This window comes from Prescottella sp. R16 (assembly GCF_030656875.1).
In the GTDB taxonomy this organism is placed as follows: Bacteria; Actinomycetota; Actinomycetes; order Mycobacteriales; family Mycobacteriaceae; genus Prescottella.
Map to the genome: position 1 here is coordinate 3,501,822 of NZ_CP130943.1, position 57,671 is coordinate 3,559,492.

The following is a 57,671-nucleotide window of genomic DNA, read 5'->3' on the forward strand; positions in this document are numbered from 1 at the left end:
CGCAGCTGGTCGAGGTAGCGCAGGTAGTCCTTGCGGTCGGCGTTCGCCTCCGCGGCCTTCGCTCCCCCACCCCGCCCCGATCCGGCGAGGAGCCCGACCATCGACACCAGCATCATCACCGGGAACATCAGTGCCATCGGGTTGCGCGCCATCCCGGACGTGAACATCAGCGCGACCATGCCGATCATCGCCGCGACCATCACGACCGGCAGCAGCTTGGTCACCAGGCTGCCGGGTGTGATCCGCGGGATCTCGGGAGGCGTCTGCAGACTCACCTCGCCGCCCGGCGTGCGCGGCGCCTCACGGCGTGCGCGGCGCACGAAATGCACCGTCCCCATGCTTCCACCCCCAGAAGACTGCGAGTCGCCCCCCACGGGCTGTCGGACTCGCGACACGAGAAACTACCGCACACCACCGACAACGCACACCGTGCAGGGGTGTCGAGGGGTGCGGGTACAGTGCCGGGAGTTCGATACGCGCGAGCGCCGGCGGGGGCCCGGTCGCCGGAATCCGGGGGGATCATCGTGACCATCGTCGACACCGCACGCACCGATCCGGGCGGGCCCGGGGCGCGGGAGCGTTCCGACCTCGTCCGGTTGACGGTGCTCGCGCCGCACACCCAGATCGATCTCGCACTGCCCGGGTCGGTGCCCGTCGAACTCCTCGTTCCGGGTATCGCGGATCTGGTGCGGAAACACAGTGCCGCCAACGACTTCGACGCGGCCGCCGAACGTACGGAACCGTCGCGCTGGGCGCTGTCCCGACTCGGGACACCACCGCTGTCCCCGGCCCTGAGCCTGCACGAGCACGGTGTCCTCGACGGCGAGGTCCTGGTGTTCGACGGTGTCGAGAACGCTTCGCCGCCACCACTGTTCGACGACGTCATGTACAACGTCGCGGTCGCCGATACCGATCACACGCATCCGTGGACACCGCGGACGGCTCGGATCGCGGGCTGCGCATCGGCCGGCGTGGCCGCGGTCGCGGGGGCGTTCGCGCTGCTGCAGGTCGACGGCGACGTGGCCGCGATCGTCGGTGCTGTCGCCGCGCTGCTCGTCGCGATCCTGTTCGTGGTCGCGGGCGCCGTCGTGGGACGCGTCTACCGCGATTCGGGGGCAGCGGTCGCGCTCGGTGCCGCGGCGCTGCCGGTCGCCTTCGCGGCCGGGGTACTCGGGGTTCCCGGCGACCGCGGCGCACCACACCTGCTGCTGGGGTGCGTCGCAGCGGGCACCGCGGCGGTGCTGGCGTTGCGGGCGTCCGGTGTCGGGCACACGGTGTTCACCGCGGCGGCCACGGCGTCGCTGTTCGGTGCGGGGGCCGCGCTCGCGGGGGTGCTCACCGCACAGCCGCCACGGGCCATCGGTGCGCTCCTGGCGTGCGCGGCGCTGCTCGGGCTCGCGTCCGCGCCGCGGCTGTCGATGCTGATCGCGAAGCTGCCGTTGCCGCCGGTCCCGGCGCCGGGGGCGGCGATCGACCCGGACGAGGACACCGCGGACGGCCCCGACGGTTCGCTGCCGTCGTTCGAGTCCGTCGAGGCCCGCGCGGAGCAGGCACGGCGCGTGCTCACCGGACTGGTGTGCGCGACGACGCTGCTCACCGGCGCCGGTGTGCTCGCCGCGGCGGTGCCGGTCGGTGGCGTGATCTCGTGGCCTGCGGTCGCGCTCGCAGCCGCGGCCGCCGCGGTACTGATGTTCCGGGGACGCACCTACACGGCGGCGCGGCAGGCGGTGCCGTTGATCGCCGGCGGTGCGACGGTCCTCGTCGTCCTGGGTGTCGGGACCGCAATCGCCGTACCGGCCGCGGCGCTCGGTGTGTTCGCGGCCGCGATGCTCGCCGTCGTCGCGGGGCTCGTGCTCGGGATCGTCACCCCGAACCGGGCGTTCTCGCCCGTGCAGCGGCGTGCCGCCGAGCTGGTGGACTACGCCGCGATCGCCGCGATCGTCCCGCTGGCGTGCTGGGTGTCGGGACTGTTCGCGGCCGTCCGCGGCCTGTGAGGTTCGTCGTGACCGTACGTCGCGTCCGGCCCGCCCTGGTCGCCGTCGCCGCCGCACTCGTCGCCGCCACCACACCCCTCGGGGTGGCCGGTGCGGTGACACCGCCCCCGATCGATCCGTCGCAGCTCCCGCCGCCGTCGCCGCCGGGCCCACTCGCCCCGACCGAGCAGCGGGCGGCCTGCACCGTCACGGTGCCGATGGCCGACGACCCGGCCGTGCCGCTCCCGCAGCAGGCCCTCGACTTCGCATCGGTGTGGCCGCTGTCGCGGGGGCAGGGGCAGGTCGTGGCGGTCATCGACACCGGAGTCGCGGCACATCCCCGGCTTCCGGGGCTCACCCCGGGCGGCGACTACGTCGGGACCGGGGACGGTGTCGGCGACTGCGACGCGCACGGCACGATCGTGGCCGGGCTGATCGCGGCGGCACCGGTCGCGTCGTCGGGGTTCGCCGGGGGCGCGCCGGACGCACGGATCGTCACGATCCGGCAGTCGAGTGCCGCATTCTCCGAGACCGGGCGCCGCGACGACGCGACCGACACCGCCAATTCGAGCGGGTACGGCAACACGCAGACGATGGCGATGGCGATCCGTCGTGCCGCTGATCTGGGTGCCACCGTCGTCAACATCTCCGAGGTGGCGTGCCGTCCGGCCGCGGACGGTGTCGGCGACCGATCTCTCGGCGCCGCAGTGCAGTACGCGGCCACCGTGAAGGACGTGGTGATCGTGGCGGCCGCCGGCAACTACCGGTCGGGGGGTTGCGCGGCCCAGAATCCGCCGGCCGATCCGCTGCACCCGGACGCCGATCCGTGGGATGCGGTGGCAACGATCGCGACACCGGCCTGGTACGACGACTATGTGCTCACCGTCGGATCGGTGGATCCCGACGGTTCCCCGTCGGAGTTCGGTCTCGGTGGCCCGTGGGTGGATGTCGCGGCCCCCGGCACCGGCATCGTCTCCCTCGCCCCGGACGGGCACGGACAGACCCGGCAGTGGCTCACCGGGCAGGGCGAGGAACGCTCGTTCGACGGCACCAGTTTCGCGGCACCACTGGTCGCGGCGACGGCGGCCCTGGTCCGGGCCCGGTATCCGCAGTTGACGGCGCAGCAGGTGACGGCACGGATCGAGGCGACCGCGCACGCACCCGCCGAAGGATGGAATCCGTATGTCGGACACGGCGTCGTCGACCCGGTGGCCGCGGTGAGCGCCGATCTGCTCGCCGACCTCGTCACCGTTCCGGCCACCGTCCCGGCCCGCTCGGCGGCGATCCCGGCGCCGCCACCGCCGGCACAGCCGGATTCCCGGCCGCGGATCGTGGCGCTGGCCGCGACCGGGGTGGTCGCGGTGGTCGCGGTACTCGGTGTGCTCGCCTCGTTCCCGCTCCGACGTCTCCGCCGCGACCGGTAGCGGTCAGTTCCCGGACGCGACGGGGGCCGACTCGGGGTCGGGTGCGATGCCGTCGTGCGCGACGAGGGCCTGCCCGCGGCCGAGTGCCGGTCCGGGGGCGAGCAGTTCGACGATCCGCCACGGGGCCGGCGCCCCCGGCACGTCGAAACCGAGGGCTGTCGCAGCGTCGGCATCGGCGATGCCGTAGCGGACACCGGTGTCGGCGACGAAGAACAGTCCGCCCTTGCGTGCGCTGCCGGATTCGAGTCCGGTGGTCTGCACGAAGCCGCCGTTGCCGGGACGTACATAGGCCGCGTCGGCGGCGTCCCCGGGCCCGTCGGCCTGTGCGAGCCTGACCGGCCGGGCCTCGTCGGGGATCGGCAGGGCCCGGCCCGCCGACACGGTCAGGTCGGCGTCGACGCTGCCGGACCCGTCCCCTTCGGCGGGTGGTCGCGGCGTCCACGTCAGGCAGCCGACGGGCCGGTCCGCGCCGACGAGGCGTGGTGGCGTGCGGGGGAAGGACGCGGTGTCGAGTTCGTGGACGGTGGGTGCGCCGGCGAGGGCGTCGGGTGCCACGGTGGGCACTTCGGAACGGCCCTGGGAGTCGGTGAAGTGGATCAGCAGGGCCGCCGCCTCCCCCACTTCCTGGACGCCGCCGCGGAGCACCACGTAGTAGTGGGGTTCGTCGCCACGCTTCACCGAGACGACCGAACCGATTGTGCGACCGGCGGTTTCGTAGGTGGGTCGACCGCCGGATCCCGCGATGACGGGGGCGGTGATCGCGGGCACCTCGGGGATCGCATTGAGCAGTCCGCGGCTGACGGGCCGGGGCCGCGCCCCTTCGAGTCCGAGCGCGCGAGTGACGCCGCGGTCGGTGAGGTCGACGGCGGCACGGCGGCCGTCGTACACGAGGTACGTCCGGTCGTCGTGTTCGACGAGCAGTGCCTCGCCGCCGGCGGCAGGGGCGACACGGTCGTTCCATGCGGGCTCGCCGACGACGATCGTCGTTGCGGCCGTGGCTGTCCCGTCACCGGCGACGGTGTCGCACACGGTCCACGGTGTCCCGTCCGCGCCGGGGCCGGTGGGCAGTGCCGACGGCGCACCGGGGATCCCGACCAGCGCACCGCGGGGACGGGCGTCGATCTCCGCTTCGGCGACGACGGCGGGGGTGGCCGCCTCCCCCACGATCAGCCGCGCCGAAGCCAGGTTGAGGACGGGGTGCAGGGCGTCGTCCATCGCGACGAACATTGCCCCCGAATCCTTTCCGACGACGATCGACGCGTCACCGATCTTGTCCTGCGGACGGATCAGGGCGAGAGCCGCGCATCCGGCGAGCCCGAGGCACGCGATCACCACGCCCACGGCGAGTGCCCGCGACTGCGAGCGCATCGGGTCGTGCAGCATGCGCACGTCGCGTCGCACCAGCGCATGTTCCATGCGCCGCACGAGAAATCGGTATCCGCTGATCTGCCATCGCGTCGTCGGCTGCGCAGCCATGTTTCCTCCCCCTGACACCCCCGGCGCGCGCTCCGCCCCCATGCTGTGACGCGCGCTCCGATCCCACACAGTACAGTTCGCGGATACGCACCCTTCGGCGGACGAGACGTCCGTCTGGTTCAGGTACTGGGGAGGAACCGTGGACCACTTTCGCGTCGGACGTCGTCCGTACACGTTCCCGGCCACCGTGGTGGTGGCACAGCTGCTCGCGATCGCGGTCGGCCTGCTCGGCGTGTGGGCCGGGTTGCCGTGGTGGGGTGCGCTCGTCGTCGCTCTGACCGTCGGCGGCGCCCTGTTCATCCGGATCGACGGCAGGCTGCCGCTGACCTGGGCGGCGGCAGGGTGGCGTTACCTGCGGGGACATCGGGTCCCCCTGGGGTCCGGCCGCGATGTCGCACTGCCCGGGGAGACGGTGGGGCTGTACCGGGCGGGCGGCCAGGTGCTGGCGGTGCTCGAGGTTTCGCCGACGGGGCCGGGGCCGTCGCGTCTCACCCGGGACGGCTGCGACACGTCGCCGTATCTGCCGCTGTCCGCGCTCACGGGATGCCTCGAGCAGATCGACGTGGCTCTCGCCGGGATCGACGTCGTCTCGCACGGCACCCGGACCGCCGACGGGTCACCGGCCGCCGATGTGTACGACTCGCTGATCGGACCGCTGCCGGCGTCTGCGCAGCGGTCGGTGTGGGTCACGCTGCGGTTCGACGTGGCCGCCAGTGCCGCGTCCGCCGCCCGGCGTGGGGGCGGCGTCGACGGGCTGGCCCGGACGGCAGCGGTCGCGGCGCGACGAGTGGCGCGGACCCTCGCGGACGCGGAGTGCCCGGCGCGGATCCTGGCGGTGTCCGAGATCGAGTCGGTGTGCGCCCGGATCTGCCGAGGTGTCCACCCGGACACGATGGCTCAGCGGTGGGATCACGTGCCGGTGCCCGGCGGCCGCAACGTGGGTGCGGCACTCGATCCGCGCGGGTTGTCGGCCTCGCTCCTGGCCCGTCTGTTCGCGGTGCCTGGTCTCGGGACGACGGTGGCGGTGCGCATCCGGCCGGGACGGTCCGGATCGGTGCGGGTGGGGGCATCGGTGCGGTGGACGGTGCCGGGCGACGCACCCGCCCCCGACCTGCCGGGGCTGATCTCGGTGCACGGCCGGCAGCGGGACGCGTTGTCGGCACAGCTGCCGGTGTCGGCACCGGAACTCGACGACCTCATCCCGCTGCGCGAGATCGCGCCGGCCCGACTCGACGACCTGCTCCTGCCGGCGGCGGGGTGCGGTCAGCTGGCCGGCGCGGACGCCGGCGGGCAGGCGGTGACGGCCCGCCTGACCGGCCCGGCCGTCGCCGACGTGTACGTCGCCGGCGAGCTGCACGTCGCGCAGCAGGTGGCGTTCCGGGCCGTCGCGACGGGGGCGCGGGTCCTGGTGCGCACCGATCGGCCGCATACGTGGGCGGCCCTGTCCGGATCGGTCGCCCGCCCGGACCGGCTGCTCGTCCACGACGGAACGCCTGGAGAGACAACAGGTTTCGATACAGTGATCGTCGACGGTGTGCCCGCTCCCCCGGCCCGGCCGGGAGTGACGCTCGTGCACGTCCACCCGGACCCCCGGATGTGGCCTCCGGGCCGCCCGGACGTGTCGCTCGTGCAGCCGGGAGCGTGCGGCGACCGGCTGACACTGACGGTCGGTGCGGTGCGGTGCGATCTGACGATGGTGACGATTCCTGCGGAGGCCGCGTTCGTGGGCCGCCCCACGTCACCGGTACCCGTGCCCGCCCACTGACGTCTCACCCCGGGTACGGCGTCTGTTCCCGCCGGTCGCGGAGGGTGTCGGCCCACCACGCCAGCTGGCCGAGCATCCGGTCGGCGGCGTCGTTCGCGGCCCCGTCGGCGGGGTCGAAGTGCTTGCGGGCCTGATGGAAACCGACGGCGTCACGCACCGACACCATGTGCAGTTCGGCCACCACCTGCCGCAACTGTTCGACGGCGCGCAGGCCGCCGGACACGCCGCCGTACGCGACGAAGCCGATCGGTTTGGCCCGCCACTGATGTTTGACGGTGTCGAGTGCAGTCTTCAGTGCCGCCGGGTAACCGTGGTTGTACTCGCTGGTGACCACCACGAAGGCGTCCGCCGCCCCGATCCGCCGCGTGAACTCCTCGACCGCCGGGGTTCGTGAAAGATCCTGTGGCAGATCGGCGTCCGCGAGGTCGAGGACCGACACCTCGAACGCGTCGTACTCCCGGAGCCGGCCCAGGAGCCAGTCGACGACCACGGGCGCGAACCGGCCCGCCCGCACGCTCCCGACGATCACCTCGAGTCGCAGGGGCACAGTTCTCGACACGCCCCCGATCCTAGAGCGCGCGGTCACAGTCCGTCGGTCAGCAGTGCCGCGAGTTCCTGATACGCCTCCGCGTCGCCGAGCCCGGTGGACGCGGCGACCTGTCGCTGCTGGATCCGCACCATGACGGCGGCGGCGACGTCCCCGACGAACGCGGCGTGCGCGTCGCGCAGCTCGCCGGCGGCGACGCCCTCGGTGATGAGTTCCCGGACCCGCCGGGCCGCGAACCGGGTGTTGCGTTCGTAGACCTCGCGGACCGCGGAGTCGGCCGCCAGATCCTCCATGAACTGCGCCGACGCGGGACGCAACTGCTCACCGACGGCCTCGAGGTAGGTGCGGATGCGCATCCGTGCACCCTCGGCGCCGGCCAGCCGCGCCTCGACCCGGTCGGTGGCTCCGCGGAAGAAGTGCACGGTGGCGGCTCGCACCAACTGTTCCTTGCTGTCGGCGAGCCGGTACAGCGTGGATTTCGAGCAGCGCAGGCGGGCGGCGAGCTCGTCGAGCGTGAGGTGCGCGAACCCCTCGTCGAGGATGAGCGCCACCAGGGCGTCGAACAGTGCGGTGCGCCGGGCCGTCGTCTTCACCGGGGTTGCCATACGCAAAACAGTACTGGAGTATCGTCCTCAGTACTATTTTCACCATTTCTCTCCGATACACGAGGAGCGCACCGTGGCCGTCGAACGCCTGCTGCCCACCCAGGAAGCCCACGACCTCATCGATCTCACCCGCGACGTGGCCGACAAGGTCCTCGCCCCGATCGTCGACGAGCACGAGAAGAACGAGACGTTCCCCGACGGCGTCTTCCCCGCCCTGGGCCGCGCCGGGCTGCTGAGCCTGCCGTACCCGGAGGAGTTCGGCGGCGGCGACCAGCCGTACGAGGTGTACCTGCAGGTCCTCGAGGAGATCGCGGCCCGCTGGGCGGCTGTCGCCGTCGCGACCAGCGTGCACAGCCTGTCCTGCTACTCGCTGGCCACCCACGGCACCGACGAGCAGAAGGCGAAGTGGCTGCCCGACATGCTCGGCGGCGAGACCATCGGCGCGTACAGCCTGTCCGAGCCGCAGGCCGGGTCCGACGCCGCCGCACTCGCCTGCAAGGCCACCGAGGTCGAGGGCGGCTACCGGATCAACGGCGCCAAGGCGTGGATCACCAACGGCGGCCGCGCCGACTTCTACACGCTGTTCGCCCGCACCAGCGACGACGGCTCACGCGGCGTCTCGTGCTTCCTGGTCCCCAAGGACACCGAGGGCCTGAGTTTCGGCAAGCCCGAGGAGAAGATGGGCCTGCGCGCGGTCCCCACCACGTCCGCCCACTACGACGACGCGTTCGTCCCGGCCGAGCGGATGATCGGCAAGCCGGGCCAGGGTCTGCCGATCGCGTTCAGCGCACTCGACTCGGGCCGTCTCGGCATCGCAGCCTGCGCCGTCGGCATCGCGCAGGGCGCCCTCGACGACGCCGTCGCCTACGCCAAGGAGCGCAAGGCGTTCGGCAAGCGGATCATCGACCACCAGGGTCTCGGGTTCGTGCTGGCCGACATGGCTGCCGCCGTCGACTCGGCCCGCGCCACCTATCTCGACGCCGCCCGCCGCCGCGACGCCGGCATGCCGTACTCGCGGCAGGCCTCGGTCGCGAAGCTGATCGCCACCGACGCCGCCATGAAGGTCACCACCGACGCCGTGCAGGTGTTCGGCGGCTACGGCTACACGCAGGACTTCCCGGTGGAGCGCTACATGCGCGAAGCGAAGATCACCCAGATCTTCGAGGGCACCAACCAGATTCAGCGTCTGGTCATCGCCCGCCAGCTCGCGAACTGAACCGTCCGCCGCTCACCGGATCAGCCCGTCGGGGTACCGGTGAGCGGCGCGACCGGCGGGCAGCGGGTTGCGGGTGCGACCGGATCAGCCGCCGCAGCAACCACCCGCCGGGTCGATCGCGGACCGCACCTCCCGGGTCGCGATGTTGCGTGCCTCGAGATCCGCGTCGGCCGGATAGTCGACACGGACGAGCGACAACCCGTGCGCCGGCGCGACCGCAACCGCGCTGGCCCGCTCCCGCTCCGCCAGCAGACCAGACATCCAATCGACCGTGCGCCGACCCTCCCCGACCGCGAGCGCCGCCCCGACCAGGCTGCGCACCATCGACCAGCAGAACGCGTCGGCGCTGACGAACGCGGTCAGCGCGTCACCGTCACGGTCCCAGTCGAAGCGCTGCAACTCGCGCACCGTCGTCGCCCCCTCACGACGTTTGCAGAACGCAGCGAAGTCGTGCAGACCCAGCAACCGGGACGACGCCTCCCGCATCGCGTCGACGTCGACGTCCTTCGGCCACGCCACCGTGTCCCGGGCCCGCAACGGGTCCGCACCGTGGGGGGCGGTCGTCAACCGGTACTCGTAGTGCCGACGGATCGCCGAGAATCGGGCATCGAAATGCTCGGGCGCGAACGAGACACCGGTGACCCGCACATCTTTCGGCAGGAACCGGGCGAGCCTGCGGACCAGCCGGGACGGATCGTCCGGGATCACCGTGCCGACCAGCTCGGCCGGCACGTCGACGTGCGCGACCTGCCCGCTCGCGTGCACACCGGCATCGGTGCGTCCGGCAACGGTCAACAGGACCGGGGTGCGGACGATCGCACTCAGCTTCTCCTCGATCTCGCCGCACACCGTGCGGCGGCCGGGCTGCCGTGCCCATCCGGAAAAATCGGTGCCGTCGTAGGAAACGTCGAGGCGCAAGCGAACGAACCCGCCGTCCCCGGAGGGAGCGGCGGGTTCGTTCGATGCGGCGTGTGCCGAAACCAAGTGGACTAGTCCTTCTTGGCCTCGTCGGCGTCGGCTGCGGTCGCGGTCTCGTTCTCGACACCCTCGACCACGGCGTCGGCGTTCTCGACCTCGGCCTCGGTGGCCTCGGCTTCGACAGCCTCGACGACGTTCTCCTGCGATGCCGCGACACGACGTGCGCGGTCCGCCTCGGAGGTGACCGTCTTCTCCTGGACGAGCTCGATGATCGCCATCGGAGCGTTGTCGCCCTTGCGGGGAACGGTCTTGATGATGCGGGTGTAACCGCCGTCGCGGTCGGCGTAGAACGGGCCGATCTCCGCGAACAGGGCGTGCACGACGTCCTTGTTGCGGATGACCTTGAGAACCTCACGACGATCGGCCAGGGATCCACCCTTGGCCTTGGTCACGAGCTTCTCGGCGTACGGACGCAGGGCCTTGGCCTTGGCCTCCGTGGTGGTGATTCGGCCGTGCTCGAAGAGAGCAGTCGCCAGGTTGGCGAAGATCGCCTTCTGGTGCGACGCCGACCCGCCGAAGCGGGCACCCTTCTTGGGCTTGGGCATTGGAGCTCCTCTAGGGCTCGCCCAGCACATTTGCCCATGTGCCGGGTGCTACGGGTTAAAGCTGTTCGGTCTCGGCGTAGTCCTGGTCGGTGCCCTCAGCGTCGCTGAAGGTACCGGCATCGGTATCGCTCCACGTGCCGGTGGCGGCGTCGTAGCCGGCAACGGTCGTCGGATCGAAGGACGCAGGGCTGTCCTTGAGGGCGAGGCCGAGCGAATGCAGCTTGACCTTGACCTCGTCGATGGACTTCTGTCCGAAGTTGCGGATGTCGAGCAGATCGGACTCCGTACGTGCCACGAGCTCACCGACGGTGTGAACACCCTCGCGCTTGAGGCAGTTGTAGGAGCGGACCGTGAGGTCCAGATCCTCGATGGGGAGCCCGAAGGACGCGATGTGATCGGCCTCGGCGGGCGAGGGTCCGATCTCGATGCCTTCTGCTTCGACGTTCAGCTCACGGGCCAGGCCGAAGAGCTCAACCAGGGTCTTACCCGCCGAAGCGAGTGCGTCCCGTGCGGTGATGGAGTTCTTGGTCTCCACGTCGAGAATCAACCGATCGAAGTCGGTGCGCTGCTCGACGCGAGTCGCTTCCACCTTGTAGGTGACCTTGAGCACCGGCGAGTAGATCGAGTCGACCGGAATCCGGCCGATCTCGGCGCCTGCCGCCTTGTTCTGGACGGCGGGGACGTAGCCGCGACCGCGCTCGACGACGAGCTCGATCTCCAACTTGCCCTTGTCGTTCAGGGTGGCGATGTGCAGATCCGGGTTGTTCACCGTGACGCCGGCCGGCGGAACGATGTCACCTGCAGTCACGACCCCGGGGCCCTGCTTGCGGACGTACATCGTGACCGGCTCGTCCTCTTCGGAGCTCACGACGAGGCCCTTGAGGTTCAGGATGATGTCGGTGACATCCTCCTTCACGCCCGGAACCGTGGTGAACTCGTGCAGGACGCCGTCGATGCGGATGCTGGTGACAGCAGCGCCGGGGATCGACGACAGCAGGGTGCGGCGCAGAGAGTTGCCGAGGGTGTACCCGAAGCCAGGCTCGAGGGGCTCGATGACGAACTTCGAGCGGTTTTCAGCGATGACCTCTTCGGACAGCGTGGGTCGCTGAGAAATGAGCATTGGATTTCCTCCTGTACGGGCGTCCGCTATTTGACGCCCACGATGGGAACAGGCCTGCGGCCTGTGAGTGGTCGGCGAGTCCGAAAACTTGACGGACTCGCCAACCACTCACCGGCACGTAGTGCCTTACTTCGAGTAGAACTCGACGATCAGCTGTTCCTGCAGCGGAACCTCGATCTGCGCACGCTCGGGGAGCTGGTGCACCAGGATCCGGAGACGGCTACCGACGACCTGCAGCCAACCCGGGACCGGGCGATCGCCCTGGGTCTCGCGAGCGATCTGGAACGGCAGGGTCGCCAGCGACTTCTCGCGGACATCGATGATGTCGTACTGCGAGACGCGGTAGCTGGGGATGTCGACCTTCTTGTTGTTCACGAGAAGGTGACCGTGCGTGACCAGCTGACGCGCCTGACGGCGGGTGCGAGCCAGGCCGGCGCGGTACACGACGTTGTCGAGACGCGACTCCAGGATGCGGAGCAGGTTCTCGCCGGTCTTACCGGGGCGAGCGTTCGCCTCCTCGTAGTAACGACGGAACTGCTTCTCCATGACGCCGTAGGTGAAGCGAGCCTTCTGCTTCTCCTGCAGCTGGAGCAGGTATTCGCTCTCCTTGATCCGCGCGCGGCCGTGCTGGCCGGGCGGGTAGGGGCGACGCTCGAAGGCCTGATCGCCTCCGACCAGGTCGACGCGCAGACGACGCGACTTACGGGTGACGGGTCCGGTGTAACGAGCCATGATCTATACCTTCCTTTCCCGTACTAGACGCGACGCCGCTTGGGCGGGCGGCAGCCGTTGTGCGGCTGGGGAGTGACATCGGAGATGGTGCCGACCTCGAGGCCTGCAGCCTGCAGCGAGCGGATCGCCGTCTCGCGACCCGAGCCCGGGCCCTTGACGAAGACGTCGACCTTCTTCACGCCGTGCTCCTGCGCCTTGCGGGCCGCGTTCTCGGCAGCCAGCTGGGCAGCGAACGGAGTCGACTTGCGCGAGCCCTTGAAGCCCACGTGGCCCGACGACGCCCAGGAGATGACGTTGCCGGCCGGGTCGGTGATCGACACGATCGTGTTGTTGAAGGTGCTCTTGATGTGAGCGGCGCCGTGCGGGACGTTCTTCTTGTCCCTGCGACGCGCCTTCTGGGTCTTCTTCGGACCGGTGCTGCGTGACTTCGGAGGCATTACTTCTTCTTTCCTGCGACGGTGCGCTTCGGACCCTTGCGGGTGCGGGCGTTGGTCTTGGTGCGCTGGCCACGCACGGGCAGACCACGACGGTGGCGCAGGCCCTGGTAGCAGCCGATTTCGATCTTGCGGCGGATGTCCGCCTGCACCTCACGACGCAGGTCGCCCTCGACCTTGACCGACTCCTCGATGTACTCGCGGAGCTTGCCCAGGTCCTCGTCGGACAGGTCCTTGCTGCGCAGGTCCGGGTCGACACCCGTGGCAGCCAGGATCTCCTTGGAAGTCGTACGGCCGATGCCGAAGATGTAAGTCAGTGCGATCTCCATGCGCTTTTCGCGGGGAAGATCGACACCTGCGAGACGTGCCATGTGGCATTCCTATTCGGTGTGCGGAGGTCTGCTCCCAGTCCGTCCCCTGCGTCGAAAAACTCTGCGGTAGAACTTCGCAGTGGGGCCCCGGCCTCCGTGCCGGGGGTGGACCGCCACCTGCCCTCGATTGCTCGTCGGGCCCTGATCGCGGCTGGTGCTGAGAGGTCTTCTCGTGCTTGTTGCCAAGCAGATCTCGGAGAAGGTGTGAACTGTCTGGGATTAGCCCTGACGCTGCTTGTGGCGCAGGTTCTCGCAGATCACCATGACGCGCCCGTTACGGCGGATCACCTTGCACTTCTCGCAGATCTTCTTGACGCTAGGCTGAACCTTCACGTAAGTCTGATCTCCTGTTGTGTGTCCACCCGGCGGGCAGACATAGCTCTCCCCGGCCGGGAACGACCGGGGAAGTTCTTACTTGTAGCGGTAAACGATGCGCCCACGCGACAGGTCGTAGGGCGACAGCTCCACGACAACGCGGTCCTCGGGCAGAATGCGAATGTAGTGCTGACGCATCTTGCCGCTGATGTGTGCGAGGACCTTGTGGCCGTTCTCCAGCTCAATGCGGAACATCGCATTGGGCAGCGGCTCGACAACTCGTCCCTCGACCTCGATGGCCCCGTCCTTCTTAGCCATGTCCTCCGCGATCCGTTGAGTGGCGTATGAGTGCATCGGCTACCGTCACCGGTACCCGCTACATGGCGCGTCTGCAATCTACGCAGGACGCACCGTTTTTCCATCCTACCGGCAATCGCCGACCAGGCCAAATGAGGGTCGGGACGGCCGGTGGTCCATCGAAGGGATACCGATACATGCGCGCGCTCGTCCAACGGGTCACGTCGGCAGCCGTCACCGTCGACGGCGAGGAGGTCGGACGGATCGCTCCGCCCGACGGCGGCCAGGGACTGCTCGTGCTCGTCGGCGTCGGCCACGACGACGACCCGGTCTCTGCGGCCAACCTGGCACGTCGGGTGTGGCGGCTGCGGATCCTCGACGACGAGCAGTCCGCGTCGGATGTCGGTGCCCCGGTCCTCGTCGTCAGCCAGTTCACGCTCATGGCCGACACCCGCAGGAGCCGGCGGCCGTCGTGGTCGGCGGCCGCGCCGCGGGCCACCGCCGAACCGCTGGTCGACGCGTTCGCCGACGCCCTGCGCGACCTCGGTGCCACCGTGGCGTCCGGTCGCTTCGGCGCCGACATGCAGGTGAGCCTCGTCAACGACGGACCGGTGACCGTCCTCCTCGAGGGGTGACCCGAAGACGTGGATACGCCGCGGCCGGCCGGTGCACGTGCACCGGCCGGCCGCGGCGTATCGCTCGGACTCGTCCTCAGTTGCCGCCGGGACGCAGCGTGAGGATGCGGGGACCGTCCTCGGTGACGGCGACCGTGTGCTCCCAGTGGGCGGCCCGGCTGCCGTCGGTGGTGACGACCGTCCAGTCGTCGCCGAGAACCTCGGTCTCGTAGGTGCCGAGGGTCAGCATCGGCTCGATCGCGAGCACCGACCCGACCACCAGGTGCGGGCCCTTGCCGGGCGCACCCTCGTTCGGCAGGAACGGATCCATGTGCATCTCGCGGCCGATCGCATGCCCGCCGTAGCCGTCGACGATCCCGTAGGACCGGCCGTGCAACTTCTCCGCGGCATGCGTCCCCAACTCGATGGCGTGGGAGACGTCGGTGAGCCGGTTACCGTCGATCATCGCGGCGATACCCGCCTCCATCGACAGCCGGGTGGCCTCGCTCAGCTGGGCATCGGCCTCGCTGAGCTCACCGACACCGAACGTCCACGCCGAATCCCCGTGCCACCCATCGAGGACGGCACCACAGTCGATCGACACCAGGTCGCCCTCGGCGAGGATGTCGTCGGCCGACGGGATACCGTGCACGACGCGGTCGTTGACCGACGAGCAGATCGACCCGGTGAACCCGTGGTAGCCGAGGAACGAGGGCACCGCGCCGGCATCCCGGATCACGGCCTCCGCCACCCGGTCCAGCTCCAGGGTGCTCACGCCCGGTTCGGCCGCGTCCCGCACCGCCACGAGAGCGGCCCCGACGATCGCACCCGCAGCCGCCATGGCGTCGAGCTCACCTGCCGTGCGGAACGGAACGACCTTGCGCTTGCGACCGAAGGCCATTACTTCCCCAGTGCGGCGAGAGCGCGGGCGTTGACCTCGTCGACCGGGCCGACGGCGTCGACGGTGACGAGCTGATCCGCGTAGTGGTCGAGCAGCGGTGCCGTCTCCTCGCGGTAGACGCGCATCCGGTTACGGATGACGTCCTCGGTGTCGTCGGCGCGGCCACGGGCCAGCATCCGCTCGACGACGACGTCGTCGTCGACCTCGAACGCCAGGACACCGTCGAGCTTGGCACCCAGGCCGGCGAGGATCTCCTCGAGGGCCCGCGCCTGATCGACCGTGCGCGGGAAGCCGTCGAGCAGGAAACCCTTCGCTGCGTCCGGCTCGGCGACCCGCGCCTTCACCATGTTGTTCGTGATCTCGGTGGGCACGAGGTCACCCGCGTCCATGTACTTCTTCGCCTCGAGACCGAGCGCCGTCTGCTGACCGATGTTGGCGCGGAACAGGTCGCCCGTCGAGATGTGCGGAACGCCGAGCTTCTCCGACAGGATGGCGGCCTGGGTGCCCTTCCCGGCACCGGGGGGACCAACGAGGACGAGTCTCACTTGAGGAACCCTTCATAGTTGCGCTGCATGAGTTGACTCTCGATCTGCTTGACGGTGTCGAGGCCGACGCTGACCAGAATCAGGATGGCTGCGCCGCCGAAGATGCTGCTGCCCGCGTTCCCCTGCGACAGGAAGAAGTTCGGCAGAACAGCGATCAGACCGAGATAGATGGCGCCCGGCAGCGTGATGCGGCTGAGCACGTACTGGAGATAATCCGCCGTCGGGCGGCCGGGACGAATGCCCGGAATGAAGCCACCGAACTTCTTCATCTCGTCGGCACGTTCCTCCGTATCGAAGGTGATCGCGACGTAGAAGTAGGTGAAGAAGACGATGAGCAGGAAGTAGATGAGGATGTAGACCGGGTTCGACGGGTTCACCAGATACTGGTTGACCATACGCTGCCACCAGCTCGGATCCGTGCTCGTGGTGGCCCCGGTGAGCTGCGCGATCAGGTTCGGCAGGTACAGCAGCGAGGACGCGAAGATCACCGGGATGACGCCGGCCTGGTTGACCTTGAGCGGGAGGTACGTCGACGACCCGCCGTACATCCGGCGTCCGACCATGCGCTTGGCGTACTGCACCGGAATCCGGCGCTGGCCCTGCTCGACGAACACGACACCGGCGATCAGCACGAGCGCCGCGACACACACGGCCGCGAAGATCAGGCCGCCGCGCGAATCGAGGATCGCCTTGCCCTCGGACGGGAGGCGCGACGCGATACCGGAGAAGATCAGCAGCGACATGCCGTTGCCGACACCGCGCTCGGTGATGAGCTCACCGAACCACATGACGAGAGCCGCACCGGCGGTCATGACCAGCACGATGACGATCAGGCCGAAGACGCTCTCGTCGGCGAGGATCGGTTGGCTGCATCCCTGCAGCAGCTGTCCGCGGGCCGCGAGCGCGACGATGCCGGTGGACTGCAGCACGGCCAGCGCAATCGAAAGGTAGCGCGTGTACTGCGTCATCTTCGTCTGCCCGGCCTGGCCCTCCTTGCGGAGTTCCTCGAACTTCGGGATGACGACGGTGAGCAGCTGCACGATGATACTTGCCGTGATGTACGGCATGATGCCGATCGCGAACACCGACAGCTGCAGCAGCGCTCCACCGGAGAACAGGTTGATCAGCGAGTAGATGCCGGCGGAATCGCCACCGGACACCTGGTCGATACACGCGCGCACGTTGCCGTAGTCGACACCTGGCGAGGGCAGCGTGGCACCCAGCCGATACAGGGCGACCAGACCGAGGGTGAAGAGGATCTTCCGCCTCAGGTCAGGAGTCCTGAGGGCCGAGACAAAGGCGGAAAGCAAAGATCCTCCTGGCGCACGACATACGGGGAGCCGACCTGATTGACCCGCCCTGTGGATTGCAGAACTCTAGAACTCTAACAGTGACACATGAAAACACAGCCCCGTTCCAGGGCTGCAGACTCTCCAGTATGCCCGCTTGCGGACCCCCGAAACGACGAAACGGCCGCAACTGTCCCTGGTGGGACGAGTTGCGGCCGTTCGTCAGCTGACGCGAGCTAGATCACAGCTCGGTGGTGGTACCACCGGCAGCAGCGATCTTCTCCTTGGCAGCGCCCGAGAACTTGTTCGCGGTGACCTGGACGGCAACCGTGATCTCGCCCTCGGCGAGAACCTTCACGAGCTGGTTCTTGCGAACCGCACCCGCGGCGACGAGCTCGGCAACGCCGATCTGTCCACCCTCGGGGAACAGGCGAGCGATGTCGCCGACGTTCACGACCTGGTACTCGGTGCGGAACGCGTTCTTGAAGCCCTTGAGCTTGGGCAGACGCATGTGCAGCGGCATCTGTCCACCCTCGAAGGCGGCCGGCACGTTCTTGCGTGCCTTGGTGCCCTTGGTGCCGCGACCGGCGGTCTTACCCTTCGAGCCCTCACCGCGACCGACGCGAGTCTTGTCGGTCTTGGCGCCGGGCGCGGGGCGCAGGTGGTGCAACTTGATGGTCATGGTTAGACCTCCTCAACCGTGACGAGGTGGCGCACCACGTTGATCAGACCACGGTTCTGCGCGTTGTCCTCACGGACGACGGTCTGACGGATGCCCTTCAGACCGAGGGTGCGCAGGCTGTCCCGCTGGTTCTGCTTGGTGCCGATGGTGCTCTTGACCTGAGTGACCTTGAGCTGTGCCATTACTTCACGCTCCCAGCCTGTGCACGAGCGCGCAGCATGCCGGCCGGGGCCACGTCCTCGAGGGGCAGGCCACGACGGGCTGCGACCTCTTCCGGACGCTGCAGACCCTTGAGGGCGGCAACCGTCGCGTGCACAACGTTGATCGCGTTGTCGCTACCGAGCGACTTGGCGAGGATGTCGGAGATTCCCGCGCACTCCAGCACGGCACGCACCGCGCCACCGGCGATCACACCGGTACCCGGGCTGGCCGGACGCAGCATGACGACACCGGCCGCCGCCTCACCCTGAATCGGGTGGGTGATGGTGCTACCGATGAGCGGCACGCGGAAGAAGCCCTTGCGAGCCTCCTCGACGCCCTTCTGGATGGCCGCGGGAACTTCCTTGGCCTTGCCGTAGCCGACGCCGACGAGTCCGTTGCCGTCGCCCACGATCACCAGAGCGGTGAAGCTGAAGCGACGACCGCCCTTGACGACCTTCGACACGCGGTTGATCGAGACGACGCGCTCGATGTAGTTCGACTTCTCGGCGGCGTTGTCCCGGCGGTTGTCGCGACGGTCGCGACCGCCGCGGTTGTCGCCCTGGTTCGGCCCATTCTGTCCGGCGGGTCCGCTTCCGCCGTCACGCCTTTGACGTCCCGGCATCAGGCATTCCTTCCGTTAGTAATGTTGGTCATCAGAACTTCAACCCGCCTTCGCGAGCAGCGTCGGCCAGAGCGGCGATACGGCCGCTGTAGGTGTGGCCACCGCGGTCGAAGACCACGGCCTCGACGCCTGCAGCCTTGGCACGCTCGGCGATCAGCTGACCGACCTTCGCGCCACGGGCCTTCTTGTCGCCGTCCAGCGCACGCACGTCCGCCTCGATGGTCGACGCGGCGGCAAGGGTCTTGCCGGCCAGGTCGTCCACGAGCTGCACGTGGATGTGACGCGAGGAGCGGTTCACGACGAGACGCGGACGCTCGGGGGTGCCGGAGATCTTCTTGCGAAGACGGAAGTGACGACGCGCCTTCGACAGACGACGCGTGGTGGACGCGTCCTTGCCCAGCGGAATCCGCTTGGCTTTCTGGTTTGCAGTCTGGCTCATATCACTTACCCGTCTTTCCGACCTTGCGACGGACCTGCTCACCCTCGTAGCGGATGCCCTTGCCCTTGTAGGGATCGGACTTGCGCAGACGACGGATGTTGGCCGCGATCTGGCCGACCTGCTGCTTGTCGATGCCGGCGATCGAGAACTTGGTCGGCGACTCGACGGCGAAGCTGATGCCCTCGGGAGCCTCGATCAGGACCGGGTGGCTGAAGCCGAGCGAGAACTCGAGGTCCTTGCCCTTGAGCGCCACACGGTAACCGACACCGTGGATCTCCATCTTGGTGGTGTAACCGGCGGTGACACCGACGATCATGTTCTGCACGAGGGTGCGCGACAGACCGTGCAGCGCACGGCTGCGACGCTCGTCGTCGGGACGGATGACCTGGAGGGCACCGTCCTCACCCTTGGCAATCGAAATCGGCTCGGAGATCGTCAGCGACAGGGCACCCTTGGGGCCCTTGACCGCGACGTCCTGGCCGTCGATGGACACGTCGACGCCAGCGGGGACGGCGACCGGAATCTTTCCAATACGCGACATTCTGGTGGCCTCCCTTACCAGACGTAGGCGAGGACTTCTCCGCCCACACCCTGATTGGCCGCCTGACGATCGGTGAGCAGGCCGGAAGACGTGGAGATGATCGCCACGCCGAGGCCACCCAAGACCTTGGGCAGATTGGTGGACTTCGCGTACACGCGGAGACCCGGCTTGGAAACACGGCGGACGCCGGCGAGGCTGCGCTCGCGGCTCGGGCCGTACTTGAGGTCGACGATCAGCGTCTTGCCGACCTCGGCGTCCTCGGTGCGGTAGTCCGCGATGTAGCCCTCGCGCTTGAGGATCTCGGCGATGTTCGCCTTGATCTTCGAGTGCGGCAGCTTCACCTCGTCGTGGTACGCCGAGTTGGCATTACGCAGACGCGTCAAGAAGTCTGCGATGGGATCAGTCATGGTCATGAGTTGACCTGTGCACCTTTCTCGTTGGGGTTCCCATGCAACACCGGATACCGGGCCCCACTCCCCCGCCGTGGCGAGGGGTGGGGCCGGCCCGGTCGTGGGCCTACAACGAAGTGGTTCTTACCTTCACCGTCCCGCGGTTACGGAACGGAAGTCTGTTGCGGCTGGTTACCAGGAGCTCTTGTGAACGCCCGGCAGCTCGCCCGCGTGAGCCATCTCGCGCACGCAGATTCGGCACAGGCCGAACTTGCGGTACACCGAGTGCGGACGACCGCACTTCTGGCAGCGGGTGTACGCGCGCACCGCGAACTTCGGCTTCTTGTTGGCCTTGTTGACCAGTGCCTTCTTAGCCATGGGCTCAGTTCTCCTTGAACGGGAAGCCGAGGTGCTTGAGCAGCGCACGGCCTTCTTCGTTGTTGGTGGCGGTGGTCACGACGGTGATGTCCATACCGCGCGGGCGATCGATCTTGTCCACGTCGATCTCGTGGAACATCGACTGCTCGTTGAGGCCGAACGTGTAGTTGCCGTTGCCGTCGAACTGGTTGCCCGACAGGCCGCGGAAGTCGCGGATACGGGGCAGCGCGATGGACACGAGACGGTCCAGGAACTCCCACATGCGGTCGCCGCGCAGCGTGACGCGCGCGCCGATCGGCATGCCCTCACGCAGCTTGAACTGTGCGATGGACTTGCGGGCCTTGCGGATCTCGGGCTTCTGGCCGGTGATCAGGGTGAGGTCGTTGACCGCACCGTTGATCAGCTTGGCGTCGCGGGCGGCGTCACCGACACCCATGTTGACGACGACCTTGACGAGGCCGGGGATCTGCATGACGTTCGCGTAATCGAACTCAGCGTTCAGCGCGTCCTTGATCTCCGCACGGTAGCGGGCCTTCAGACGCGGCTGGGTCTTGTTCTCGGTGGAGGTCATGTCAGATGTCCTTCCCGTTCTTCCGGGAAATGCGAACGCGCTTGCCGGTCTCCTCGTCGGTGCGGTAGCCGACGCGAGTCGGGTTACCGTCCGAGTCGACGACCATGACGTTCGAGACCTGGATCGGCGCTTCCTGCGTCACGATGCCGCCCGAGGAGGCGCCACGCTCGTTCGCAGAGACCGCGGTGTGCTTCTTGATGCGGTTCACGCCCTCGACGAGGACCTTGCCGGTCGCGGGGAAGGCCTGGATGACCTTGCCCTTCGCGCCCTTGTCCTTGCCGGAGATGACCAGCACGGTGTCACCCTTGTGCACCTTCATCACAGCACCTCCGGGGCGAGCGAGACGATCTTCATGAAGCGCTTGTCGCGCAGCTCACGACCGACGGGTCCGAAGATACGGGTACCGCGCGGATCGTTGTCCGCCTTGATGATGACGGCGGCGTTCTCGTCGAACTTGATGTACGAACCGTCCGGCCGACGGCGCTCCTTGGCGGTGCGCACGATGACAGCCTTGACGATGTCGCCCTTCTTGACGTTTCCACCCGGGGTGGCGTCCTTGACGGTGGCGACGATGACGTCGCCGACCCCGGCGTAGCGACGCGCCGAGCCACCGAGAACGCGGATGCAGAGAATCTCCTTGGCACCCGTGTTGTCGGCGACACGCAGTCGCGACTCCTGCTGAATCACTTACTTCTCCTTGACCTGGCTGTTATCGACCAGTACGAACCCAGGGGCTCGCGCTGATCGTGCGCGGCAGATTTCCGACCCGACGCGCGCGGTCCGTACCCGCCGATGGTGGGGCTGCCACTGTCGAACACAGGGCAACCCCACCATCGTACTGGATACACTGGAAGGCTCTTACTTGGCCTTCTCGAGAACCTCGACCAGACGCCAGCGCTTGGTCGCCGACAGCGGTCGGGTCTCCATGAGCTGGACGCGGTCGCCGATGCCGGCGAGGCCGTTCTCGTCGTGCGCCTTGACCTTCGAGGTGCGTCGGATGATCTTGCCGTAGAGCGGGTGCTTCACCCGGTCCTCCAGCTCGACCACGATGGTCTTCTCCATCTTGTCCGAGACCACGTAGCCGATGCGGACCTTGCGGCTGCCGCGCTCTTCGGTGCTGTTGGTGCTCACTGCCTTATCCTCACTCATGCTGCGTCACCTGCATCCGGACCGGAGGCCAGGCCGAGCTCACGCTCACGCAGGACGGTGTAGATGCGCGCAATCTCGTGACGGACCGTGCGCAGCCGGCGGTTGTTGTCCAGCTGGCCGGTGGCCATCTGGAAACGAAGGTTGAACAGTTCTTCCTTCGACTCGCGGAGCTTGGTGACCAGTTCCTCGTCGGTCAGCTCGCGGAGCTCTGCAGCAGGGCTGGTGGTTGCCATCAGAACTGCTCCTCCCTCGTCACGATCCGGCACTTGCACGGGAGCTTGTGCATCGCGCGGCGCAGGGCCTCACGAGCGATCTCCTCGTTCGGGTAGCTCATCTCGAACATCACCCGTCCGGGCTTGACGTTCGCGACCCACCACTCCGGCGAACCCTTACCGGAACCCATGCGGGTTTCGGCCGGCTTCTTGGTGAGCGGACGATCCGGGAAGATGTTGATCCAGATCTTGCCGCCACGCTTGATGTGACGCGTCATGGCGATACGAGCGGACTCGATCTGACGGTTGGTGATGTAGGCGGGCTCGAGAGCCTGGATGCCGTACTCACCGAAGGCCACCTGGGTCCCGCCCTTGGCGGCACCCGAACGGCTCGGGTGGTGCTGCTTGCGGTGCTTGACCCGACGTGGGATCAACATGCGTCAGCCCTCCTTCTGCTCGGTCGAAGCGGGTGCATCGGCGGTGGCGGTCGCAGCGCGACCGGCCTCGGTGCTGGTCGCGGTCGTTCCGGCAGCACCGGAACGACGCGGACGGCTCGGACGCTCGCGGCGCGGGCGGTCGGCCGGCGCGGCGGCGGACAGCTCACGCTTGCCACCGACGACGTCGCCCTTGTAGATCCAGACCTTCACGCCGATGCGACCGAAGGTGGTCTTGGCCTCGTACAGGCCGTAGTCGATGTCCGCACGCAGCGTGTGCAGCGGAACGCGACCCTCACGGTAGAACTCCGAGCGGCTCATCTCGGCGCCGCCGAGACGGCCCGAGCACTGCACGCGGATGCCCTTGACGTTCGGCTGACGCATGGCCGACTGGATGGCCTTGCGCATGGCGCGACGGAACGCGACACGGTTGCTCAGCTGCTCGGCGACACCCTGTGCCACCAGCTGGGCCTCGGCCTCGGCGTTCTTGACCTCGAGGATGTTCAGCTGGACCTGCTTGCCGGTCAGCTTCTCGAGGGCGGCGCGGATGCGATCGGCCTCGGCGCCGCGGCGGCCGATGACGATGCCCGGACGCGCGGTGTGGATGTCCACCCGCACACGGTCACGAGTGCGCTCGATCTCGACCTTCGCGATGCCGGCCCGCTCCATGCCCGTGGACAGGAGCTTCCGGATCTCGACGTCTTCCTTGACGTACTCCGCGTACTGCTTGTCTGCGTACCAGCGCGACTTCCAGTCGGTCGTGATGCCGAGACGGAAGCCGTGCGGGTTGATCTTCTGGCCCACTACTGACCACTTCCCTTCCGACGGTTACGACCCGAGGTGGCCCGGCCCGCGACACTTTCCACGATGACGGTGATGTGGCTCGAACGCTTGCGGATCCGGAAAGCCCGGCCCTGGGCGCGCGGCTGGAACCGCTTCAGGGTCGCGCCCTCGTCCACGAACGCCGTCGAGACGACGAGCGTCGACGGGTCGAGGTTCAGGTTGTTCTGCGCGTTGGCGGCGGCGCTGGCGATCACCTTGGCGACCGGCTCAGCCGCGGACTGCGGCGCGAACTTCAGGATCGCGAGAGCCTCGTCGACCGACTTGCCGCGGACGATGTCCACGACACGACGTGCCTTCATCGGGGTCACGCGCACGTGGCGCGCAACGGCCTTCGCAGTGGGGTTCTGAGTTTCAGTGCTCATCGGCGCTTGCTCTTCCGGTCGTCCTTGATGTGGCCCTTGAACGTCCTGGTCGGTGCAAACTCTCCGAGCTTGTGTCCAACCATCGAATCCGAAACGAACACCGGGACGTGCTTGCGTCCGTCGTGGACGGCAAACGTGTGACCGATGAAGTCCGGGATGATCGTGGAACGACGGCTCCAGGTCTTGATGACCTGCTTGGTGCCCTTCTCGTTCTGCACGTCCACCTTCGCAAGGAGGTGGTCATCGACGAACGGGCCCTTCTTCAGGCTGCGTGGCATCCTTCACTCCCTCCTTGACTAGCGCTTCTTGCCGGTACGGCGACGACGGACGATGAGCTTGTCGCTCGCCTTGTTCTTGCGGGTACGACCCTCGGGCTTGCCCCAGGGGCTGACCGGGTGGCGACCACCGGAGGTCTTACCCTCACCACCACCGTGCGGGTGGTCGACGGGGTTCATGACCACACCGCGGACGGTCGGGCGGACGCCCTTCCAGCGCATGCGGCCGGCCTTGCCCCAGTTGATGTTCGACTGCTCGGCGTTGCCGACCTCGCCGACGGTGGCGCGGCAGCGCACGTCGACGCGACGGATCTCACCGGACGGCATACGCAGCGTGGCGTAGGTGCCTTCCTTGCCGAGGAGCTGAATGCTGGCGCCGGCGGAGCGGGCCATCTTGGCGCCGCCACCCGGGCGCAGCTCGACTGCGTGGATGGTGGTACCGGTGGGGATGTTGCGCAGCGGCAGGTTGTTGCCCGGCTTGATGTCGGCCGTGGGGCCGGACTCGACCGGGGTGCCCTGCACCAGGCCCTTGGGGGCGATGATGTAGCGCTTCTCGCCGTCCGCGTAGTGCAGCAGCGCGATGCGGGCGGTGCGGTTGGGGTCGTACTCGATGTGAGCGACCTTGGCCGGCACGCCGTCCTTGTCGTTGCGGCGGAAGTCGATCAGCCGGTAGGCGCGCTTGTGTCCGCCACCCTTGTGACGGGTGGTGATGCGACCGTGGGCGTTGCGACCACCGCGACCGTGCAGCGGGCGAACCAGCGACTTCTCGGGCGTCGACCGAGTGATCTCGGCGAAGTCCGAGACGCTCGCGCCACGACGGCCCGGAGTAGTCGGCTTGTACTTACGGATTGCCATGAGTCTTCTCGTCCTCTATCTCTCGAGACCCGATCGCCTACGCGACCGGACCCCCGAAGATCTCGATGGGCTTGCTGTCGGCCGAGAGGGTCACGAGCGCGCGCTTGGTGTCCTTGCGCTTGCCGTAACCGAAGCGGGTCCGCTTGCGCTTGCCCTGACGGTTGGCGGTGTTGACGCTGGTCACCTTCACCCCGAAGATCTTCTCGACGGCGATCTTGATCTGCGTCTTGTTCGAGTCCGGGTGCACCAGGAAGGTGTAGGTGCCTTCCTCGATCAGCCCGTAGGACTTCTCGGAGATGACCGGAGCCAGCAAGATGTCGCGCGGGTCGGCGATGGTGCTCACTTGCTCTCCTCCTCGTTCTTTGCCGGGCCCGCGATGAAGGTGTTCAGAGCCTCGAGGCTGAACACGACGTCATCGCTGTTGAGCACGTCGTAGGTGTTGAGCTGATCGGGTGCGATGGGGTGCACGCCGTCCAGGTTCTGGACGCTCTTCCACGCTGCGATGTCCTCGCGGCCGACGACCAGCAGGAACTTCTTGCGGTCGGAGAGCTCACCGAGGAACGACTTCGCCGTCTTGGTGGACGGGACCTGCCCGGCGACCAGTTCGGTGATGACGTGGATGCGCTCGCTGCGGGCCCGATCGGAGAGGGCGCCACGCAGGGCGGCAGCCTTCATCTTCTTGGGGGTGCGCTGCGAGTAGTCACGCGGCTGCGGGCCGTGGACGACGCCACCGCCGGCGAACTGCGGCGCACGGGTCGAGCCCTGACGTGCGCGGCCGGTGCCCTTCTGGCGGTACGGCTTCTTGCCGCCGCCGCGGACCTCGCCACGAGTCTTGGTGGAGTGCGTGCCCTGACGTGCCGCAGCGAGCTGCGCAACGACGACCTGGTGCATCAGAGCGATGTTGGAGGTCGCGTCGAAGATCTCGGCGGGGAGATCGACGGTGCCGTTGGTCTGGCCACCGGCAGCCTTGACGTCGAGGGTCAGCTTGGTTGCGGTCTCGGTCATGCCGAAGCACCACCCTTCACTGCGGTCTTGACGATCACGAGGCCGCCCTTGCGGCCGGGGATCGCACCCTTGATCAGCAGCAGGCCGTTCTCGGCGTCCACCTTGTGGACCGAGAGGTTCTGCGTCGTGATGCGGTCGTTGCCCATACGGCCCGACATGCGCATGCCCTTGAACACGCGGCCGGGGGTGGCGCAGCCACCGATGGAACCCGGGCGACGGTGCACGGCCTGAGTACCGTGCGAGGCGCCCTGGCCGGCGAAGCCGTGACGCTTCATGGTGCCGGCGAAGCCCTTGCCCTTGCTGGTGCCGGTGACGTCGACGTATGCGCCGTCCTCGAAGACCTCGGCCGTCAGCTCCTGGCCGACCTCGTACTCGGAGGCGTCGGCGACACGGAGCTCGACGACGTGGCGACGCGGGGTGACGCCGGCCTTGGCGAACTGGCCCGAGGTGGGCTTGTTCACCTTGCGCGGGTCGATGGCGCCGAACGCCAGCTGCACGGCGCTGTAGCCGTCACGCTCTTCGGTACGGATCTGGGTGACGACGTTCGGCCCGGCCTTGACGACGGTGACCGGAACGACCCGGTTGTTCTCGTCGAAGACCTGGGTCATGCCGAGCTTGGTGCCCAGGATTCCCTTGATCTGATTAGTCATGTGTTATCTCCGCTGCGTCTTCCCAAGCTCACTGAATGTTGACGTCGACGCTGGCCGGAAGGTCGATGCGCATGAGGGCATCGACGGTCTTCGGCGTCGGGTCGAGAATGTCGATCAGCCGCTTGTGGGTACGCATCTCGAAGTGCTCGCGCGAGTCCTTGTACTTGTGCGGCGAGCGGATGACGCAGTACACGTTCTTCTCGGTAGGCAACGGCACCGGGCCGACCACGCGGGCCCCGGTACGGGTCACCGTCTCGACGATCTTGCGCGCTGACGCGTCGATCGCCTCATGGTCATAGGCCTTGAGCCTGATGCGGATCTTCTGTCCCGCCACGCTTAGTGTCCTTTTCTTGCCGCGTTTCGTAGAACCCGAACGTGCCGGGGACTACCTCGTCTGCACAGTCCCCGACTGGAAACCCGACACGAACAACAATTGCGCTCGAAACATCACTCGATCCGCTGCCGCTGTTCATGTGTCATGGTTCTCCGGTCCACGCGGTCGGGCGTGTCGCCCTGCCTCTTATTCCCGACCCTCGGAAAACCTCTCCGAGAGTCACGGAACATGCGCACCGGATGCACCCGCGAGGGGCGCAAAGTTGGGTACTGCTTCCGTCTTGCATCGCCGTGACCAGGCCCTTCGACCTGATGACTCGACGTCCATCCAGCCCGACTCGGGTCGTGACGGATCTCGATCCCGGTCAAGGCAACCCGATCAGTATGCCGTAGCCGTCCGCAGAGTTCAAATCCCTATTTTCGGGACATGCGAGGTCAGCGACCGTGCGTGCCGGTTTCCACCACCGCCCAACTTACTTACAAGTAAGGTTTGTGGTCATGGACTCCGCGACCACTCCCCCGACACTGCCGACCACCGCAACTCCCCGGGCGACCTATCGGAGTTGGCAGCGCTTGCCGCGCAACGGTTTCGGGCGCGCCCTGTTCTCGGTGGGCATGTGCGCGCGGGTGCCGTTCTTCGCGACGGTGCTGCCGACGGTGCGGGAACTCGAGCCCGGTCGGTGCGTGGTGTCGGCGCCGAAGTGGTGGGGTGTGCACAACCATCTGGGCACGTTCCATGCAATCGCGGCCTGCAATCTGGCGGAGATCGCGATGGGCATGCTCGCGGAGGCGACCGTCCCGTCGACACACCGATGGATTCCGAAGTCGATGTCGGTGGACTATCTCGCCAAGGCGGGGACGGGTCTCACCGCGACGGCGCAGCTGTCACACCTTCCCGACCTCGCCGGATGCACCGACGGCGTCGAGGTGGCGGTACCCGTGTCGATCGCGGACCGGACCGGAACCGAGGTGGTGCGGGCGACGATCACGATCTGGGTGACACCGTCCGGCCGATAAGGTGACCTGTCCCTCTCCTGTTCGCCGAATCACGGGGAACGTCGTGTCGATCGGTAACATTCGGGGGGACCGACATCGATTGACGAATGCGATGCGTGCAGTGCTTCGCGGCCGTCCGTGCTGGTGACCGATGCGAATTCGGCGGCCGGCCACCTACCAGCGACCCACAGCGGAGTGTGATGCCAACCATGCAGGACCACGCTGTCCTCGTCGAGGACGTGCACAAGTCCTACGGGGACGTGCATGCACTTCGAGGGATCAGTTTCTCTGCTCCGCGGGGGAGCGTGCTCGGCATTCTCGGCCCCAACGGCGCCGGCAAGACGACAACGGTCAAGATCTTGTCGACGTTGGTGCCGCCGACGTCGGGGCGGGCGTTCATCGCCGGCTACGACGTGGTCAAGGAGGCCGCGCAGGTGCGCCGGTCGATCATGATGACGGGCCAGTACGCGGCGCTCGACGAGGCGCTGACCGGTCGCGAGAATCTGGTGTTGTTCGGCCGGTTGATGGGTCTCGACGGCGCGTCGGCCCGGGCCCGCGCGGACGAACTGCTCGAGGAGTTCGATCTGGTCGAGGCCGGGAAGCGTCCGGTCCGCGGCTATTCGGGTGGTATGCGCCGACGGGTCGACATCGCGTGCGGTCTGGTGGTTCGCCCCGAGGTGGTTTTCCTGGACGAGCCGACGACGGGTCTGGATCCGCGTAGCCGTCAGGGCGTGTGGAATCTGGTGGAGACGCTCAAGCGCAAGGGCATCACGGTGCTGCTCACCACGCAGTATCTCGAAGAGGCCGATCTGCTGAGCGACAACATCATCGTGATCGACAAGGGCACGGTGGTGGCCGAGGGCACCGCCGATCAGCTCAAGGCACGTACGGGCGGCACGTTCTGCGATGTGGTGCCGACCGACCCGACGCAGATGCCGGCGGTGGTGCAGGTGCTCGGCGAGCTGGTGCCGCCGGAGGTGCGCGCGGAGGCGCTCGCCGACCCGGAGACGGACCGGATCTCGTTCCCGGCGCCGTACGGTGCCGCGACACTCAGCGAGGCGTTGCGGCGGCTCGACGGCGCAGGTATCGGGTTGGACGACATCGGGTTGCGTCGGCCGTCGCTCGACGACGTGTTCCTCTCCCTGACCGGTCATGCACCGCTGCATCTGCCGCAGGACGACGACGGTGACGGTCCGCACTCCGGTCCGATGCCGGCTCGGCAAGCTCCCCGGCCGCCGATGCCCCCGCAGCAGCAGGGTGGTCCGCGACCGCCGATGCCGCCGCCGAACGGCCCGCGTCCGCCGATGCCGCCGCCGAACGGTGCCCGACCTCCGATGACCCAACAGATGCCGATGCCGCCGGGCGGGACCCGCCCGCCGATGCCGCCGCCGAACGGTGCCCGGCCCCCGATGACCCAGCAGATGCCGGTACCGCCGGGCGGTCCCCGCCCACCGATGCCGCCGCAGCAGCCCCAACCGCAACCGCAACCGAACGGTCCGCGCCCGCCGGCGCCGGCGCCACGTCCGGAGGCTCGACAGTGAGTGCCGACGCCCAGCCGTATCCGCATCCGCTTCCGTACTCTTCCGCGCAGGCCGCCGAGGTGTCCGACGCGGACTCGGCACAGGTCGAGGAGCGGCGAGCGAGGGTTCCGGGTGTCGGTGCACATCGTCGCCCGAATCCGACGGGGCTGAGCCAGTGGCGCGCTCTCACCACCCGCGCGGTGGCGCAGCAGTTCCGTAACGGCACGATTCTGATCTCGGTGCTCGCCCCGTTCATCACGGGCCTCGGTTTCTATCTGCCGCTGAAGTTCATCATGAAGTTCCAGGGCATCGACTACGCGCAGTTCATTCTGCCGATCGTGGTGTTGCAGTCGATGTCCTACACCGTGGTGGGCATCGCCAATACCGCGGCACGGGAATCGGTGACGGGTCTGACGGCCCGGATGCAGACGATGCCGGTGGCCAGTTTGGCGCCGTTGATGTCCCGAATATCCGTGGGCGTGGTGCGCTCGATGGTGTCGTTGGTGGCGGCGGTCGCGTTCGGCTATCTGATCGGTTTCCGTTTCTCCGGTGGCTGGTTGACGATCGCACTGTTCTGTCTGATCGCGCTGGCGTTCTCGACGGTGCTGTCGTTCGGCGCCGACATGATCGGGTGTCTCACGCGTAGTCCGGAGGCGACGGCTCAGGCGTTGACGTTGCCGCAGTTGATTCTCGGCATGATGTCGTGCGGCTTCGTTCCCGAGTCGGGATTCCCGGAGTGGATTCGCCCGTTCGTGCGGAACCAGCCGGTGTCGCAGTATTCGTTCGCGCTGCGTGATCTCGCCGAGGGGCACATCAACTGGAGTGTCCTGTTCCCCTCCTTCATGTGGACCGTCGGCCTGGCGGTCGTGCTCATTCCGCTGGCGCTGTGGGCCAGCACGCGACGGAAGTGACGGCGACTGTGAGTCAGGGATCGACGCAGGTTTCGTCGGGACGGTCGGTCGAGGTCGTCGACATCGATTTCCCGGAGCCCAACGACCCGGCCGCCCAGTCGGAGCGGTCGGTACAGGCACTCGTGACGCACAGCCGGATGCAGTCGTGGCGGCTGCTCAAGCGGTGGTCGCGGGACCCCACGACGGTGGTGCAGGCGCTGCTGTATCCGGCGCTGATGCTGTTGATGTTCAGCATCGTGCTCGGTGAGTCGATCGAGAAGGCGACCGGTGTACCGGCGGTGTACGGCTATGTGCCGATGATGATCCTGACGGGCTCGATGTTCGGTTCGGTGGTCAGCGCGGTGGGGTTGCGGATGGAGAAGGAGAGCGGCCTGCTGGGCCGGTTCTGGACCATGCCGATCCATCGGGCGTCGGGGCTGGTGGGCCGGATGATCGCGGAGTCCGTGCGGGTCGTGGCGACGACGATCGTCATCCTGATCGCCGGCTTCGCGCTGGGTTTCCGATTCGATCAGGGTCCGTTGGCGGCTCTCGCACTGCTGCTGATCCCTCTGCTGTTCAGTGTCGCGTTCGCGATGATGGTCACTGCGCTCGCGACGTACGCCGGCAAGGCTCCACTGGTGGAGATCGTGTCGCTGATGTGCACGCTGCTGATGTTCTTCAACACCGGGTTCGTGCCGTTGATGGCGTACCCGAAGTGGTTGCAGCCGATCGTGGAGCATCAGCCGATGTCGTATGCGATCGACGTGATGCGGGGCTTGTCGCTGGGCGGTCCGGTGCTGACCCCGATGATCGGGACACTCGTGTGGTCGGTGGGCATGTTCGCGGTGTTCCTGTTCCCCGCGATCCGCGGCTACAAGCACGCGGCGCAGACGGGCGCGTAACAGTTCCGATTCATCCGCGACGTCGATCATCAAATCGTCTCGCCTAGATGTTGCGGGTCATGACGTTGTAGACACCGGGCCAGGATCGGGCCGAATAAAGTCGAAGGCCGCCGCAGACCAGATCGTGGCCCGGATCGAGGGATCGAGGCGCTGCGGCGGCAGAAGAAGTGGTCAGCACGCCGCATCGCCGTCGAAGGCGTCACCGTTTCGGTCCGCACCGTCGGCCGCCACCTGGTCCGCCTCGGTCTCAATCGCCGCAAGTTCCTCGACCCCAGCGGAGCGGACGATCGCAAGCCGGCGGCCACGATCGTCGCCCGCTACCCCGGCCACATGGTGCACGTCGATATCAAGAAGGTCGGCCTGATCCCCGACGGAGGTGGTTGGCGCATGCACGGCAAAGGCAGCGACCACGCGAAGAAGGTCGACCGAAGCAAGAAGCGAGGTACCCGCACCGGATACGTGTACCTGCACTCGATTGTCGACGGGTTCTCCCGCCTCGCGTACACCGAAGCCCTGAACGACGAGAAAGGCGTTACCGCAGTCGGTTTCATCAACCGCGCCAAGGCATTCTTCGCCGTCCACGGCATCGCCCGGTTCACCCGGGTGGTCACCGACAACGGCTCCTGCTACCACTCGGCGGCATTCGCCCGCACTCTCACCGGCACCCGTCACCAGTTCATCCGGCCCTTTCGCTCCACGACACAACGGGAAGGTCGAGCGCTACAACTTCGATCCTCGCGGAGGAGTTCCTCTACGCCCGCGACTGGACGTCAGAAGCCCAACGAACCGCCGCCCTCGCGGACGGAGCGCCGGGTTCGACGCTGCGACACAGTCCGTGATCTCCGAGTCGGCGCTGACACGTTCGTCGAGCCTGACTGGGCCGACGCGATCGAGAGTTTCATCCCCACGACCGCAGCCGGTCGGCGCGGTCGTGGGGATGATGACCGAGAGCGAAACCTCATCCGTTCTGTGCTGCGGCCTCGGCCTGTACCTCGTCGGCACGTACCTGCAAAGCCTCGAACTCGCTGACGAGAAGCCCTCGGTAGCCCTCCGGGTCCGGGAGAATCCCTGAGTCGAAGCAGACGGAGATCGTCAGCACATCACCGATCGACGCAATCATGTGGCTGACGCCACGACCGTCGACCACGCCGGTCATCTCCAACGACGACCGGACCGGCATGTCGAGGAAGGACAGGTTGGCAGCCCCACGAGGGATATTGCTTGCGATGGTGTTCGAAAAGCTGATCTGATCGGCATTCCCCTGCTGCGGTGCCGGCAGTTTCGTAGCAGCCCACAGCAGCGGAACAGGCACGTTCTCGACCCAGTTCTCGTTCCGTGCAGTCTCGCTGAACCGACGCTTCTCTACCGACGCCTTCTCGTGGATCGCCCTCAGCCGCCCCTCGGAATCGTCGATGTCCGTGCAGAGCGAGATCGACATGGAGCCGACCTGATTGCCGAGCACCGGTCCGGCCGTGCGCGTGGAGATCGGCACATGTACCGCGAGCGAATGTTCCGGAAGTTCGCCGGCCATGTCCAGGTAGCTCCGCATGGCACCGGAGATGACGGCAAGTGCCACATCGTTGACGGTACATCCGCCCAACGTCCGCCCGACCCGCTTCATCTCCTGCACACCGAGAGTGACGAAGGTGTGCTCGGCTTCACCCGTGAGTTTTCCGTTCAGCCTCGTGCGCGGAAGGAGAGGATGCGGTGACGCTACCGCCGTACGTGTGAACGATGTCAGTGACTTCCCGACCGCGCGAAGCAAACGCGTGAGTTTCACCGGCGTGTCCATCGCGGAGCGCAGGCCGGCGAACCGCTCCACCTCGAATCGCCACTGCTCACGCCGTTCGGGACCGAACAGGGTCCGTATGAGATGCGCGAGCGCCAGCCCATCGACCGCGGCGTGACTCATCTGGAAACCGACGACGGTTGCTGTCTCGGGGAATCCCTCGACGTCGGTTACGCCGGTGAACACCGACATTCGCCATGGCGGCATGCGCTCGGCCAGTGGTGTCATGCCGAGTCGAACCAACCGGCGTCCGATCTCGGACCATCCACTGGTCGTGCAGTGCTCCACTGTGACGTGGTCACGTACGTCGACGCCGGTTTCGACCCACCGCGGATACGCCAGGTGTCCACGGATGGGTGTGATCGTGCTCGTCAAGAGCGGTGACCTGTCGATCCGTTCCAGGAGCCAGTCCTCGACATCGCGCCGGGTCGGTGGCTGTTCTCCTTCTTCGAAGATCAGGATGTTCGTCACACACGGGCTGTCCGAGAGCCAGAACAGTGTGTCTGTAAACGACAGACGGGGGTCAACAGTCTCCATGGTTCACACCCCTTGAACTGCTGTCACCCGTGTAGACATACCTTCCACCCCACAAAGCCATCCGTTCCTCCCCTTCGCCCGTTCTGCCACTTGGAACGATGCGGTTGTGCTCCGCTTCCATCTGTAGGGCGCGGTCTGTCTGGCGATATGTAGATCGAACCGCTCGGCACCGTCCAACGGCATATCGCCCTGCGCAGCGGCGGCGGACCTTACCCCCGGTTCACGAGAACACGGGTGGCGGTTTACGCAGTTGATGCCAGCGTAACGGAGCGAAGGGGCTCGTAGACGTTCGGGGATCGGTGTCCGCACCAGGAGTACGGACACCGGGATGCTCACCCTCGCGGACAAGGGCCACGGCCTCGACGCTGACACCCGCTGCCGGAACACCATCCGGTCCGCGATACGCGCCCCAGCCGAACACGCGAACGCTCTGCAACGGATCAGCCTGTGCCCGTGGAGGATCGGGGCCGTCACTGCAGCGGCCCTCGTTCTTCCTCATCTACAAGCACCGGCCTGGTGAGGAAACCTCAGCGGAGTGTGCGGCCGATCCTTATTCGGTGTGCGCAACCAACTCCGCGCAACCGCGGCGGATCAACTCCAGGTAAGCCGGTAGGTCCCGCATCTGCGACGGGTCCGCGGTCACGCTCACGGCAAGTCTGTCCCCGATCGACGAGATCCGGTGGGCGACGCCGCCGGGGTCGACGAGGGTGCTCATCCCGAAGTTTGCGAACACCGGCGAACCACACAGCTGCCATCCGTCGGCCGGTCCCATCGGCACGTTCGTCACCAGCACGTGTGCACCGGTGATCGTGGACGATGTCTTCGGAAGCGCCTCGAACACTCGCACGGCCGTCCGGACGACGAACCCGGGCAGTCGTGGCGCCGACACCTCGGCGCGCACATTGGCCGGGCTCAGTTTGCGGTCGCGGTCGGTGCGTACCGCACGGTGCACGGCGTCGGCTCGCGCGACCGGATCCTCGATGCCGGCGTGTAGGTCGACGTATGCCGTCGTAAACCTGTTCCGGGTACCGGCGTCGAGCACGTCCCGGGTCGAGACCGGAACGGACGCCACGATCGGGCCTTCGATATCGCCGAGGTATGTGGCGAGCGCACCCCCGATCACGGTCAGCACGAGGTCGTTCACGGTGACGTCACCCATCCGGTGGGCTGCGCTGCGCAGTTCCGTGACACTGGAGAACACCGTGTCGACGACGCGGTCCGGGCCGAGTTTGCGGTTGATCGAGGTCCGCGGCAGCTGCGGCGGCGGGGATTTCCACAGCCCCTCCGCTTCCTCGGCTCGAACCTGCTTCTGGGCACGCACGAACCGGAGCAGGTCGACCGGCAGCCTGCCGAGCGTGACGGGCAGCATCGCGACCGCTTTCGCCATCGTGGCGAATCGTGACGTCGAGCCGGTCGGGGTGCACTCCGCAGCGATATCCGACGAGAACAGTGCTCGGGCGATCTCGGTGGCTCCCATGCCGTCGGCTACCGAATGGTGCATCTTCACGACCGCTACGTCCGACGGGTCGTCCCGGCCGTCGACGCCGCGCACACCCTGGATCAGGTGCACCTCCCACAGCGGCTTCGCCCAGTCGAACGGTTCGGCATGGATCGTCGGTAGCAGCACGCAGAGTTCGGCCCAGTCCTCGGCGGTGTGCACACGGATGTGGCGGTCCGGGGTGAACTGTGGATCGTCCGACCAGATCGGCAGTCCGATGTCGCCGAACGGTCTCACCATCCGCTGTCGGAGAGGCGCGAGGCTCGCCGCCCGATCCGCGATCCATCGGACGAGATCGCTCGCAGGTCGCCCGCTCGCTTCGAACGCGTAGGCGGACATCAATGTCTGTGGAGAGCAGGAGGTTTCGACGTACGCGAAGATTGCGTCGCGATACTCGACGGTACTCATGGGATCACACGTTCCCGAAATCGGAGTCGAACAAACAGCAGATCGAATCTATCCGAATGTGCGACCGGCTGCCCGGCAAGCGTTCAGCAGGGCGCAGGCACGTTCGCCGCGTAGACCGGGTCCAGCGCGGACTTCACGATGTGGACGGCGACCGGGTCCGTGGTGAGTTGCATGTGGTCCACCACCGCCGACGAGCACACGTCCTGCACCCAGGTGTTGTGCACGGTCGCGCCGGAACCGGCGGTGAGGAAGGTGTTCTCGGGTGGGCTCGAGATCTTGTCGTCCCGGCTGGCCACCACGGTGTAGTCGACACCCGGTTCGGTGTCTCCGCCCTCGTTCAGTGCGCGCAGGAACGGTGATCCGACCATCTGCTGGACGTACGACGGCCCGAGGATGCTGTTGAGCAGCGACACCACCGGGATACCGAACTTCTCGGCGACCGCACCCAGGTATTGGACGTCGCCGAACGTCGAACCGTGGTTGGTGGCCCCGAGCATGACGACCTTGCGGACCTTGTTCGCGCCGGGATCGGCCGGGTCGGCCCCGCCCTCGAACCGCAGGTATTGCCGAGCGACCACACCGCCCTGGGAGTGGCCGACGAGATCCACCTGGGCTGCCCCTGTCGCCGCGCGGACCTTTTCCACGAACGCGGACAGTTCCCGCGCGGATGCCGCGATGTCGGCGGTGCCGAGCATGTTCAGCAGGTCGACCGAGCCTGGGGGCATCCGGCCGTAGTCGAGAGCGAACACGCAGTACCCCTCGGCCGCGAGCGCCGGCGCCACCGTCTTCCATGTCGCGACGCTGCCCGCATTGGTGCCGTGCACCAGCACCACCGGCACCGGATGGGCGGCAGACGGGGCACACGACCAGTTGTTCGCGCCGGGAAGCGCATCCGCTGCCGGCTGCGCCGCCGCGATACCCGCGCTCACGATGGTCACCGCCCCCGCGAGCGCCGCACCGACAAGCGACTTCAACTTCGCCCTCATCGGAGCGCACACACAGGCGTCGAACGGAAAAGCATACGGCTCACAGTACCGATTCAGGTTGTACTCGAGCCGCGCCCACGCACCTACCGGCAAGTACGCGTCGGAGATCACATTTTCCTGCGCCGGCACCGGCAGCGCATCGTCGGCCATCGCGCTCACGGAATCGGACGAGCCTCACGTTCAAGACGAAGCAGGCGCCAATCGTAGCGTCGCTCAACAGGATCCCACGTTCGTGCCGGGAAGTACCGAACGAAGTAGTTGACCATCGACAGGACGACGTGCACGCGTGCCGCGAGCTGCAGATCCGCGCGCCCCCGCTCCCGGACGGTCGTCACCACCGACCGCGTGTAGCGGTAGTAGGCGCGTGGCGGGTCGAGGAGCCTGCGCCCGGACACCTGCGCGGCCATCGCCGGCGACAGCATGGTCCGGTACCCGGATTCGACCAGCGCCCACGCGAGATCCACGTCCTCCCAGATCCCCGGGGCGGTGTTCACCGCACCACGCACCGACATCCACGCCTTGCGGCGAATTGCCATGTTCGAACCGACGATGGTTGCGAACTGCACCGGCTCACACCGCTTCCGTTCCGCGGGGTCGTCGACGTAGTACCGGACGAACGGATCGAACCTGAATCGCGGCATGTCGAAGTGGATCATCGCCCCGGTCACCGCGGCAACGTCCTCGTCGGCGGCCTCGAAGAAGGACGCCACCGCGTCGAACCAGCCCGGCTCGATCAGGGCATCGGCATCGATCCTCGCGATGATCTCCCCTGTCGCGGCATCGAAACCGGCGTTGCGCGCGTGCACGGTCCCCTGCACCGGGACATCGATCACCCGGATCGGTAGATGCGCCGCGTACTCCTCGACGATCGCGCGGGTGCGGTCGGTCGAGTTGTTGTCACATACGAGAACCTCGTGCACGGCATCCCGTTGCACGAGGACACGATCGAGCGCACGAGCGATCGTCGCTTCCTCGTTGAAAACCGGGATGACCAGGGAAATCTGCACGGCCGGGAGCGTATACCAGAAAACCGACCGACTCGCATGGAACGACGAAAGTCAGGCCATTCGTCCCTATTTCGACGAAACGGGCAATACGGATGACCGGGTGGTGGTATCGCCGACCGCGACACCACCACCCGGTACGGGATTCACTCTCCCGCGGAACCGCTCAGCGCCGTCACCGCGTCCGCCCAGTACCGTCCGAGTTCGGCGACGGCGTCGGCGTCGAGGACGCCGGGCGGGTAGGAGACGTAGGCCGTGAGTTGCTGCCCCTCGCCGGTGTCGGTGACGACGGACTGCATGTCCAGCACCGCCTGCGCCGGCATGCGGTTGGCGGTGCCGGCCCCCAGATCGGGGGTGTCGAAGTCCGGGACCCAGCCGAGACCGCGGGCCTCGTCGGGGATCTCGGCGGCGTCGACGCGTCCGATGTAGTTGAACACGATCTGCGGTTCCGGGAACGCCCCCAGCACGGCCTTCGACTCGGGATCGAGGTACCGGAGCATGCCGTAGCCGATGCCGCGATCCGGTAACTGCGCCAACTGGTTTCGCACCACCGACACGGCCGTCGAGGCCGCCGCACCGCCGACGAAGGCGTCGTCGATGTCGATACCGGCGAGATCGAGCCGGGCCGGGTACATCGACGTGAACCAGCCGACGGTCCGGGACAGATCGGCCCCGGCCACCACCGATTCCTCGCGGCCGTGGCCCTCGAGGGTGACCACCGTGGCCGTCGCGTCGACGCCACGCGCACGCCGCCAGCGGGTGACCGCCAGTGCGAGCGCCGCCCCGAGCACGTCCCGGACGTCGCCGCCGAGCTGTGTCGGCGTCGCCGCCAGCAGTCGCTCGGTCGCCGCCACCGGCACCGTGAACTGCGTCCGCGTCACCGTGTCCGCCCGGTCCACCGTCAGGTCGAGGGCCCGCGAGCCCAGCAACGGATCGGGCCCGTCGACCTGGCGGCGCCACACGTCGAGTTCGGCCCGCACCTGCGGGGTCCGCGCCGCCTCGACCTGGCCGAGCGCCCACTCCCGCAGCGAGGTTCCGACCGGCGCGAGCTGCGCCGTCTCCCCCGCCGCGATCTGCATGCCCGCGGTCACGAAGTCCGGCACCAGGATCCGCCACGACACCGAATCCACCACCAGGTGGTGCGGGACGACCAGCAGGCGTCCGGGCACCGCCGGGTCTGCGGGATCGAACCACACGAACTCGACCATCGCACCGGCCTGCGGATCCAGCCGGTCCAGGGCGCCCGTGAACTCCGGTGCCGCGACGGCCGCGAAACCGTCGGTGCCGGGTGCGGCGTCGGCCGCGAGCGGTACGTGTCGCACCAGGGCGTCCACGTCCACCGTGCCGGCGGCCGCGATCTCGAGGACCTGTTCGTCGCCGAGCACGAGGGTCGAGCGCAGCACGTCGTGCGTGTCGACGACCGCGGAGATCGTGGCGACCACCTGGTCGCGGCCGATCCCGGCGGGCAGCGTCAGCATCATCGGCATGACGAAACGGTTCCAGTCGCCGCCCCGCTCGAGCATCTTGTGCACGACGGGCGCCACCGGTGCCGGTCCGACGGCCTCGACCAAGTGCCCCGTACCGGTCCCGGTCGCGGAATCCACGACCGCCGCGAGCGCAGCCACCGTGCGCTGCTCGAACACGTCTCGCGCCGTGAACCGGATGCCCGCGGCGCGGGCCCGGGTGACCAGGGCGATCGAGACGATGGAGTCGCCCCCGATGTCGAAGAACGAGTCGTCGGCACCGACCTGCTCGACCCCGAGGACCTCGGCGAACAGGGCGGCCAGCGCCTTCTCGGTCGCCGTGCCCGGCGCCCGGTACTGCGCGGTGGACGCGAACTCCGGTGCCGGCAGGGCGCGGCGGTCGAGTTTGCCGCTCGCGCCCAGCGGCAGCGCGTCGAGGACCGCCGTCGCATCCGGAACCATGTACTCGGGCAGTTCCTGTGACGCCTCCGCGACCAGCGCGGCGACGTCGACGGTACGTCCCGTCTCGGCCACCACGTACGCGGCGAGGCGGGAGCCCCGCTCGGTCTCGTGGACGATCACCGCGGCCTGCGCCACGGTCTCGTGGCCGCGCAGCACCTCCTCGATCTCCCCGAGTTCGATGCGCAGGCCGTTGACCTTCACCTGGAAGTCGGTGCGTCCCAGGAATTCCAGCGAGCCGGCAGTCCCGTCCCCTTGCCACCGCACCAGGTCACCGGTGCGATAGAGGCGAGAACCGCTGGGGCCGAACGGGTTCGCGACGAACCGTTCCGCCGTCAGGTCGGCTCGTCCCTGGTAGCCGCGGGCCAGCTGGTCACCGGACAGGTACAGCTCTCCCGGCACACCGACGGCCACCGGGCGCAGGGCCGAGTCCAGGACGTAGGCGCGGGTGTTCCACACCGGCGTGCCGATCGCCGCGATCGCGGACGTGCCACCGCCGTCGACGGTCTGCGCGACGCTGTTGATCGTCACCTCGGTGGGCCCGTACAGGTTCACCAGCGACGCCGAGCCGAGTGCGGCGACACGGGCCGCCGTCGTCTCCGGCAGCGGCTCGCCGCCGGCGAACACCCACCGCAGCGACGCGGTCCGCGCCGGATCGGTGGCGGCGACATCGAGGAACAGATCCAGCACCGACGGCACGAACTGCACGATCGTGACCTGTTCGGCGGCGACGGCGTCGACCATCGCCTCCGGGTCCTTGTGCGCGTCCGGGCCGGGCACGACGAGCGTGGCACCCACCGTGAGCGGCAGGAACAGCTCCCACACGGAGGCGTCGAACGTGAACGTCGTCTTCTGCAGCAGCACGTCCGACGCGTCGACGCCGTACTGCTCCCGCATCCATGCCAGCTGGTGCGCCAGTGCGCCGTGGCTGATCGCGACGCCCTTCGGCCGTCCCGTCGACCCCGATGTGAACAGCACGTACGCCAGGTGTTCCGGGCGCAGCGGTGCCCGGCGGTCGGTGTCGGTGAGCGGGGTGTCGGCATACCCGGACAGGTCCAGGGCGTCGACGTCGAACACCGGTACGTCCAGGTCCAGGTTCGCCGCATCGGCGACCGTGGTGAGCACGCACACCGGGGCGGCGGTCTCGACGACGTGGCAGATCCGCTCCTCCGGATGTTCCGGATCGAGCGGCACGTACGCGCCGCCGGCCACCTGGATCGCGTGCAGTGCGATCACCTGGGTGAGGCTGCGGCGCACCGCGACACCGACGACGGTGTCCGGTCCGACACCGGACGCCACGAGGTGCCGGGCCAGGCGGTTGACCCGCGCGGTGAACTCGGCGTACGTGAGCCGTTCGCTGCCGGCGACGACGGCCGTCGCGTCCGGGGTGGCCGCTGCGCGGTCCGCCACCAGGTGCGGGGTCGTGGTGACCGGCACCGTGTGCGCGGTGTCGTTCCACGTCTCCAGCACCAGGGTGCGTTCGGTGGCGGTGAGCAGGTCGACGTCGCCGACCGGCTGCTGCGGTGCCCGTGCGACGTGCGCGAGAGCGCCCTGCAGGCGGGCCGCGAGACCGGTGTCGCCGGCGCCGACGAGCTGCGGCAGCCCCTTGACGGTGAGCCGCAGCCGGGTGCTGCCCTCGGCGGTGACGGTGACCGGGTAGTGGGTGCGGTCCTCGCCCTCGCCGCCGACGATGCGCATACCGTCGATCTCGACGCCCTCGCCGGCCGTGGCGACCGGGTAGGACTCGAACACCACGAGGCTGTCGAACAGTTGCCCCAGTCCGGCGTCCTGCTGGATGTCACCGAGCCCGATGTAGTGGTGGTCGAGCAGTTCGGTCTGTTCCCGCTGGATGCGGCGCAACAGATCCCGCAGCGACTCCCGTGCGGACAGCCGCACCCGCACCGGCAGCGTGTTGATGAACATGCCGACCATCGACTCGACACCCGGCAGGTCACCCGGACGGCCCGAGACGGTGGCACCGAACACGACGTCGTCGCTGTCGGTCTGCCGGGCCAGCACGATCGACCAGGCGAGCTGCACGATCGTGTTGAGGGTGACGCCCTCGTCGCGGGCCAGACGCTGCAGTTCCGTGGTGGCCTGCTCGTCCAGTTCGACGACGTCCGTGGCGATCTCGACGGAGACGTCGTCACCGGTGGCGGTTCCCGCCGACAGCAGGGTCGGCGTGTCCAGTCCGGCGAGCGCCCGCTGCCACGTGGCGCGGGACGCACCGGTGTCGCGGCGGGCCAGCCAGCCCAGGTAGTCCCCGAACGAGCGGACCGGCGGCAGGTGGGTGGCGTCGCCGGACGCCGCGTACAGCACCACGAGTTCCTGGACGAGCAGCGGCAGCGACCAGCCGTCGAGCAGGATGTGGTGGTTGGTGACGACCAGGTCGTAGCGGTCCGCCCCGACCCGCACGAGGGCGAATCGGATGAGCGGCGGCGTCGCCAGATCGAATCCGGCGGCGGTCTCGGCGGCCAGGACCGCGGCGCGGTCCTGTTCGACATCGGCGGCGGCGTGCACGTCGTGTTCCGACCACGGCGCCTGCACACCGTCGACCACCAGCTGCACCGGACGGCCGTCGCCGGACGTCACGAACGCGGTCCGCAGGTTGGCGTGCCGGTCCAGGAAGGCCTGTGCGGCACGGTGCATCCGGGAGGCGTCCACGGTGCCCTGCAGCTTCAGGACCACCTGCGGCGTGTACACGTCGACGGTGTCCTCGGCGTACAGCGCGTGGAACACGAATCCGGCCTGCAGCGGCGAGACCGGCCACACGGTGGCCAGCCCCGGGTACGTGGTCTCCCACGTGTCGAGGTCGCCCTGTGTGACGTCGGCGAGCACGTCGGACGGGGTCAGCCCGCCCGCCGCCGCGGAACTCGCGTGCGCGGCGAGGGACGCGACCGCGTCCCGCCACAGCTGTGCCAGTTCGGTGACCTCGGCGGCCGTCAGCAGCTCGCGCGGGAACGCGAACGCCGCCCGCAGCTGCGGACCCTTGGCGGTCTCGTCGACGCTGACGTTGATCTCGAGCGCCGACGCGGCCGCCAGATCGACGTCCAGGTCCCCGGTGACGGTTTCCGCGGCCGGCATCCAGCCGTGTGCGCGCATCTCGTCGGTGAGGGTGTCGGTGCCGAACCGGCCCAGGTAGTTGAAGCTGATCTGCGGGGTCGGCAGTGCCGCGAGGACCGCGGCGCTCTCGTCGTCGAGGTAGCGCAGCATGCCGTAGCCGATGCCGTGGTCGGGCACCGCGAGCAGCTGCTCCTTGACGGCCTTGACGGCTCGTCCGGCGGCGGCGCCGGACGCGAACGCGTCGTCGACGTCGATACCGGCCAGGTCCAGGCGTACCGGGTACAGGCTGGTGAACCAGCCGACGGTGCGGCCCAGTTCGGCGCCCGGCACCGCGTGCTCCTCGCGGCCGTGGCCCTCGAGGTTCACCAGCACCGAGTCGGCGGTGGTGCCGCGACGGCGACGCCACTGCGTGACCGCGAGCGCGAGACCGGTGAGCAGGCCGTCGTTGACGCCGCCGCGGAACGCCTCGGGCACCGCGGTGAGCAGTGCGTCGGTGGCGTCCGCCGGGACCGTGACCTCGACGCGTTCGAGGTCGGTGAGCCGGTCGCGGGTCGGGTCGAGCGGCCGGGACGCGAGCTGTGGGTCGTCGCCGGAGACCAGCGCGGTCCACGTGTCGAGCTCACCGCGGCGCTGCGCGGCCTGTTCGGCAAGGCCGTGGGCCCAGCGCCGGAAAGACGTTCCGGCGTCGGGCAGCGTCACCGTGGACGCCCCGGCCGACACCTGTCCCCATGCGGCCATGAGGTCGGGCACGATGATGCGCCACGACACGCCGTCGACGACGAGGTGATGGGCCATCACGAGCAGGCGTCCGGGCCCGCCCGCTGCGGGTGCGAACCACACGAACTCCACGGCCCGGCCCGACGCGAGGTCGAGACGCTGTGCAGCCGCAGCGAATTCGCGGGCGGCGAGCTCGGTGAACGCGTCCGTGCCGAAGCCGACCGACACGTCCACACGGTGCACTGCAGCGTCGACGTCCACGTCGGGCAGGACGTCGAGCGTCCAGTCGCCGTCGATGCGGCGCAGCCGCGACCGCAGCGCGTCGTGGTGGCCGACGACCGCGCGCAGCGTCGCGACCAGGCGGTCGCGGTCGATGCCGTCGGGCAGGGTCAGCAGTGCCGGCATCGCGAACCGGTCGAGGCTGCCGTCCCGGTCGAGGATCCACCGCACGATCGGGGTGAGCGGCACGTCACCGACTCCGCCGCCGGGCAGTTCGTCGAGCGTCTCGGCGCCGGACGTCGACGTCGTGGCGATCTCGGCGAGCGCGGCAACGGTCTTGCGTTCGAACACGTCCCGCGTCCCGAACGACAGACCGGCTTCCTTGGCGCGGGCGACGAGCTGGATGGAGACGATGGAGTCGCCGCCGAGCGCGAAGAACGAGTCGTGCACGCCGACGGTGTCGAGGCCGAGGACGTCGGCGAACACGGTCGCGAGCCGGGTCTCGAGCTCGGTGCGCGGCGCGACGACGTCCTTGACCAGGGCCGAGAAGTCGGGCTCCGGCAGGGCGCGGCGGTCGAGCTTGCCGGCCGGGGTCAGCGGGATCTCGTCGAGGACGGTGACGGCGGCGGGCACCATGTACTCGGGCAGCGTCTCGGCGACGAACGCCGCGAGCCCCGCCGGGTCCGGGCTGGTGCCGGGCACCGGGCGGACGTAGGCGACGAGGACGGTGTTGCCCGCGCTGCCCTGCTGCCCGATCGTGGCGACGTAGTCGACGTCCGGGTGGGCCGCGAATGCCGCATCGATCTCGCCGAGTTCGATACGCAGGCCGCGGATCTTCACCTGGAAGTCGGTGCGGCCCACATACTCGAGCTGACGGTCGTCGGTCCAGCGCACCAGGTCGCCGGTGCGGTACATGCGGGAACCGGTGTCGCCGAAGGGGTTCGCGACGAACCGCTCCGCGGTGAGCCCGTACCGGGCGTGGTAGCCGCGGGAGAGCCACGGGCCGGCGATGTACAGTTCGCCGTCCACGCCGGCCGGGACCGGGCGCAGCATCGCGTCGAGCACCAGCAGTTGCACGCCGCGCACCGGGCCGCCGATGTCGACTCCGATGCCGGGCTGCATGGGCCGGGACGCCGTGGTCCACACGGTCGCCTCGGTGGGGCCGTACAGGTTGAGCATGCGCCGGCCCGGCGCCCAGCGGTCCACCAGTTCCGGCGGGCACGCTTCACCGGCGACGATGAGCGTCCGCAGCGCGGGCAGGTCCCGGCCACCGAGCGAGGCGAGCACCGACGGCGTCATGAACGCCAGGTCGACACCGCGGGCGTCGAGCAGGTCGGCGAACTCGTCGCCGCCGTACACGCCGGGCGGGCACACCACGAGGGTGCCGCCGGCGGAGAACGCCGTCATCATCTCGAAGACGGACGCGTCGAAGCTCGGCGACGCCGCGTGCAGCACCCGGCTGCCGGGGCCGGAGCCGAGGACGTCGATCGTCTCGCGGGCCATGTCGGCGAGGCCACGGTGGGTGACCTCGACGCCCTTGGGCAGGCCCGTCGACCCCGACGTGTAGATCATGTACGCGGTGTTCGAGATCCGCAGCGGGGCGGTGCGGTCCGCGTCGGTGACCGGGGCATCGGATGCGGCCGCCGTCTCGGCGGCCACAGCGGCACTGTCGAGTTCGATCCAGGACACGATGTCGCCCAACGACTCCCGCGAGGCGGCGACGGTGACACCGAACAGGGCACCGGAGTCGCGGAGCATGTGCTCGATGCGGTCGGCCGGGTAGGTGGGGTCGACCGGCACGTACGCGGCACCGGTCTTGGCGACCGCCCACACCGCCGTCACCGATTCCAGTGATCGGGACATACCCAGTGCGACAACGGTTTCCGGCCCGGCACCGCGGGCGGTCAACAGTCGGGCGAGCCGGTTGGAGCGGGCGTCGAGCTCGGCGTAGGTGACCTCGCCGTCGACGGTGACCAGCGCCACCGTGTCGGGGTGGGCCGCCGCCGTGGCCGCCAGCAGGTCCGGCAGCAGCGCCGGCTCCCCGGCCGCTGCGCCGGTGACCGGGGTCAGCTCGGCGAGCTGCCCGGCACCGAGCACGTCGACGGATGCGACGGTGCGGTCGGCGTCGGAGACCAGGGTCTCGATCGCGGCCAGGTACTGGCCCAGCACGACCGCGGCCTGCTCGTCGGAGACGACGTCGGTGCGGTACTTGAGGGTCGCCTTCAGCGTGGCGTCCATGCTGACGGACACACCGAGCGGGTAGTGCACCGAGTCCTCGCCGCGGGCACCGCGCACGAACATGCCGTCGATGCTGGTGTCGCGGTCCACACCGGTGTCCTCGACGGGGTACGACTCGAACACCGTGATGGTGTCGAACAGTTCGCCGGTGCCGGAGGTCTGCTGGATCTCGGCGAGACCGAGGTAGTGGTGGTCCATGAGGGCCGCCTGCTCGGCCTGCAGCCGGTCCAGCAGTGCGCCGAGGGATTCCCCGGCCGTGAGCCGCACCCGCACGGGGACGGTGTTCACGAACAGGCCGATCATCTGGTCGACGCCCGCGAGCTGCGGCGGCCGACCCGACACGGTGGTGCCGAACACGACGTCGTCGCGTCCGGTGTAGCGGGCGATCACCAGCGCCCACGCCGCCTGGATCACGGTGTTGACGGTGACGCCACGGTCCCGCGCGGCGCGCTGCAGGGCGGCCGTCGCGTCCGCCGACAGCTCCGCCGGAAGATCGCGGGGCAGGGCGCCGATGGACTCGGCACCCCGGCCGGGTGCGAACAGGGTGGGGCCGTCGACGTCGGCGAGGGCACGGGCCCACGCCTGCCGGGACACGGCCGGATCCTGCTGCGCGAGCCACGCGAGGTAGTCGCGGTAGCGGCGCGGACGCGGCAGGTGCGTGTCGTCGCCGCCGGTCGCGTACAGCGTGATCAGGTCGTTGATCAGCAGCGGCGTCGACCAGCCGTCGAGCAGGATGTGGTGCGTCGTGGTGACGAGTTCGACGCGGTCGGTGTACCGGACGAACAGGAACCGCAGCAGCGGCGGACGCGTCATGTCGAACGCGGTGGTGCGCTGGGCGCGCATCGCGTCCCGCACCTGCTCGTCGCGCTGTGCCGGGTCGGTGTCGCGGACGTCGAGTTCGGCGAAGTCCACCTCGACGCGATCGACGATCACCTGGGTGGGGATGCCACTCGCGGCGTATGTGAACCCGGCCCGCAGGTTCGGATGCCGGTCCAGCAGCGCCTGCGCGGCGGCCCGCATCCGGTCGGCGTCGACGACACCGGCCAGTTCCAGAGTGAACTGGACGGTGTACACGTCCAGGGCCGCACCCGCGTGCACGGAGTGGAACAGCAGACCGGACTGCAGCGGGGACAGCGACCACACGTCGGACAGTCCCGGCAGCGCGGCCTCGAGGCCGTCGACGTCGGCACCGGTCAGCGCCACCAGCGGGAAGTCCGACGGGGTGAAGCCACCGGCGTCGGGACCGGTTGCGTGCGTGGCGATCCCGGTGAGCGCCGCGACCCACAGGTCGGCGATCGCCCGCACCTGGTCGGCGCCGAGCAGGGTGGTCGGGAAGTTCCACCGGGCCCGCAGCGCGGGACCGTCCACGCCGACGAGCGTGACCGCACCGATGTCGAGGGCGGCGACGGGCATGTCGGCGTCGAACGTGCCGAGCAGGTCGCCGGCGTCGGACACCGGCACCCAACCGTGCTCGCCGAACTGCTCGGCGAGATCGCCACCGGTCGAGCGACCCAGGTAGTTGAACAGGATCTGCCGCGGCGCCGCCACGGCGTCCACGGCATCCGCCGCCAGGTGCCGCAGCATGCCGTAGCCGAGACCGCTGTCCGGGATCGCGTGCAGCTGTTCCTTGACTGCCTTGATCGCGGCCCCGGCGGCGGGGCCACCGGCGAAGGCGTCGTCGAGGTCGATGCCGGCGAGGTCCAGCCGCACCGGGAAGAGGCTGGTGAACCAGCCGACGGTGCGGGAGACGTCGGCGCCGGGCAGCACCGATTCCTCGCGGCCGTGGCCCTCGAGGTCGAGCAGGGTCGAGGTGACGTCGACGCCGTGGTCGCGCCGCCAGCGGGTGACCGCGAGGGCGAGCGCCGCGAGCAGCACGTCGTTGGCGCCGCCGTGGTACGCCTCGGCGGCGGTGGTGAGCACGGCCTCGGTGACGTCGGGGGCGACGTCGACGGTGATGTGGTCGGTGGTGGCGAACACGTCCACGGCCGGGTCGAGGGCACGCTCCCCCAGCGCCGGGTCGGGTCCGTCGACGACGGCCCGCCAGTACGGCAGCTCGGCCGTCTTCGCGTCCGAGCCCGCCGTCTCGAGGGCGGCGTGCGCCCAGCGCCGGAAGGACGTGCCGACGGCGGGCAGGTTCACCGGCTGACCGACGGCCAGCTGGTGCCCGGCGACGGCGAGATCGGCGAGGATCGCCGACCACGACACCGCATCGACCGCGAGGTGGTGGATCACCAGCAGCAGCCGGCCGGTACCGGCGGCGGGGTCCGTGGGGTCGAACCACACGGCCTGTACGACGACACCGGACGCCGGATCGAACCGGTCACCGGCGGCGTCGAGGTGCTCGGCGACGAGCGCGGTGAACGCGTCGCTGCCGGGGATGTGTGCGGTGGGCACGTGCTGCACGAGCGCGTCCACACCGGGGTGCGGGGCGGCCGGGACGTCGTGGTACCAGCGGCCCGCGTCGTCGCGGCCGAACCTGGCCCGGAGCATGTCGTGGTGGTCGATCACGGCCGCGAGGGCGCCGACGACGACGTCGCGGCTCACCCCGGCGGGCACGGTCACGAGCCGCACCTGCGAGAAACGCCGGTACGAGCCGGGCCGCTCGGCGGTGTGCACCGCGATGGGCAGGGCCGGCACCCGGCCGACACCGCCACCGGGCAGTTCCTCGACGGTCTCGCCGCCGCCGACGGTCGCGATCTCGGCGAGCGCGGCGACGGTGCGACGCTCGAACACGTCCCGCGGCGTGAACTCGATACCGGCTCGCTTCGCCTGTGCCACAAGCTGAATGGAGACGATGGAGTCGCCGCCGAGCGCGAAGAACGAGTCCTCGACACCCACCCGGTCGCGGCCCAGGACGGACGCGAACAGGTCGGCGAGCGCCTGCTCGACGTCGGTGCGCGGTGCGACGTAGCGGTCTTCGTCGATCGTGAAGTCCGGCACCGGCAGGGCGCGGCGGTCGAGCTTGCCGCTCGGGTTCAGCGGCATCGCATCGAGGACGGTCACGTGGTCGGGAACCATGTACTCGGGCAGGGTGCGCGCGGCGGTGGCGCGCAGGGCGTCGACGTCGACGGTGGCGCCCGGTGCGGGCACGACGTAGCCGACGAGCCGCTGACCGAGCGCGGTGTCCTGCACCAGGACCGCGGACTGCGCGACGCTGCCGGCGGCGAGCAGGGCGGCCTCGATCTCACCGAGTTCGATCCGCAGGCCGCGCAGCTTCACCTGGAAGTCGGTGCGGCCCAGGTACACGATCGTCGGGCGACCGTCGGCGCCGAGCGTCCACGTCACCCGGTCGCCGGTGCGGTACATGCGCCCGCCGGCCGGGTCGAACGGGTCGGCGACGAACCGGTCGCCGGTCAGGTCGGGGCGGCCCACGTAACCGCGGGCCAGCTGGATGCCCGCGAGGTACAGCTCGCCGGGCACGCCGACGGGCACGGGCCGCAACCGGCCGTCGAGGACGTGGACACGGGTGTTCCACACCGGGACACCGATCGGGACGGTGTCGACGTCGGCGACGGTCACCTCGTGGTAGGTGACGTCGACGGACGCCTCGGTGGGCCCGTACAGGTTGTGCAACGCGGCATCGCTCAGGGCGCGGAACGCGGCCGCGGACTGCGGCGGCAGCGCCTCACCGGAGCAGAACACCTGCCGCAGCGACGGCACCGTCCCGGTGGGCACGACCCCCGTGAACGCCGACAGCATCGACGGCACGAAATGGGCACACGTCACCTGCTCCACCGAGATCAGGTCCGCGAGGTACAGCGGATCGGTGTGGCCGCCGGGACGGGCGATCACGAGCGACGCGCCGATCTGCAACGGCCAGAAGAACTCCCACACCGACACGTCGAACGTGGACGGTGTCTTCTGCACGACGACGTCGCCGGCGTCCATCGGGTACTCGGCCTGCATCCAGCGCAGCCGGTTGACGATGCCGGCGTGCGGCACCGCGACCCCCTTGGGGCGGCCCGTCGACCCGGACGTGTAGATCACGTAGGCGAGGTTGTCCGGGCGCAGTGGCGCGAGCCGGTCGGCGTCGGTGAGCGGGTGCTCGGCGCGGCCGGACACGTCGAGGATGTCGAGGTTCAGGACGGTCACGGAATCGGCGACCGCAACGGTGTCCTTGTCGCCGGTGGTGGTGAGCACGACGACGGGGGCCGCGGACTCGAGCACGTACGCGATGCGCTCTGCCGGATGGTCCGGGTCGATCGGCACGTAGGCGCCACCGGCCTTGACGATCGCGTACATGCCGACCATCAGTTCGAACGAGCGGCGCACGGCCAGCCCCACGAACGTGTCGGGGCCGACACCGGCGGCGACGAGTTCGCGGGCGAGCCGGTTGGCGCGGGCGTCGAACTCGCGGTAGGTGAGGGCCTCACCCTCGTAGCGCAGTGCGACCGCGTCGGGGGTGCGGCGCACCTGCTCGTCGAACACGTCGACGAGGGTCTGTGCGGCCACCGGGTGTGCGGTGTCGTTGACGGCGGCGAGCAGCGCCCGGTCGGCGTCGTCGAGCAGGTCGACGTCCCCGACCGCGGTGTCCGGGTCGGCGGTGACGGCGTCCAGGACGCGGGTGAACCGCTGCGCGAAACCGCGGATCGTGGGCTCGTCGAACAGGTCGGTCGCGTACGCGAACGTCGCGGCCAGGCCGCCGTCCGGGTCGGCGGCCAGGTTGAGCTGCAGATCGAACTTGACGGCGTCGAGGACGTCGTCGAACGACGCGACGGTCAGGCCGGGAAGCGTGAACTCGGCGCGCTCGTGGTTCTGCATCGACAGCATCACCTGGAACAGCGGCGACGACGCCGTCGACCGGGACGGGTCGAGGACCTCCACGAGCCGCTCGAACGGCACGTCGGCGTGGGTGAACGCGTCGGCGTCGTGGCGGCGCACGTCGGCGAGCAGGTCGGTGAACGTGGTCGCCGCCGTCACCTCGGTGCGCAGCACGAGGGTGTTGACGAACATGCCGACGAGGTCGTCGAGGGCGCGTTCGCCGCGGCCCGCGACGGGGGTGCCGATCGCGATGTCGTCGGTGTCGGACAGGCGCGCGAGGAGCACCGCGAACGCGGCGTGCAGCACCATGAACAGGGTGCTGCCGTTGTCGCGGGCCAGGGCCTCGGCGCGGGCCAGGACATCGGCGCCGACGGTGAAGTCGACGCGTGCGCCGGCCCCGGTCGACACGGCCGGGCGGGCGTGATCGGTGGGCAACTCCAGCAGGTCCGGCAGCCCGGCGAGGCGTTCGGTCCAGTAGCCGAGCTGGCGGGCCAGGATCGACTGCGGGTCGGCCTCGTCGCCGAGGACCTCGCGCTGCCACAGTGCGTAGTCGGCGTACTGCACGTCGAGCGGCACCCACGTGGGCGCCTGTCCGGCGGTGCGGGCCAGGTACGCGGTCATGACGTCGCGGGCGAGCGGGGCGGTGGATCCGCCGTCGGACGCGATGTGGTGCATGACGATCGCGAGCACGTACTCGTCGGTGTCGGCGATGCGGAAGCATGCGCCGCGCACCGGCAGGTCGGTCTGCACGTCGAAACCGGCGGTGACCAGGTCGACGAGGCGGGCGTGCAACACGGTCTCGTCGGCGACCGGGGTGACGGTGAGCGGCACGGCCCGGCCGTCGGCCGGCAGCACCGTCTGGTGCGGGACACCGTTCTCGTCGGCCGGGAACAGGGTACGCAGCACCTCGTGCCGGGTGACGACGTCACCGAGGGCCGCACCGAGCGCGTCGATGTCGAGGGTTCCGGTGAGCCGGATGACGAGCGGAATGTTGTAGGCGGCGGAGGTCGTGTCGAACTGGTTGAGGAACCAGATGCGTTTCTGCGCCTGCGACAACGGGATCCGGTCCGGGCGCGGCACGGGCCGCAGCTCGGGGCGGGCCTCGGTGGACGCGTCGGCCGACAGGGCGTCGACGGCGGCGGCGAACGCGGCGACGGTAGGCGACTCGAACAGGACCCGGACGCCGACGCGGCGGCCGACGATCCGGCCGATGCGGGCGACGACGCGGGTCGCGGTGAGCGAGTTGCCGCCGAGGGAGAACCAGTCGTCGTCGCGGCCGACACGGTCGAGGCCGAGGAGTTCGGCGAACGTGTCGGCGACGGCGGCCTCGGTGCCGGGTCGCGGCGCCTCGTAGTGCGTTGCGACGGTGGTGAACTCGGGTTCCGGCAGCCGGGCGCGGTCGAGTTTGCCGATCGCGGTGAGCGGCACCTCGTCGAGGACGAGGATGTGGGCGGGCACCATGTACGGCGGCAGGGTGCGGGACAGGGTGTCGCGCAGGGCGTCGACGTCGACGGTGTCGCCGGCGGCGGCCTTGACGTACGACACGAGCGCGGTCTGCCCGGCCGGGTCGTCGACGCCGGTGGTGACGGCGAAGTCGAGGTCACCGGCGGCGGTGAGGGCGGCGTCGATCTCGCCGAGTTCGACGCGCAGGCCGCGGACCTTCACCTGGAAGTCGGAGCGGCCCACGTACTCGATGTGGTGGCTGCCGGTGTCGTGGTCGTCGGTCCAGCGGACGACGTCGCCGGTGCGGTACATGCGGGAGCCGGGTTCGCCGTACGGGTTGGCGACGAACCGGGCCGCCGTCGTCGACGGCTGGTCGTGGTAGCCGCGGGTGACGGACGGTCCGGCGATGTACAGCTCACCGGGCACGCCGACGGGGACGGGCCGCAGCCGGGCGTCGAGGATAAGTGATTCGACGCCGCGCAGCGGGCCGCCGATCGTGACCGGCTGCCCCGGTGCGATGGGGTCGGTGATGGTGACGATGACGGTGGTCTCGGTGGGGCCGTAGGCGTTGCGGAAGGCGCGGCCGGGGGCCCACTTGGCGACCAGTTCGGGGGTGCACACGTCGCCGCCGACGATCACCGAACGGACGGTGTCGAGGCCGGTGGGGTCGACGGTCATGAGCGCGGTGGGCGTCATGACGATGTGGGTGACTGCTTCGTGTCGGGCGAGGTCGGCGAGTTCTTCGCCGCCGAACACGTCGACGGGGGCGATCACGAGGGTCGCGCCGGCGGTGAACGTCGCGAGCAGTTCACCGACGGAGGTGTCGAAGCTCGGGGATGCGACGTGCAGGAAGTGCGCGTCGGCGGTGACCTCGTAGTGGCTGCGCACCTGGTCGGCGAGGTTCGCCAGGCCGCGGTGCGGTACGACGACGCCCTTGGGGGTGCCGGTGGAGCCGGAGGTGTAGATCAGGTAGGCGGGGTCGTCGACGTGCAGCGGGCGGGCCCGGTCGGTGTCGGTGACGGCGTCGGCGGGCCGGGACGCGATGTCCGCGACGGTGGCGGGGTCGTCGAGGACGAGTGCCGCGGTGTCGGCGGGCAGCACCGAAAGATGCTGCGCCACCGTGAGGGTGAGCACGGCATCGGAGTCGGTGAGCATGCCGGCGATGCGGTCGGCGGGCAGCTTGGGGTCGATCGGCAGGTAGGCGCCGCCGGCCTTCGCGATCGCCCACACTCCGAGGATCGATTCGAGCGAGCGGGTGATCGCCAGGCCCACGTAGCGGCCGGGTGCGACTCCGCGTTCGATCAGTGTGCGCGCCAACCGGTTCGAGTGCTCGTCGAGCTCACGATAGGTACAGCTGTCCCCTGCGAACCGCAACGCGTCTCGTTCCGGGGACAGTGCGACACCGGTGGCCAGCAGTTCCGGCAGCGTCGCCTCGGGCAGCGACGGCAGACCCCGCACCGGGGCCAGTGCCGCCGTCTCGGCGTCGTCGAGGATCGCGATGTCGCCGACGACGACGTCCTCGTTGCGGGCGATCGCGGTCAGCACTCGGGTGAACCGCTCCGCGAACGTCGCGACGGTGGACTCGTCGAACAAGTCGGTGGCGTACGTGAACGATGCCGCGAACCCGTCGGCGCCGCCGTCCGCGGACCGCTCGGCGATCGAGAGCTGCAGGTCGAACTTGGCGGACTCGATGTCGGCCTCGACGACGCTCACCGACGTGCCGGGCAGCGTGATCTCGGGCACCGACGCGTCCTCGCCGTACGCGAGCGCCACCTGGAACAGCGGCTGGTGCGCGGTGGACCGCGGCACGTCCAACACCTCGACGAGGCGTTCGAACGGCACGTCCGCGTGGGCGAGGGCGTCGAACGTGCGCCCACGCACCTGCGCGAGCAGATCCGTGAAGCGGGCGTCCGGATGCACCTCGGTGCGCAGCACGAGCGTGTTGACGAACATGCCGACCAGGTCGTCGGTCTCGCGGCGGCCGCGGCCCGCGACGGGGATACCGATCGCGAGATCGTCGGTGCCGCTGAGTCGTTCGAGGAGCACCGCGAGCGCGGCGTGCACCACCATGAACAGCGACGCGCCGCGCCGGTGGGCCAGGTCGGCGAGCGCGCTGCGCACGTCCTCGTCGACCGTGAAGTGCAGGGTGCCGCCGCGCAGCGACTGCACCGACGGCCGTGGCCGGTCGGCGGGCAGGTCGAGCACCTCGGGCAGCCCGGTCAGAGTCTGCCGCCAGAAGTCGAGCTGGCGTGCGGCCTGCGACTGCGGGTCGCGCTCGTCGCCGAGCACGTTCCGCTGCCAGATCGCGAAGTCCGCGTACTGCACGGGAAGCGGCTCGAACACCGGCGGCTCACCCGCGGACCGGGCCGCGTACGCGAACACCATGTCCCGGAACAGCGGCGCCATCGACGCACCGTCGGCCGCGATGTGGTGGACGACGAGCGCCAGCACATGGTCGGCGATGTCGTCGGAACCGCCGGCGATGCGCACGAGCTCGGCGCGGACCGGGATCGACTCGGTGACGTCGAAACCGGCGGCGACGACCTCCTGCACCCGGGCGAACGCGTCCGCCTCCGAGCCGACGACGATGGGCTCCAGCGTGGGCGTGACGTCGTCGGCGTCCCGGATCGACTGGTACGGGCCGTCTTCCGTCTCCGGGAACACGGTGCGCAGCGCCTCGTGCCGGGCCAGGACGTCCCGCAGGGCCGCGTGCATCGCGGCGGCGTCGAGTGTGCCGCGCACTCGCAACACGAGCGGCAGGTTGTAGGCCGGCGACGACGTGTCGAACCGGTTGACGAACCACATGCGCTGCTGCGCGAGCGACAGCGGAATCCGGTCCGGGCGAGGACCGGCGACCAGTGGCACCGTCGCGTGCGCGGACGACGCCTCCCGTTCGAGGACGAGAGCCAGTTCCTCGACGGTGGGATTGTCGAAGATCGCGCGCACGGTCAGTTCGATACCGGAGGCCGCCTCGAGCCGCGCCTGGACGCGGGTCGCGCTGAGCGAGTTGCCGCCCAGATCCGCGAACGAGTCGGTGGCACCGATCCGGTCGATGCCGAGAACCTCCGCGAACACGTCCGCGACCAGTTCCTCACGCGCGGTCCGCGGCGCCACGAAGTCCGCGGCCTGCGCCGTGAAGTCGGGTTCCGGCAGCCGCTTGCGATCGACCTTGCCGTTCGGGTTGAGCGGCATCGCGTCGAGTGTCACCAGCAGGTCGGGCACCATGTGCGCGGGCAGGGATCCGCGCAGGTCCGCGAGCGCTGCGTCGACATCGACGCCCGCCGCGGGATCGGCCGGGACCACGTAGCCGACGAGCCGCTGCAGGCCGTCGGTCTCGTGGACCACGACGATCGACTGGTACACGTCGACGCGGCCGAGCAGCGCCGACTCGATCTCGCCGAGTTCGACGCGCAGGCCGCGGATCTTCACCTGGAAGTCGGTGCGGCCCAGAAATTCCAGGGTGCCGTCGGGCCGGGTGCGGACGAGGTCGCCGGTGCGGTACATCCGCAGCCCCGGCGCCGAGTACGGGTCGGCCGTGAACCGGGACGCGGTCAGGCTCGGCAGTCCGCCGTAGCCGCGGCCCACCTGGATGCCGCCGACGTACAGCTCACCGGTCACGCCCTTGGGGACGTGCCGCAACCGCGCGTCGAGGACGTACAGGGCGACGCCGTCGATCGGGGTGCCGGTGGGCACCCGCTGGTGCTGTGCGGCGTCGTCCGCGGTGATCTCGTAGCGGGCGACGACGTCGGACGCCTCGGTCGGGCCGTAGCTGTTGACGATCCGCACACCGCGCTGCAGCAGCGCGGTCAGCGGTGCGACGTTCACGGCCTCGCCACCGAGGTAGATCATCCGCAGCGACGCCAGCGCGTCGTCGGTGTCGAGGTCGACGAGCGCCTCGAACGCACTGGGTGCCATGTTGGTGACGTGCACGTCGTGGTCGGCGATCATCCGCAGGATCGCGTGCGGCTCGAAGCCGTCCGGCGCCAGGTACACCGTGCCACCGGTGGACAGCGGCCCCCACACGTTCTTCTGCGTCAGGTCGAAGCCTGGCGCGGACGTGACGAGAACACCGGTGCCGGAAGCAAGTTCGGCTTCCTTGCGGTACCACGCCAGCATGTTCGTGAAGCCGAGCATCGGTACCAGCGTCGGCTTGGGCCGTCCGGTGGAGCCGGACGTCGAGATCACGTACGCCAGCCGTTCCCCCGCCCCCGGCTGCGTCCACGGGTTCCCGCGGTCGACGACCGCAGCCCCGGCCAGGGCCGCTGCCGTCTCGGGGGTGTCGAGGACCAGCACGTCGACTCCGCTGTCGGCGGCGTCGGTCCAGCCGGTGGTGGACACGACGGCGCACGCACCGCTGTCCTCGATCATCGCCTGGATGCGGTCGAGCGGGTACGACGGATCGATCGGCGCGTACGCGGCGCCCACCTTCCACGTCGCCAGCAGGCCGACGATCCACTCGATCGAGCGCGGTACGACGAGCGCGACGACACGGTCCGGGCCGGCGTCGCGCTCGACGAGCAGGGCCGCCAGCCGGTTCGCGCGGTCGTCGAGTTCGGCGCGGGTCAGCTGCTCGTCCGCGGTCGCCACCGCGATCGCCGACGGGTCGGCGGCCACGTGGTCGTGCCAGTCCGCGAGCGGGTCGACGACCAGCGCCCGGGTGTCCCCCGCGACGTCGGCCTCGGCGATGACGTTCGCGAGCAGACCGGCGAAACGCTCCGCGAAGTCCTCTCCGGCGGCGCCGTCGAGCAGGCCCGGCAGCAACGTCGACAGCGCCACCGTCACGGCGGCCTCGGGGCCGACACCGACGGCGGCGAGCGTCGTCGCCAACTCCGTCGACTTGTCGTGCCACTGCCGGTAGGTGACGTCGGTGCCGTTGTGCGACAGCGCGATCCCGTCCGGGTTGACGGACGCGGCAGCATCCAGCAGTTCGGGCAACGGCTTGCCGGCCAGATCCGCGGCCACCGCGGAGTTGCTCAGCGACGAATCTCCCGACGCCGGCCTCGACGCAACCTCGGCCTCGGCTCGCTCGTCGTCCGAACGCAGGTCGATGTCCCACACCTGCACCGACGGGTCCGCCGTGACGGCCGCCAGGAGGCGCAGGAACCGGTCCGCGTACGCGGCGATCGTGGCCTCGTCGAACAGGTCCGCGGCGTAGTCGAACAGGATCCGGGTCCCGGTCTCGGTGTCCGAGCCCTGCTCGTCGATGCCGAGTGTGAGATCGAACTTCGGTGCGGTGTCCGGGGATTCGAGCGCCGATACGGTCAGCCCCGACAGTTCGAGGTGTGCGGCCTCGTTGTTCTGGAACGTCAGCATCACCTGCACGAGCGGTGCATGCGCGGCCGGACGGCGCGGCACCAGCCGGTCCACGAGTGTCGCGAACGGCAGATCCTGGTGCGCGAACGCCGCCAGGTCACCGTCGCGAACGGCCCCGAGCAGGTCGGCGAACGTCGCGTCCTGCGGCACCGCGGTGCGCAGCACCAGCGTGTTGACGAACATGCCGACCAGGTTGTCGAGGGCAGCGTCGCCGCGACCGCCGACGGGCGTGCCGACGGCGATGTCCTCGGTGCCGCTCATGCGGGCGAGCAGCGTCGCGAACACCGCGTGGGTGACCATGAACGCCGACGCCCCGTGTGCGCGGCCGAGTTCGTCGACCTCGGCCCACAGCTGCGGGTCGACGACGGCGTCGACCC

Annotated in this window: 49 protein-coding genes and 3 pseudogenes (2 of these 52 cut by a window edge); 11 read left to right on the plus strand and 41 right to left on the minus strand. The window is 69.1% G+C overall.

The window, feature by feature from the left end; genetic code table 11:
* Positions 1 to 338 carry the start of a type VII secretion protein EccCa gene (eccCa, locus tag Q5696_RS16420; RefSeq protein WP_305092340.1) on the minus strand. The gene continues 3,664 nt to the left of window position 1, outside the view, so only the first 338 of its 4,002 coding nucleotides appear in the window; it begins with the start codon at positions 336 to 338; the stop codon falls past the left edge of the window.
* Positions 339 to 524: 186 nt separating this feature from the next.
* Here eccCa and eccD point away from each other — a divergent pair, with 186 nt between their 5' ends.
* Together eccD and mycP are read left to right on the plus strand one after the other, a co-directional pair.
* Complete coding sequence (gene eccD / locus Q5696_RS16425) at positions 525 to 1,994, plus strand: type VII secretion integral membrane protein EccD (RefSeq protein ID WP_305092341.1); 1,470 nt, start codon at positions 525 to 527, stop codon at positions 1,992 to 1,994.
* An 8-nt stretch (positions 1,995 to 2,002) separates the two neighbouring features.
* Positions 2,003 to 3,397 carry a type VII secretion-associated serine protease mycosin gene (gene mycP / locus Q5696_RS16430; RefSeq protein ID WP_305092342.1) on the plus strand — a complete coding sequence of 465 codons (1,395 nt, stop codon included), beginning with the start codon at positions 2,003 to 2,005 and terminating at the stop codon, positions 3,395 to 3,397.
* A gap of 3 nt (positions 3,398 to 3,400) precedes the next feature.
* Here mycP and eccB read toward each other — a convergent pair whose 3' ends face one another.
* Positions 3,401 to 4,873, minus strand: coding sequence for a type VII secretion protein EccB (gene eccB, locus Q5696_RS16435; RefSeq protein ID WP_305092343.1), 1,473 nt, complete (start codon positions 4,871 to 4,873; stop codon positions 3,401 to 3,403).
* 139 nt (positions 4,874 to 5,012) lie between these two features.
* Between eccB and eccE the strand changes: the two genes are divergently transcribed.
* On the plus strand, positions 5,013 to 6,638 hold the full coding sequence (gene eccE, locus Q5696_RS16440; protein ID WP_305092344.1) for a type VII secretion protein EccE: 1,626 nt from the start codon (positions 5,013 to 5,015) through the stop codon (positions 6,636 to 6,638).
* Positions 6,639 to 6,642: 4 nt separating this feature from the next.
* On the opposite strand, the gene Q5696_RS16445 is transcribed toward eccE, so the two are convergent.
* Together Q5696_RS16445 and Q5696_RS16450 are read right to left on the minus strand one after the other, a co-directional pair.
* Positions 6,643 to 7,197 (minus strand): NADPH-dependent FMN reductase, encoded by a 555-nt coding sequence (locus tag Q5696_RS16445; RefSeq protein WP_305092345.1) that lies wholly within the window; start codon positions 7,195 to 7,197, stop codon positions 6,643 to 6,645.
* A 23-nt stretch (positions 7,198 to 7,220) separates the two neighbouring features.
* Positions 7,221 to 7,790, minus strand: a complete 570-nt coding sequence (locus Q5696_RS16450) for a TetR/AcrR family transcriptional regulator (protein ID WP_305092346.1) — start codon at positions 7,788 to 7,790, stop codon at positions 7,221 to 7,223.
* 73 nt (positions 7,791 to 7,863) lie between these two features.
* Here Q5696_RS16450 and Q5696_RS16455 point away from each other — a divergent pair, with 73 nt between their 5' ends.
* Complete coding sequence (locus tag Q5696_RS16455; protein WP_305092347.1) at positions 7,864 to 9,006, plus strand: acyl-CoA dehydrogenase family protein; 1,143 nt, start codon at positions 7,864 to 7,866, stop codon at positions 9,004 to 9,006.
* Positions 9,007 to 9,090: 84 nt separating this feature from the next.
* Here Q5696_RS16455 and truA read toward each other — a convergent pair whose 3' ends face one another.
* From truA to infA, 8 genes are all read right to left on the minus strand, one after another.
* Positions 9,091 to 9,990, minus strand: coding sequence for a tRNA pseudouridine(38-40) synthase TruA (truA, locus tag Q5696_RS16460; protein WP_305092348.1), 900 nt, complete (start codon positions 9,988 to 9,990; stop codon positions 9,091 to 9,093).
* A 5-nt stretch (positions 9,991 to 9,995) separates the two neighbouring features.
* Positions 9,996 to 10,529, minus strand: a complete 534-nt coding sequence (gene rplQ, locus Q5696_RS16465; RefSeq protein WP_305092349.1) for a 50S ribosomal protein L17 — start codon at positions 10,527 to 10,529, stop codon at positions 9,996 to 9,998.
* Positions 10,530 to 10,584: 55 nt separating this feature from the next.
* Positions 10,585 to 11,649, minus strand: coding sequence for a DNA-directed RNA polymerase subunit alpha (locus Q5696_RS16470; protein ID WP_305095341.1), 1,065 nt, complete (start codon positions 11,647 to 11,649; stop codon positions 10,585 to 10,587).
* A gap of 126 nt (positions 11,650 to 11,775) precedes the next feature.
* Positions 11,776 to 12,381, minus strand: a complete 606-nt coding sequence (gene rpsD / locus Q5696_RS16475; protein ID WP_305092350.1) for a 30S ribosomal protein S4 — start codon at positions 12,379 to 12,381, stop codon at positions 11,776 to 11,778.
* Between the two features lie 23 nt (positions 12,382 to 12,404).
* Entirely contained in the window at positions 12,405 to 12,818 is a 414-nt protein-coding gene (rpsK, locus tag Q5696_RS16480; RefSeq protein ID WP_005239680.1) for a 30S ribosomal protein S11, read from the minus strand.
* The gene (gene rpsM / locus Q5696_RS16485; RefSeq protein WP_305092351.1) at positions 12,818 to 13,186 is read right to left on the minus strand and encodes a 30S ribosomal protein S13; all 369 of its coding nucleotides are present in this window, start codon (positions 13,184 to 13,186) and stop codon (positions 12,818 to 12,820) included. The genes rpsK and rpsM overlap by 1 nt, the downstream gene beginning before the upstream one ends.
* A gap of 219 nt (positions 13,187 to 13,405) precedes the next feature.
* Positions 13,406 to 13,519, minus strand: coding sequence for a 50S ribosomal protein L36 (gene rpmJ / locus Q5696_RS16490; protein WP_003938068.1), 114 nt, complete (start codon positions 13,517 to 13,519; stop codon positions 13,406 to 13,408).
* A gap of 78 nt (positions 13,520 to 13,597) precedes the next feature.
* A complete protein-coding gene (gene infA / locus Q5696_RS16495) occupies positions 13,598 to 13,819 on the minus strand; it encodes a translation initiation factor IF-1 (RefSeq protein ID WP_003418601.1) in 222 nt (73 codons plus the stop codon).
* A 176-nt stretch (positions 13,820 to 13,995) separates the two neighbouring features.
* Between infA and dtd the strand changes: the two genes are divergently transcribed.
* Positions 13,996 to 14,433, plus strand: coding sequence for a D-aminoacyl-tRNA deacylase (gene dtd, locus Q5696_RS16500; RefSeq protein ID WP_305092352.1), 438 nt, complete (start codon positions 13,996 to 13,998; stop codon positions 14,431 to 14,433).
* 76 nt (positions 14,434 to 14,509) lie between these two features.
* On the opposite strand, the gene map is transcribed toward dtd, so the two are convergent.
* The 24 genes from map to rpsJ form a co-directional block, all read right to left on the minus strand.
* Positions 14,510 to 15,313, minus strand: a complete 804-nt coding sequence (map, locus tag Q5696_RS16505; protein ID WP_305092353.1) for a type I methionyl aminopeptidase — start codon at positions 15,311 to 15,313, stop codon at positions 14,510 to 14,512.
* Entirely contained in the window at positions 15,313 to 15,858 is a 546-nt protein-coding gene (locus Q5696_RS16510) for an adenylate kinase (RefSeq protein ID WP_305092354.1), read from the minus strand. The genes map and Q5696_RS16510 overlap by 1 nt, the downstream gene beginning before the upstream one ends.
* Complete coding sequence (secY, locus tag Q5696_RS16515; protein ID WP_305092355.1) at positions 15,855 to 17,168, minus strand: preprotein translocase subunit SecY; 1,314 nt, start codon at positions 17,166 to 17,168, stop codon at positions 15,855 to 15,857. Before secY ends, Q5696_RS16510 begins: the two co-directional genes overlap by 4 nt.
* A gap of 220 nt (positions 17,169 to 17,388) precedes the next feature.
* Positions 17,389 to 17,829, minus strand: a complete 441-nt coding sequence (rplO, locus tag Q5696_RS16520) for a 50S ribosomal protein L15 (protein ID WP_305092356.1) — start codon at positions 17,827 to 17,829, stop codon at positions 17,389 to 17,391.
* A 2-nt stretch (positions 17,830 to 17,831) separates the two neighbouring features.
* Positions 17,832 to 18,011 (minus strand): 50S ribosomal protein L30, encoded by a 180-nt coding sequence (gene rpmD, locus Q5696_RS16525; protein WP_305092357.1) that lies wholly within the window; start codon positions 18,009 to 18,011, stop codon positions 17,832 to 17,834.
* The gene (gene rpsE, locus Q5696_RS16530) at positions 18,011 to 18,652 is read right to left on the minus strand and encodes a 30S ribosomal protein S5 (protein WP_305092358.1); all 642 of its coding nucleotides are present in this window, start codon (positions 18,650 to 18,652) and stop codon (positions 18,011 to 18,013) included. Before rpsE ends, rpmD begins: the two co-directional genes overlap by 1 nt.
* 31 nt (positions 18,653 to 18,683) lie before the next feature.
* Entirely contained in the window at positions 18,684 to 19,091 is a 408-nt protein-coding gene (gene rplR, locus Q5696_RS16535) for a 50S ribosomal protein L18 (RefSeq protein WP_305092359.1), read from the minus strand.
* 1 nt (position 19,092) lies between these two features.
* Positions 19,093 to 19,632: a 50S ribosomal protein L6 gene (rplF, locus tag Q5696_RS16540; RefSeq protein WP_305092360.1), complete on the minus strand. Its 540-nt coding sequence runs from the start codon at positions 19,630 to 19,632 to the stop codon at positions 19,093 to 19,095.
* Positions 19,633 to 19,646: 14 nt separating this feature from the next.
* The gene (gene rpsH / locus Q5696_RS16545) at positions 19,647 to 20,045 is read right to left on the minus strand and encodes a 30S ribosomal protein S8 (RefSeq protein WP_031937772.1); all 399 of its coding nucleotides are present in this window, start codon (positions 20,043 to 20,045) and stop codon (positions 19,647 to 19,649) included.
* Between the two features lie 168 nt (positions 20,046 to 20,213).
* Entirely contained in the window at positions 20,214 to 20,399 is a 186-nt protein-coding gene (locus Q5696_RS16550) for a type Z 30S ribosomal protein S14 (RefSeq protein WP_305092361.1), read from the minus strand.
* A gap of 4 nt (positions 20,400 to 20,403) precedes the next feature.
* Positions 20,404 to 20,970, minus strand: coding sequence for a 50S ribosomal protein L5 (gene rplE, locus Q5696_RS16555; RefSeq protein WP_305092362.1), 567 nt, complete (start codon positions 20,968 to 20,970; stop codon positions 20,404 to 20,406).
* A 1-nt stretch (position 20,971) separates the two neighbouring features.
* Positions 20,972 to 21,289, minus strand: coding sequence for a 50S ribosomal protein L24 (rplX, locus tag Q5696_RS16560; protein WP_305092363.1), 318 nt, complete (start codon positions 21,287 to 21,289; stop codon positions 20,972 to 20,974).
* Positions 21,289 to 21,657 carry a 50S ribosomal protein L14 gene (gene rplN / locus Q5696_RS16565; RefSeq protein WP_305092364.1) on the minus strand — a complete coding sequence of 123 codons (369 nt, stop codon included), beginning with the start codon at positions 21,655 to 21,657 and terminating at the stop codon, positions 21,289 to 21,291. Before rplN ends, rplX begins: the two co-directional genes overlap by 1 nt.
* A gap of 171 nt (positions 21,658 to 21,828) precedes the next feature.
* Positions 21,829 to 22,119: a 30S ribosomal protein S17 gene (gene rpsQ, locus Q5696_RS16570; protein WP_305092365.1), complete on the minus strand. Its 291-nt coding sequence runs from the start codon at positions 22,117 to 22,119 to the stop codon at positions 21,829 to 21,831.
* Positions 22,116 to 22,352: a 50S ribosomal protein L29 gene (rpmC, locus tag Q5696_RS16575; RefSeq protein ID WP_137799456.1), complete on the minus strand. Its 237-nt coding sequence runs from the start codon at positions 22,350 to 22,352 to the stop codon at positions 22,116 to 22,118. The genes rpsQ and rpmC overlap by 4 nt, the downstream gene beginning before the upstream one ends.
* The gene (gene rplP, locus Q5696_RS16580) at positions 22,352 to 22,768 is read right to left on the minus strand and encodes a 50S ribosomal protein L16 (protein WP_031937766.1); all 417 of its coding nucleotides are present in this window, start codon (positions 22,766 to 22,768) and stop codon (positions 22,352 to 22,354) included. Before rplP ends, rpmC begins: the two co-directional genes overlap by 1 nt.
* A 3-nt stretch (positions 22,769 to 22,771) precedes the next feature.
* Positions 22,772 to 23,569 carry a 30S ribosomal protein S3 gene (gene rpsC, locus Q5696_RS16585; protein WP_305092366.1) on the minus strand — a complete coding sequence of 266 codons (798 nt, stop codon included), beginning with the start codon at positions 23,567 to 23,569 and terminating at the stop codon, positions 22,772 to 22,774.
* Positions 23,569 to 23,970 (minus strand): 50S ribosomal protein L22, encoded by a 402-nt coding sequence (rplV, locus tag Q5696_RS16590; protein ID WP_305092367.1) that lies wholly within the window; start codon positions 23,968 to 23,970, stop codon positions 23,569 to 23,571. The genes rpsC and rplV overlap by 1 nt, the downstream gene beginning before the upstream one ends.
* Positions 23,967 to 24,248 carry a 30S ribosomal protein S19 gene (gene rpsS / locus Q5696_RS16595; RefSeq protein WP_005518370.1) on the minus strand — a complete coding sequence of 94 codons (282 nt, stop codon included), beginning with the start codon at positions 24,246 to 24,248 and terminating at the stop codon, positions 23,967 to 23,969. The genes rplV and rpsS overlap by 4 nt, the downstream gene beginning before the upstream one ends.
* 18 nt (positions 24,249 to 24,266) lie before the next feature.
* On the minus strand, positions 24,267 to 25,100 hold the full coding sequence (rplB, locus tag Q5696_RS16600) for a 50S ribosomal protein L2 (RefSeq protein ID WP_305092369.1): 834 nt from the start codon (positions 25,098 to 25,100) through the stop codon (positions 24,267 to 24,269).
* Between the two features lie 37 nt (positions 25,101 to 25,137).
* Complete coding sequence (gene rplW, locus Q5696_RS16605; RefSeq protein WP_127946084.1) at positions 25,138 to 25,443, minus strand: 50S ribosomal protein L23; 306 nt, start codon at positions 25,441 to 25,443, stop codon at positions 25,138 to 25,140.
* Positions 25,440 to 26,105: a 50S ribosomal protein L4 gene (gene rplD / locus Q5696_RS16610; protein WP_305092370.1), complete on the minus strand. Its 666-nt coding sequence runs from the start codon at positions 26,103 to 26,105 to the stop codon at positions 25,440 to 25,442. Before rplD ends, rplW begins: the two co-directional genes overlap by 4 nt.
* Complete coding sequence (gene rplC / locus Q5696_RS16615) at positions 26,102 to 26,755, minus strand: 50S ribosomal protein L3 (RefSeq protein WP_305092371.1); 654 nt, start codon at positions 26,753 to 26,755, stop codon at positions 26,102 to 26,104. The genes rplD and rplC overlap by 4 nt, the downstream gene beginning before the upstream one ends.
* Positions 26,756 to 26,783: 28 nt before the next feature.
* Entirely contained in the window at positions 26,784 to 27,089 is a 306-nt protein-coding gene (gene rpsJ, locus Q5696_RS16620) for a 30S ribosomal protein S10 (RefSeq protein ID WP_003938093.1), read from the minus strand.
* A 497-nt stretch (positions 27,090 to 27,586) separates the two neighbouring features.
* Here rpsJ and Q5696_RS16625 point away from each other — a divergent pair, with 497 nt between their 5' ends.
* From Q5696_RS16625 to Q5696_RS16645, 5 genes and pseudogenes are all read left to right on the plus strand, one after another.
* Positions 27,587 to 28,105, plus strand: a complete 519-nt coding sequence (locus tag Q5696_RS16625; RefSeq protein WP_305092372.1) for a hotdog fold domain-containing protein — start codon at positions 27,587 to 27,589, stop codon at positions 28,103 to 28,105.
* A gap of 179 nt (positions 28,106 to 28,284) precedes the next feature.
* Positions 28,285 to 29,238, plus strand: a pseudogene (locus tag Q5696_RS16630) (ATP-binding cassette domain-containing protein); the annotation flags it as partial.
* 446 nt (positions 29,239 to 29,684) lie between these two features.
* On the plus strand, positions 29,685 to 30,515 hold the full coding sequence (locus tag Q5696_RS16635) for an ABC transporter permease (RefSeq protein WP_305095342.1): 831 nt from the start codon (positions 29,685 to 29,687) through the stop codon (positions 30,513 to 30,515).
* Positions 30,516 to 30,523: 8 nt separating this feature from the next.
* Positions 30,524 to 31,396 carry an ABC transporter permease gene (locus tag Q5696_RS16640; protein WP_370654811.1) on the plus strand — a complete coding sequence of 291 codons (873 nt, stop codon included), beginning with the start codon at positions 30,524 to 30,526 and terminating at the stop codon, positions 31,394 to 31,396.
* Positions 31,397 to 31,537: 141 nt separating this feature from the next.
* Positions 31,538 to 32,193 (plus strand): annotated as a pseudogene (locus Q5696_RS16645) (DDE-type integrase/transposase/recombinase); the annotation flags it as partial.
* A gap of 161 nt (positions 32,194 to 32,354) precedes the next feature.
* Here Q5696_RS16645 and Q5696_RS16650 read toward each other — a convergent pair.
* Positions 32,355 to 33,722 carry a wax ester/triacylglycerol synthase domain-containing protein gene (locus Q5696_RS16650; RefSeq protein WP_305092373.1) on the minus strand — a complete coding sequence of 456 codons (1,368 nt, stop codon included), beginning with the start codon at positions 33,720 to 33,722 and terminating at the stop codon, positions 32,355 to 32,357.
* Positions 33,723 to 33,999: 277 nt separating this feature from the next.
* Here Q5696_RS16650 and Q5696_RS16655 point away from each other — a divergent pair.
* Positions 34,000 to 34,242 (plus strand): annotated as a pseudogene (locus tag Q5696_RS16655) (IS5/IS1182 family transposase); the annotation flags it as partial.
* Between the two features lie 30 nt (positions 34,243 to 34,272).
* Here Q5696_RS16655 and Q5696_RS16660 read toward each other — a convergent pair.
* The 4 genes from Q5696_RS16660 to Q5696_RS16675 all read right to left on the minus strand — a co-directional run.
* Positions 34,273 to 35,628: a wax ester/triacylglycerol synthase domain-containing protein gene (locus Q5696_RS16660; protein WP_305092374.1), complete on the minus strand. Its 1,356-nt coding sequence runs from the start codon at positions 35,626 to 35,628 to the stop codon at positions 34,273 to 34,275.
* Between the two features lie 83 nt (positions 35,629 to 35,711).
* The gene (locus tag Q5696_RS16665; RefSeq protein ID WP_305092375.1) at positions 35,712 to 36,602 is read right to left on the minus strand and encodes an esterase/lipase family protein; all 891 of its coding nucleotides are present in this window, start codon (positions 36,600 to 36,602) and stop codon (positions 35,712 to 35,714) included.
* A 167-nt stretch (positions 36,603 to 36,769) separates the two neighbouring features.
* Positions 36,770 to 37,621 carry a glycosyltransferase family 2 protein gene (locus Q5696_RS16670; protein ID WP_305092376.1) on the minus strand — a complete coding sequence of 284 codons (852 nt, stop codon included), beginning with the start codon at positions 37,619 to 37,621 and terminating at the stop codon, positions 36,770 to 36,772.
* 143 nt (positions 37,622 to 37,764) lie between these two features.
* A protein-coding gene (locus Q5696_RS16675; RefSeq protein WP_305092377.1) for a non-ribosomal peptide synthase/polyketide synthase crosses the window boundary here: on the minus strand, positions 37,765 to 57,671 show its 3' portion. It continues 15,352 nt past the right edge of the window; only the last 19,907 of its 35,259 coding nucleotides appear in the window; its start codon lies beyond the right edge, outside the window; its stop codon occupies positions 37,765 to 37,767.

Coding starts and splice junctions, on each gene's coding strand:
- rpsK (WP_005239680.1), bottom strand. CDS start 12,818: ATGCCTCCGAAGTCACGCAGCACCGGTCCGAAGAAGACCCAGAAGGCG.
- rplC (WP_305092371.1), bottom strand. CDS start 26,755: ATGACTAATCAGATCAAGGGAATCCTGGGCACCAAGCTCGGCATGACC.
- Q5696_RS16470 (WP_305095341.1), bottom strand. CDS start 11,649: ATGCTCATTTCTCAGCGACCCACGCTGTCCGAAGAGGTCATCGCTGAA.
- rplO (WP_305092356.1), bottom strand. CDS start 17,829: ATGACCATCAAGTTGCACCACCTGCGCCCCGCGCCCGGCGCCAAGACC.
- rplQ (WP_305092349.1), bottom strand. CDS start 10,529: ATGCCCAAGCCCAAGAAGGGTGCCCGCTTCGGCGGGTCGGCGTCGCAC.
- rplR (WP_305092359.1), bottom strand. CDS start 19,091: ATGAGCCAGACTGCAAACCAGAAAGCCAAGCGGATTCCGCTGGGCAAG.
- Q5696_RS16650 (WP_305092373.1), bottom strand. CDS start 33,722: ATGGAGACTGTTGACCCCCGTCTGTCGTTTACAGACACACTGTTCTGG.
- rplX (WP_305092363.1), bottom strand. CDS start 21,289: ATGAAGGTGCACAAGGGTGACACCGTGCTGGTCATCTCCGGCAAGGAC.
- rpsQ (WP_305092365.1), bottom strand. CDS start 22,119: ATGAGTGAGGATAAGGCAGTGAGCACCAACAGCACCGAAGAGCGCGGC.
- rplD (WP_305092370.1), bottom strand. CDS start 26,105: ATGACCGAGACCGCAACCAAGCTGACCCTCGACGTCAAGGCTGCCGGT.
- rpsM (WP_305092351.1), bottom strand. CDS start 13,186: ATGGCACGTCTCGCAGGTGTCGATCTTCCCCGCGAAAAGCGCATGGAG.
- rpsD (WP_305092350.1), bottom strand. CDS start 12,381: ATGGCTCGTTACACCGGACCCGTCACCCGTAAGTCGCGTCGTCTGCGC.
- eccB (WP_305092343.1), bottom strand. CDS start 4,873: ATGGCTGCGCAGCCGACGACGCGATGGCAGATCAGCGGATACCGATTT.
- Q5696_RS16660 (WP_305092374.1), bottom strand. CDS start 35,628: ATGAGTACCGTCGAGTATCGCGACGCAATCTTCGCGTACGTCGAAACC.
- rplF (WP_305092360.1), bottom strand. CDS start 19,632: ATGTCGCGTATTGGAAAGATTCCGGTCGCCGTCCCCGCTGGCGTCGAC.
- rpsH (WP_031937772.1), bottom strand. CDS start 20,045: ATGACCATGACTGATCCCATCGCAGACTTCTTGACGCGTCTGCGTAAT.
- map (WP_305092353.1), bottom strand. CDS start 15,313: ATGGCCTTCGGTCGCAAGCGCAAGGTCGTTCCGTTCCGCACGGCAGGT.
- infA (WP_003418601.1), bottom strand. CDS start 13,819: ATGGCTAAGAAGGACGGGGCCATCGAGGTCGAGGGACGAGTTGTCGAG.
- rpsE (WP_305092358.1), bottom strand. CDS start 18,652: ATGCCGGGACGTCAAAGGCGTGACGGCGGAAGCGGACCCGCCGGACAG.
- rpsS (WP_005518370.1), bottom strand. CDS start 24,248: ATGCCACGCAGCCTGAAGAAGGGCCCGTTCGTCGATGACCACCTCCTT.
- rplB (WP_305092369.1), bottom strand. CDS start 25,100: ATGGCAATCCGTAAGTACAAGCCGACTACTCCGGGCCGTCGTGGCGCG.
- rpmC (WP_137799456.1), bottom strand. CDS start 22,352: ATGGCAACCACCAGCCCTGCTGCAGAGCTCCGCGAGCTGACCGACGAG.
- dtd (WP_305092352.1), top strand. CDS start 13,996: ATGCGCGCGCTCGTCCAACGGGTCACGTCGGCAGCCGTCACCGTCGAC.
- rplV (WP_305092367.1), bottom strand. CDS start 23,970: ATGAGCACTGAAACTCAGAACCCCACTGCGAAGGCCGTTGCGCGCCAC.
- Q5696_RS16625 (WP_305092372.1), top strand. CDS start 27,587: ATGGACTCCGCGACCACTCCCCCGACACTGCCGACCACCGCAACTCCC.
- rplE (WP_305092362.1), bottom strand. CDS start 20,970: ATGACCTCCACCGAGAACAAGACCCAGCCGCGTCTGAAGGCCCGCTAC.
- rplP (WP_031937766.1), bottom strand. CDS start 22,768: ATGTTGATCCCACGTCGGGTCAAGCACCGCAAGCAGCACCACCCGAGC.
- rpmD (WP_305092357.1), bottom strand. CDS start 18,011: ATGGCACAGCTCAAGGTCACTCAGGTCAAGAGCACCATCGGCACCAAG.
- Q5696_RS16550 (WP_305092361.1), bottom strand. CDS start 20,399: ATGGCTAAGAAGGCACTGGTCAACAAGGCCAACAAGAAGCCGAAGTTC.
- Q5696_RS16450 (WP_305092346.1), bottom strand. CDS start 7,790: ATGGCAACCCCGGTGAAGACGACGGCCCGGCGCACCGCACTGTTCGAC.